56 protein-coding genes and 2 pseudogenes (1 of these 58 only partly in view) are annotated in these 54876 nt (G+C 71.3%); 35 read left to right on the top strand and 23 right to left on the bottom strand.

Features of this window, described 5'->3' with window-relative positions; translation table 11 throughout:
* On the top strand, positions 1-535 hold the 3' portion of the coding sequence (locus ACFYW3_RS33510; RefSeq protein WP_389388296.1) for a DUF4386 domain-containing protein. It extends 194 nt beyond the left edge of the window; only the last 535 of its 729 coding nucleotides appear in the window; its start codon lies beyond the left edge, outside the window; it ends in the stop codon at positions 533-535.
* Between the two features lie 51 nt (positions 536-586).
* On the opposite strand, the gene ACFYW3_RS33505 is transcribed toward ACFYW3_RS33510, so the two are convergent.
* A complete protein-coding gene (locus tag ACFYW3_RS33505; RefSeq protein ID WP_389388295.1) occupies positions 587-970 on the bottom strand; it encodes a VOC family protein in 384 nt (127 codons plus the stop codon).
* Between the two features lie 172 nt (positions 971-1142).
* Here ACFYW3_RS33505 and ACFYW3_RS33500 point away from each other — a divergent pair, with 172 nt between their 5' ends.
* The 4 genes from ACFYW3_RS33500 to ACFYW3_RS33485 all read left to right on the top strand — a co-directional run bounded on the left by ACFYW3_RS33500 (position 1143) and on the right by ACFYW3_RS33485 (position 4417).
* Positions 1143-2324 carry an acyltransferase family protein gene (locus ACFYW3_RS33500; protein WP_389388294.1) on the top strand — a complete coding sequence of 394 codons (1182 nt, stop codon included), beginning with the start codon at positions 1143-1145 and terminating at the stop codon, positions 2322-2324.
* A 247-nt stretch (positions 2325-2571) separates the two neighbouring features.
* On the top strand, positions 2572-2874 hold the full coding sequence (locus ACFYW3_RS33495; protein WP_351757613.1) for a metalloregulator ArsR/SmtB family transcription factor: 303 nt from the start codon (positions 2572-2574) through the stop codon (positions 2872-2874).
* Positions 2871-3272 (top strand): VOC family protein, encoded by a 402-nt coding sequence (locus tag ACFYW3_RS33490; protein ID WP_351757611.1) that lies wholly within the window; start codon positions 2871-2873, stop codon positions 3270-3272. Before ACFYW3_RS33495 ends, ACFYW3_RS33490 begins: the two co-directional genes overlap by 4 nt.
* A gap of 110 nt (positions 3273-3382) precedes the next feature.
* A complete protein-coding gene (locus ACFYW3_RS33485) occupies positions 3383-4417 on the top strand; it encodes a magnesium and cobalt transport protein CorA (protein WP_351757609.1) in 1035 nt (344 codons plus the stop codon).
* A 271-nt stretch (positions 4418-4688) separates the two neighbouring features.
* Here the strand turns inward: ACFYW3_RS33485 and ACFYW3_RS33480 are convergent, their stop codons facing one another.
* Positions 4689-4913 carry a hypothetical protein gene (locus tag ACFYW3_RS33480; protein ID WP_063839684.1) on the bottom strand — a complete coding sequence of 75 codons (225 nt, stop codon included), beginning with the start codon at positions 4911-4913 and terminating at the stop codon, positions 4689-4691.
* Between the two features lie 212 nt (positions 4914-5125).
* Between ACFYW3_RS33480 and ACFYW3_RS33475 the strand changes: the two genes are divergently transcribed.
* The gene (locus tag ACFYW3_RS33475; protein WP_351757607.1) at positions 5126-5434 is read left to right on the top strand and encodes a hypothetical protein; all 309 of its coding nucleotides are present in this window, start codon (positions 5126-5128) and stop codon (positions 5432-5434) included.
* A 320-nt stretch (positions 5435-5754) separates the two neighbouring features.
* Here the strand turns inward: ACFYW3_RS33475 and ACFYW3_RS33470 are convergent, their stop codons facing one another.
* Entirely contained in the window at positions 5755-7362 is a 1608-nt protein-coding gene (locus ACFYW3_RS33470) for an alpha/beta hydrolase (RefSeq protein WP_389388293.1), read from the bottom strand.
* Between the two features lie 353 nt (positions 7363-7715).
* On the opposite strand from ACFYW3_RS33470, the gene ACFYW3_RS33465 reads away from it, so the two are divergent.
* Together ACFYW3_RS33465 and ACFYW3_RS33460 are read left to right on the top strand one after the other, a co-directional pair.
* Positions 7716-8903: a glycoside hydrolase family 64 protein gene (locus ACFYW3_RS33465; RefSeq protein WP_389388292.1), complete on the top strand. Its 1188-nt coding sequence runs from the start codon at positions 7716-7718 to the stop codon at positions 8901-8903.
* A gap of 194 nt (positions 8904-9097) precedes the next feature.
* Positions 9098-9424: pseudogene (locus ACFYW3_RS33460) on the top strand (S1 RNA-binding domain-containing protein); the annotation flags it as partial.
* A 51-nt stretch (positions 9425-9475) separates the two neighbouring features.
* On the opposite strand, the gene ACFYW3_RS33455 reads toward ACFYW3_RS33460, so the two are convergent.
* Complete coding sequence (locus tag ACFYW3_RS33455; RefSeq protein ID WP_389388291.1) at positions 9476-10990, bottom strand: APC family permease; 1515 nt, start codon at positions 10988-10990, stop codon at positions 9476-9478.
* Positions 10991-11290: 300 nt separating this feature from the next.
* Between ACFYW3_RS33455 and ACFYW3_RS33450 the strand changes: the two genes are divergently transcribed.
* From ACFYW3_RS33450 to ACFYW3_RS33430, 5 genes are all read left to right on the top strand, one after another.
* Positions 11291-12079, top strand: coding sequence for an NAD(P)H-dependent oxidoreductase (locus tag ACFYW3_RS33450; RefSeq protein ID WP_389388342.1), 789 nt, complete (start codon positions 11291-11293; stop codon positions 12077-12079).
* A 178-nt stretch (positions 12080-12257) separates the two neighbouring features.
* The gene (locus tag ACFYW3_RS33445) at positions 12258-12674 is read left to right on the top strand and encodes a molybdopterin-binding protein (protein ID WP_053684458.1); all 417 of its coding nucleotides are present in this window, start codon (positions 12258-12260) and stop codon (positions 12672-12674) included.
* A gap of 124 nt (positions 12675-12798) precedes the next feature.
* Complete coding sequence (locus ACFYW3_RS33440) at positions 12799-12957, top strand: hypothetical protein (RefSeq protein ID WP_389388290.1); 159 nt, start codon at positions 12799-12801, stop codon at positions 12955-12957.
* 241 nt (positions 12958-13198) lie between these two features.
* Entirely contained in the window at positions 13199-14407 is a 1209-nt protein-coding gene (locus ACFYW3_RS33435) for a cytochrome P450 (RefSeq protein ID WP_389388289.1), read from the top strand.
* 323 nt (positions 14408-14730) lie between these two features.
* Positions 14731-15264, top strand: a complete 534-nt coding sequence (locus ACFYW3_RS33430; protein ID WP_389388288.1) for an enoyl-CoA hydratase-related protein — start codon at positions 14731-14733, stop codon at positions 15262-15264.
* A gap of 77 nt (positions 15265-15341) precedes the next feature.
* Here ACFYW3_RS33430 and ACFYW3_RS33425 read toward each other — a convergent pair whose 3' ends face one another.
* Together ACFYW3_RS33425 and ACFYW3_RS33420 are read right to left on the bottom strand one after the other, a co-directional pair.
* A complete protein-coding gene (locus ACFYW3_RS33425) occupies positions 15342-16505 on the bottom strand; it encodes an agmatine/peptidylarginine deiminase (protein WP_389388287.1) in 1164 nt (387 codons plus the stop codon).
* A gap of 245 nt (positions 16506-16750) precedes the next feature.
* On the bottom strand, positions 16751-18814 hold the full coding sequence (locus tag ACFYW3_RS33420; RefSeq protein WP_351757584.1) for a SpoIIE family protein phosphatase: 2064 nt from the start codon (positions 18812-18814) through the stop codon (positions 16751-16753).
* A gap of 355 nt (positions 18815-19169) precedes the next feature.
* Between ACFYW3_RS33420 and ACFYW3_RS33415 the strand changes: the two genes are divergently transcribed.
* The 3 genes from ACFYW3_RS33415 to ACFYW3_RS33405 all read left to right on the top strand — a co-directional run bounded on the left by ACFYW3_RS33415 (position 19170) and on the right by ACFYW3_RS33405 (position 21602).
* Entirely contained in the window at positions 19170-19517 is a 348-nt protein-coding gene (locus ACFYW3_RS33415; RefSeq protein WP_389388286.1) for a DUF6355 family natural product biosynthesis protein, read from the top strand.
* 188 nt (positions 19518-19705) lie between these two features.
* Positions 19706-20719, top strand: coding sequence for an ArsR/SmtB family transcription factor (locus ACFYW3_RS33410; protein WP_389388285.1), 1014 nt, complete (start codon positions 19706-19708; stop codon positions 20717-20719).
* 229 nt (positions 20720-20948) lie between these two features.
* The gene (locus ACFYW3_RS33405; RefSeq protein ID WP_389388284.1) at positions 20949-21602 is read left to right on the top strand and encodes a GAP family protein; all 654 of its coding nucleotides are present in this window, start codon (positions 20949-20951) and stop codon (positions 21600-21602) included.
* Between the two features lie 112 nt (positions 21603-21714).
* On the opposite strand, the gene ACFYW3_RS33400 is transcribed toward ACFYW3_RS33405, so the two are convergent.
* The 3 genes from ACFYW3_RS33400 to ACFYW3_RS33390 all read right to left on the bottom strand — a co-directional run bounded on the left by ACFYW3_RS33400 (position 21715) and on the right by ACFYW3_RS33390 (position 23722).
* Positions 21715-22602 carry an NAD-dependent protein deacetylase gene (locus ACFYW3_RS33400; protein WP_389388283.1) on the bottom strand — a complete coding sequence of 296 codons (888 nt, stop codon included), beginning with the start codon at positions 22600-22602 and terminating at the stop codon, positions 21715-21717.
* A gap of 40 nt (positions 22603-22642) precedes the next feature.
* Positions 22643-23077: a hypothetical protein gene (locus ACFYW3_RS33395; protein WP_389388282.1), complete on the bottom strand. Its 435-nt coding sequence runs from the start codon at positions 23075-23077 to the stop codon at positions 22643-22645.
* Between the two features lie 108 nt (positions 23078-23185).
* A complete protein-coding gene (locus ACFYW3_RS33390) occupies positions 23186-23722 on the bottom strand; it encodes a DoxX family protein (RefSeq protein ID WP_389388281.1) in 537 nt (178 codons plus the stop codon).
* A gap of 178 nt (positions 23723-23900) precedes the next feature.
* Between ACFYW3_RS33390 and ACFYW3_RS33385 the strand changes: the two genes are divergently transcribed.
* Positions 23901-24392 carry a cupin domain-containing protein gene (locus ACFYW3_RS33385; RefSeq protein WP_351757564.1) on the top strand — a complete coding sequence of 164 codons (492 nt, stop codon included), beginning with the start codon at positions 23901-23903 and terminating at the stop codon, positions 24390-24392.
* A gap of 286 nt (positions 24393-24678) precedes the next feature.
* Here ACFYW3_RS33385 and ACFYW3_RS33380 read toward each other — a convergent pair whose 3' ends face one another.
* The 3 genes from ACFYW3_RS33380 to ACFYW3_RS33370 all read right to left on the bottom strand — a co-directional run bounded on the left by ACFYW3_RS33380 (position 24679) and on the right by ACFYW3_RS33370 (position 27191).
* Positions 24679-25464, bottom strand: coding sequence for a DUF4328 domain-containing protein (locus tag ACFYW3_RS33380; RefSeq protein ID WP_351757561.1), 786 nt, complete (start codon positions 25462-25464; stop codon positions 24679-24681).
* Between the two features lie 432 nt (positions 25465-25896).
* Positions 25897-26502, bottom strand: a complete 606-nt coding sequence (locus tag ACFYW3_RS33375; RefSeq protein ID WP_351757558.1) for a hypothetical protein — start codon at positions 26500-26502, stop codon at positions 25897-25899.
* Between the two features lie 434 nt (positions 26503-26936).
* Positions 26937-27191: a hypothetical protein gene (locus tag ACFYW3_RS33370; protein WP_351757555.1), complete on the bottom strand. Its 255-nt coding sequence runs from the start codon at positions 27189-27191 to the stop codon at positions 26937-26939.
* Between the two features lie 340 nt (positions 27192-27531).
* On the opposite strand from ACFYW3_RS33370, the gene ACFYW3_RS33365 reads away from it, so the two are divergent.
* From ACFYW3_RS33365 to ACFYW3_RS33350, 4 genes are all read left to right on the top strand, one after another.
* A complete protein-coding gene (locus tag ACFYW3_RS33365) occupies positions 27532-28365 on the top strand; it encodes a class II glutamine amidotransferase (protein ID WP_389388280.1) in 834 nt (277 codons plus the stop codon).
* 102 nt (positions 28366-28467) lie between these two features.
* The gene (locus tag ACFYW3_RS33360; protein WP_351757549.1) at positions 28468-28887 is read left to right on the top strand and encodes an SHOCT domain-containing protein; all 420 of its coding nucleotides are present in this window, start codon (positions 28468-28470) and stop codon (positions 28885-28887) included.
* A gap of 194 nt (positions 28888-29081) precedes the next feature.
* Positions 29082-29429 carry a PadR family transcriptional regulator gene (locus ACFYW3_RS33355; protein ID WP_389388279.1) on the top strand — a complete coding sequence of 116 codons (348 nt, stop codon included), beginning with the start codon at positions 29082-29084 and terminating at the stop codon, positions 29427-29429.
* Positions 29426-30496, top strand: a complete 1071-nt coding sequence (locus ACFYW3_RS33350; RefSeq protein ID WP_389388278.1) for a hypothetical protein — start codon at positions 29426-29428, stop codon at positions 30494-30496. Before ACFYW3_RS33355 ends, ACFYW3_RS33350 begins: the two co-directional genes overlap by 4 nt.
* Before the next feature lie 172 nt (positions 30497-30668).
* Here ACFYW3_RS33350 and ACFYW3_RS33345 read toward each other — a convergent pair whose 3' ends face one another.
* Entirely contained in the window at positions 30669-31067 is a 399-nt protein-coding gene (locus ACFYW3_RS33345) for a VOC family protein (RefSeq protein WP_351757540.1), read from the bottom strand.
* A 94-nt stretch (positions 31068-31161) separates the two neighbouring features.
* Between ACFYW3_RS33345 and ACFYW3_RS33340 the strand changes: the two genes are divergently transcribed.
* The 3 genes from ACFYW3_RS33340 (at position 31162) to ACFYW3_RS33330 (ending at position 34108) form a co-directional block, all read left to right on the top strand.
* Positions 31162-32184 carry a helix-turn-helix transcriptional regulator gene (locus ACFYW3_RS33340; protein ID WP_389388277.1) on the top strand — a complete coding sequence of 341 codons (1023 nt, stop codon included), beginning with the start codon at positions 31162-31164 and terminating at the stop codon, positions 32182-32184.
* 205 nt (positions 32185-32389) lie between these two features.
* The gene (locus ACFYW3_RS33335; RefSeq protein WP_351757534.1) at positions 32390-32998 is read left to right on the top strand and encodes a DUF308 domain-containing protein; all 609 of its coding nucleotides are present in this window, start codon (positions 32390-32392) and stop codon (positions 32996-32998) included.
* A 489-nt stretch (positions 32999-33487) separates the two neighbouring features.
* Entirely contained in the window at positions 33488-34108 is a 621-nt protein-coding gene (locus ACFYW3_RS33330) for a DUF1062 domain-containing protein (RefSeq protein ID WP_351757531.1), read from the top strand.
* 50 nt (positions 34109-34158) lie between these two features.
* Here the strand turns inward: ACFYW3_RS33330 and ACFYW3_RS33325 are convergent, their stop codons facing one another.
* Positions 34159-34776, bottom strand: coding sequence for a helix-turn-helix domain-containing protein (locus ACFYW3_RS33325; protein WP_351757528.1), 618 nt, complete (start codon positions 34774-34776; stop codon positions 34159-34161).
* 275 nt (positions 34777-35051) lie between these two features.
* Here ACFYW3_RS33325 and ACFYW3_RS33320 point away from each other — a divergent pair, with 275 nt between their 5' ends.
* Both ACFYW3_RS33320 and ACFYW3_RS33315 read left to right on the top strand, forming a co-directional pair.
* On the top strand, positions 35052-36512 hold the full coding sequence (locus tag ACFYW3_RS33320) for an MFS transporter (protein ID WP_351757525.1): 1461 nt from the start codon (positions 35052-35054) through the stop codon (positions 36510-36512).
* A gap of 141 nt (positions 36513-36653) precedes the next feature.
* Positions 36654-37007 carry a VOC family protein gene (locus tag ACFYW3_RS33315; protein WP_351757522.1) on the top strand — a complete coding sequence of 118 codons (354 nt, stop codon included), beginning with the start codon at positions 36654-36656 and terminating at the stop codon, positions 37005-37007.
* 8 nt (positions 37008-37015) lie between these two features.
* Here ACFYW3_RS33315 and ACFYW3_RS33310 read toward each other — a convergent pair whose 3' ends face one another.
* Both ACFYW3_RS33310 and ACFYW3_RS33305 read right to left on the bottom strand, forming a co-directional pair.
* Positions 37016-37696, bottom strand: coding sequence for a nucleotidyltransferase domain-containing protein (locus ACFYW3_RS33310; protein WP_389388276.1), 681 nt, complete (start codon positions 37694-37696; stop codon positions 37016-37018).
* The gene (locus ACFYW3_RS33305) at positions 37693-37947 is read right to left on the bottom strand and encodes a hypothetical protein (RefSeq protein ID WP_389388345.1); all 255 of its coding nucleotides are present in this window, start codon (positions 37945-37947) and stop codon (positions 37693-37695) included. The genes ACFYW3_RS33310 and ACFYW3_RS33305 overlap by 4 nt, the downstream gene beginning before the upstream one ends.
* Before the next feature lie 87 nt (positions 37948-38034).
* On the opposite strand from ACFYW3_RS33305, the pseudogene ACFYW3_RS33300 reads away from it, so the two are divergent.
* The 3 genes and pseudogenes from ACFYW3_RS33300 to ACFYW3_RS33290 all read left to right on the top strand — a co-directional run.
* Positions 38035-38190 (top strand): annotated as a pseudogene (locus ACFYW3_RS33300) (LysR family transcriptional regulator); the annotation flags it as partial.
* Between the two features lie 379 nt (positions 38191-38569).
* Complete coding sequence (locus tag ACFYW3_RS33295; RefSeq protein WP_389388275.1) at positions 38570-39313, top strand: carbonic anhydrase; 744 nt, start codon at positions 38570-38572, stop codon at positions 39311-39313.
* Between the two features lie 155 nt (positions 39314-39468).
* A complete protein-coding gene (locus ACFYW3_RS33290) occupies positions 39469-40272 on the top strand; it encodes a DUF5984 family protein (protein WP_389388274.1) in 804 nt (267 codons plus the stop codon).
* Positions 40273-40281: 9 nt separating this feature from the next.
* Here the strand turns inward: ACFYW3_RS33290 and ACFYW3_RS33285 are convergent, their stop codons facing one another.
* Entirely contained in the window at positions 40282-42558 is a 2277-nt protein-coding gene (locus ACFYW3_RS33285) for a catalase (RefSeq protein ID WP_389388273.1), read from the bottom strand.
* Positions 42559-42996: 438 nt separating this feature from the next.
* On the opposite strand from ACFYW3_RS33285, the gene ACFYW3_RS33280 reads away from it, so the two are divergent.
* The 4 genes from ACFYW3_RS33280 to ACFYW3_RS33265 are packed head-to-tail and all read left to right on the top strand — an operon-like array spanning position 42997 to position 46248.
* Complete coding sequence (locus ACFYW3_RS33280; protein ID WP_389388272.1) at positions 42997-44064, top strand: acyl-CoA dehydrogenase; 1068 nt, start codon at positions 42997-42999, stop codon at positions 44062-44064.
* Entirely contained in the window at positions 44061-44831 is a 771-nt protein-coding gene (locus tag ACFYW3_RS33275; RefSeq protein ID WP_389388271.1) for a PIG-L deacetylase family protein, read from the top strand. Before ACFYW3_RS33280 ends, ACFYW3_RS33275 begins: the two co-directional genes overlap by 4 nt.
* Before the next feature lie 35 nt (positions 44832-44866).
* Positions 44867-45454 (top strand): class I SAM-dependent methyltransferase, encoded by a 588-nt coding sequence (locus tag ACFYW3_RS33270; protein ID WP_389388341.1) that lies wholly within the window; start codon positions 44867-44869, stop codon positions 45452-45454.
* A complete protein-coding gene (locus ACFYW3_RS33265) occupies positions 45451-46248 on the top strand; it encodes a glycosyltransferase (protein WP_389388270.1) in 798 nt (265 codons plus the stop codon). Before ACFYW3_RS33270 ends, ACFYW3_RS33265 begins: the two co-directional genes overlap by 4 nt.
* A gap of 401 nt (positions 46249-46649) precedes the next feature.
* On the opposite strand, the gene ACFYW3_RS33260 is transcribed toward ACFYW3_RS33265, so the two are convergent.
* Together ACFYW3_RS33260 and ACFYW3_RS33255 are read right to left on the bottom strand one after the other, a co-directional pair.
* A complete protein-coding gene (locus tag ACFYW3_RS33260; protein WP_351757500.1) occupies positions 46650-47039 on the bottom strand; it encodes a hypothetical protein in 390 nt (129 codons plus the stop codon).
* A gap of 113 nt (positions 47040-47152) precedes the next feature.
* Positions 47153-47554 (bottom strand): PPOX class F420-dependent oxidoreductase, encoded by a 402-nt coding sequence (locus ACFYW3_RS33255; RefSeq protein WP_389388269.1) that lies wholly within the window; start codon positions 47552-47554, stop codon positions 47153-47155.
* A gap of 310 nt (positions 47555-47864) precedes the next feature.
* Here ACFYW3_RS33255 and ACFYW3_RS33250 point away from each other — a divergent pair, with 310 nt between their 5' ends.
* A complete protein-coding gene (locus ACFYW3_RS33250; RefSeq protein WP_351757494.1) occupies positions 47865-48095 on the top strand; it encodes a hypothetical protein in 231 nt (76 codons plus the stop codon).
* 223 nt (positions 48096-48318) lie between these two features.
* On the opposite strand, the gene ACFYW3_RS33245 is transcribed toward ACFYW3_RS33250, so the two are convergent.
* Both ACFYW3_RS33245 and ACFYW3_RS33240 read right to left on the bottom strand, forming a co-directional pair.
* A complete protein-coding gene (locus ACFYW3_RS33245) occupies positions 48319-48648 on the bottom strand; it encodes a hypothetical protein (protein ID WP_389388268.1) in 330 nt (109 codons plus the stop codon).
* 528 nt (positions 48649-49176) lie between these two features.
* Entirely contained in the window at positions 49177-50127 is a 951-nt protein-coding gene (locus tag ACFYW3_RS33240) for a MerR family transcriptional regulator (protein ID WP_389388267.1), read from the bottom strand.
* A gap of 281 nt (positions 50128-50408) precedes the next feature.
* Between ACFYW3_RS33240 and ACFYW3_RS33235 the strand changes: the two genes are divergently transcribed.
* A complete protein-coding gene (locus ACFYW3_RS33235) occupies positions 50409-50813 on the top strand; it encodes a hypothetical protein (protein WP_389388266.1) in 405 nt (134 codons plus the stop codon).
* 823 nt (positions 50814-51636) lie between these two features.
* Here the strand turns inward: ACFYW3_RS33235 and ACFYW3_RS33230 are convergent.
* Together ACFYW3_RS33230 and ACFYW3_RS33225 are read right to left on the bottom strand one after the other, a co-directional pair.
* Entirely contained in the window at positions 51637-52749 is a 1113-nt protein-coding gene (locus ACFYW3_RS33230) for an ABC transporter substrate-binding protein (RefSeq protein WP_389388265.1), read from the bottom strand.
* A gap of 190 nt (positions 52750-52939) precedes the next feature.
* The gene (locus ACFYW3_RS33225) at positions 52940-54715 is read right to left on the bottom strand and encodes an Imm49 family immunity protein (RefSeq protein WP_389388264.1); all 1776 of its coding nucleotides are present in this window, start codon (positions 54713-54715) and stop codon (positions 52940-52942) included.
* Positions 54716-54876 lie beyond the last annotated feature (161 nt).

Raw genomic sequence — 54876 nt, 5'->3', positions numbered from 1 at the left:
CGCAGTGGTGCTGTATCCCGTCGTCAGGAGGCAGCACGAGGCGATGGCGATCGGATACGCGTGCCTGCGCCTCCTGGAAGCCGCCGTGATCACGGTCGGTGTCCTCAGCGTCCTGACGGTCGTGACGCTGCGGCGCGAAGCGGTGGGGGTCGCGGGCGTCGGCGGCGCCGACCGGGCCCTCGTGGCCCTGCACGACTGGACGTTCCTGCTCGGGCCGAACGTCGCCCTGGGCCTGAACACGACGGTGCTGGCGTACGCGATGTACCGCTCGCGGCTCGTGCCGCGGTTCATCGCCCTGCTGGGGCTGGTCGGCGGCCCGCTGATATGCGCCTCCGCGGTGGCCGTGATGTTCGGCGCCTACGAGCAGGTCTCGGTCACGGGCTCGGCCCTGGCCGTCCCGGTGTTCGCCTGGGAGGTGGTCCTGGCCGTCCGTCTCATCGCCAAGGGGTTCGATCCGGTCCGAGCCGGCGCGGCCGACGCTCCCCGCACGGCTCTCGTTCCCGCCGGGGCGACTGCGGGAGACCTTCGAGCCTGATCGCCACGAGAAGCGTGCCCGCCGCCCCGTGCTCGCTCGCCGGGCGGAGGGTCAGAGGGGCTTCAGTCGAGTGCGCAGGAGACAGAACTCGTTGCCCTCGGGGTCGGCCAGGACGTGCCAACTCTCCTCTCCGGTCTGGCCGACGTCGACGGTCACCGCTCCCAGCGCGAGCAATCTGTCCAGCTCGGCTTCCTGTTCGCGATCGGTGGCGTTGACGTCGATGTGCAGTGGGAGCTTCCCCTGCCGGGGGTCGCGGCCGGCGTTGAAGACGAGGGTCGGCTGCGCGCCGCCGAATCCGACGCCCGGCGGGCCGATCTCGATGCTGCCGTCGCCTTCCCGTCCCAGCTCGACGTAGCCGAGGACATCGCGCCAGAACGCGGCCAGGCGGTCGGGGTCTTCCGCATCGATGACGAGTTCGCTGATTCGGCATGCCATGCGGAGAGGATAGCCACGTCCGCCCTGCCCGGCGGCGCTGTCGACGGCCGGCGGCGTCCGTGCCGTCGTATCGGAGTCGCCGAGACCCGGGGTCCGCGCTGCCGTTTCCGCGGGAAACCTGTACGGTCCCCGGTGACTCGATCCGCAGTACTGCAGAGGGGGCGGCCTCCCTATGGCCGGGACTCGAACGATCGGCCAGGGGCCGGCACGGCGACTCTACGCACTCGACGCCGTACGAATATCCGCGGCGCTCTTCGTGGTCCTGTACCACTATGTCGGGCTCAGCAGGGCCTGGGAGCTCGACAGCACCGAACATCTCTTTCCCGCGCTCGAGCCCCTCGCCCTCTACGGCTGGCTCGGCGTAGAGATCTTCTTCATCGTCAGCGGCTTCGTCATCTGTATGAGCGCGTGGGGTCGAACGGTCGGTGAGTTCGCGACGTCGCGCGTCTCGCGGCTCTTCCCCGCGTACTGGGCCGGCATCGCCTTCACGGCGCTCGTGCTGTTGGTGCTGCCCGAGGTGTGGCGCATGGGCGGGTGGACCGACATGCTGGTCAACATCACGATGTTCCAGGGAGGGCTGAGGGTTCCGAACCTCGACCACACGTACTGGACCCTGTTCGAAGAGCTCAAGTTCTACGCGCTCTTTGCCCTCGTCATCCGCGCCGGGGTCACGTACCGCAACTGCATTGTGTTCATCGGGCTGTGGACGGCAGCCGGCGTCGTCGCCCCCGCCACCGACTTCCCGCTGCTGCACTTCTTCGCCATCCCGCAGTACTCCCCGTACTTCATCGCGGGCGTGGCCTTCTATCTGATGCGGCGATTCCGCCCCTCCGGCCTGCTCTGGGGAATCGTCGGCTGCCAGTTCCTCCTGGCTCAGAACTACATTCGCGGACGCATGGCCACCAACCTCGGCTCGGAGCTCGGGGACCGGTTGCCGATCTGGCCGGCCCAGCTCATCATCGCCATCGGCTTCCTGGTGATGGCCGCCATCGCGCTCGGGTGGCTGGATCGCATCCAGTGGAGCTGGCTGTCCACCATCGGCGCCATCACCTACCCGCTCTACATCATCCACATGGCGGCGGGCATCACCCTGATCCACCACTTCCGGGACAAGGTGCCGGCCCATGCACTGGTCGGTACGGTCACCGCCGCGATGCTGGTCGTCTCCTGGCTCATCCACCGGTTCGTGGAACGGCCCCTTTCGCGCAGGCTTCGTTCCGCGATGCGGTCCGGTATGGAAGACATCCGACGGAACACCCCGGTGCAGACTTCTCCGCCACGATCGACGCCGCCGTCGACGGTGCCGGCGCAGCGCCGGGACCGTGTCGTCGAACCCGACCTGACGCGCCGCTGAGTGGGTGTCCCCCGTCAGGGGGCGGCTCCGGCCGGGAGGGCGGTCGCGGAAGGCGTCTCGCGGCAAGCCCTTGTGCGCGCCGTGGGGATGTGCGCAGGGCGCGAGGGAATCTCGGCGTGAAGCGGGGCAGGGGGCGAGCCGTGTGCTCGCCCCCTCCTGCGTTCCGGACCCGCAGCCATCGTTCGATGCGGGACACGGCGGCGGACTCCACTTGATACGCAAGTGAATGGTTGCCTATGGTGGGGTCGTGGCCGACGACCTCTTCAAAGCCTTGGCCGACCCCACCCGTCGCACCATCCTCGACGAGCTGACGGACAGATCCGGACAGACGCTGTTCGAGATCTGCTCGCGGCTGAGCATGAAGCATCGGCTCGAGATGTCGCGGCAGGCGGTCTCCCAGCACCTCGCGGTGCTGGAGGCCGCCGGGCTCGTCGGGACGAGGCGGGAGGGCCGCTACAAGTTCCACGATCTGAACACGGCCCCCCTGCGACAGATCGCCGAGCGATGGCTCGTGCCCGAGGCATCCGGACCGGAGGAGAACACCCCATGAAGATCCGTCTGACCAGCGTCTTCGTCGATGACCAGGCCAAGGCCCTGGCCTTCTACACCGAGATCCTCGGCTTCCTGAAGAAGCACGACGTCCCGGTGGGGGAGACGGCCCGGTGGCTGACCGTCGTCTCGCCCGACGATCCCGACGGGCTCGGCGGCATCGAACTCCTCCTGGAGCCCGCCGGCCACCCCGCCGTCAAGCCGTACCGCGATGCCCTCGTGGCCGATGGCATCCCGCTCGCCCAGTTCGCCGTCGAGGACGTGACGGCGGAGTACGAGCGCCTGCGCGGCCTCGGCGTCCGCTTCACCCAGGAGCCCGTGGAGATGGGCCCCGTCACCACCGCCGTCTTCGACGACACCTGCGGAAACCTGATCCAGATCGCCACACAGCCCCGGTAGGAGCCGCTGGTCCGCCGGCCGACCGATGTCACAGGTGCCGGCGGGTGAGAAATCACCGGTCGGGGGTAGGCGGCCCGCCTACCCGACGGACGACGGACAAGAGGCGGAACATGGCGGCGCGGCAGGACGGCAAGGGCGGTGCGGGTCTGCCGTCGGCGGTGGTGGACTGCGCCTTGTACGAGGACGGGCGCCGCATTCCCGGCCAGGTGAACCTGGGCAAGGTCCTGGATCGGATAGACCCGGAGGCGGGGCGGTTCGCGTGGATCGGCCTGTACGAGCCCACGGCGGAGCAGCTACAGGAGGTCGCCGAGGCCTTCGGCCTGCACCCCCTCGCGGTCGAGGACGCCGTCCACGCCCACCAGCGGCCCAAACTGGAACGCTACGAGGACATGCTCTTCCTGGTGCTCAAGACGATCGTCTACGTGGACCACGACAAGGTCACCGCGACCAGCGAGATCGTCGACACCGGCGAGATCATGGTGTTCGCCGGCCCCGGCTACGCGATCACCGTCCGCCACGGCAGCGCCCCGCCGCTGGAAGGCGTACGGCAACAGCTACAGGACGACCCGCGGCAGTTGGGCTGTGGCCCCGCCGCCGTCCTGCACGCGGTCGCGGACATGGTCGTCGACCGCTACCTGGAGGTGGCCGACTCCTTCGCAGGTGACGTCGACACACTGGAGAGCGAGGTCTTCTCCCCGGACCGGCCGGTCGACGCCGGACGCATCTACCAGCTCAAGCGGGAACTCCTCGAATTCAAGCGCGCCGTCATGCCCCTGGCCCCCGCGCTGCGGCGCCTCAGCGAGGACACTCCCCAGGTCCCGAGTGAGGTGGCGACCTACTTCCGGGACGTCGCCGACCACCACCAGCGGGTGAGCGAACAGATCCTGTCCTTCGACGAACTCATCACGGGCATGCTCAGTGCCGGCATCGCCCAGCTCGGCGTTCAGCAGAACGCGGACATGCGACGCATCAGTGCCTGGGCCGCCCTCATCGCCGTCCCCACCATGATCGTCGGCGTGTACGGCATGAACTTCGAGCACATGCCCGAACTGAAGTCGCCCTACGGCTACCCCGCGGTCTGGGCGCTCATCATCGTCGTCTGCTCCGTCGTGTACCGGGCCCTGCGGCGCAACAAGTGGTTGTAGGGCCCGCGCCCTACCCTCGCTCTCCCCAGCCACCCATGCGGGTGGCCGCAAGCGCTCCGCCGGCGTGGTGGCGGGCTCAGAGGCAGGCGCCTGGTGTGTCCTGGCGGAGGTTCCGGCCGTCCGGAGACGGGCGGTCGAGACCCACCGCCCCCTGCCCCGGGCTGCACCACGCAGCGGCCCCGGGGCAGGGAGAGCGACCACCGCCGTGCGTGGGCCGTCCCGCCCTCGCGCCCCTGTCCGAGCCCGGCCGGACTCTGCCGCACGCCCGCTGTCAGGTGCCGGAGGTCCAGACCTCGGGGCCGCCGCCTTCCCAACGGATCGGGCCCTCCTCCGACAGGTCCACGCCCTCCAGCCCGGCACGCCGGAGGAACTCGGAGACGTCGCTCGTGGAGTGCGCGCGGCCAAGGTCCGCGTCCACGCCCAGCGCGTGCACCGTGACTTTCCGCCCGCCCTTCGGCGACACGGGATGGATGACGATCTCCGTCTGGTCGGCCATCCACCCAGCCTGCGTCAGGTCGAACGCGAGAGCACCCCGAGCGGTCCGGTCGGGCTGCGCGCCGCCCCTGCCGGCGCCCGCCACCGACCGGCGCCCGCGTACCCGTCGCACGGAACCGAAGCGTCCTGTCCGGTTGCGCTGAACGCCCGCATGAGGTGGGGCCGGCGGGGTATCCGCGCGGGAAGCAACGTGGTGATGGGTGCTGTCCGGGGGTGGGTGTGGAGAGGGAACGGTTGACGGTGCGGGAGTCGGCGGCCTGGGACCAGCTGGTGGCGGGACTGCGGGACGAGTCGCACGAGGGGAGTCCCGCTCGGCCGGATCGGCGGGCGGAGCGTCGGCTGCCGGTCGGTTTGATGGCGGTGATGGCCACTCTGCTGTGTGCCGCGCTGGCCCTGGTGGTGGCGGCCGGCATGAGCGGAGAAGGGCGCCTGGTCTGGGCCGGAGTGGTGGTGTGGATCGCCGCGGTCGTGTCGGTCTCCTACGTGCTCGGCCACGGTCCGCACGTGCCCCACCGCCGGTGAGACCCGAACCCCCTTCGCCCGCAGTCGAGTCGGCCGGGCCCGCGCCCGCCGGCCCGGACACACCACCCCACCGCACACGCCGGGCCGAAGCCCCGGCCCGGTAAAGCCGCGTTCGACGCCGGGGCCGGGGCCGGGACCGCGGCCGATGTTCGGCCACGGCCCCTATCGGCGCGCGGGGCCAACACGACGACCTGACACGAGGGCCCGACGACGGCCCGGGGCAAGCGCCCGACGCGAGGGCCCGGGGCAAGCGCCCCCCCCCCGCGAGGGCCCGGGGCAAGCGTCCGACGCGGACCGGGGCAAGCGTCCGGCGTACCGGTTCAGCGCAGTACGGGGATCACGTCGCGCGTCTCGTCGACCTCGACCCTCCCGGTGCGCAGGGCCGGCGATTCCGGGGGTGTCTCGTCCGCGCAGACGGTGCCCCGCGCGGGCAGCGCCAGGGTGGCGAGGTAGTCGTTGACCAGCGCGCTCACGCATGCGCTCCGGTTGTACGCGGTGTGTCCCTCGGCGTTGAAGGTCAGCAGCCGCCCGTTGTCCAGCGTCCGGGCGAGGGACCGGGCGTCCTGGTACGGGGTGTCCGGGTCCCCGGTCGTCCCGAGGACCAGGATCGGGGCGGAACCGGCCGCCCGGTACGAGCCCTCGAAACGACTCGGGCGGTCCGCCGGCCACTGGGCGCAGGTGGGCGCGTGGTTGTGGTCGTAGGTGGGCGGCCCCAGGCCGATGGCGGGTCCCAGCAGCGGCGCGGAGGCGACGTGTGCGCTGACCAGCGCGCCCAGCAGCAGGGGGCTCGTCGGATAGGCGCGGTCCGCGCACTCGACGGCCATGTTGACGTTGAGGAAGTCGAAGGACGCGGGGGAGGGCGGGGACAGCAGGAACGAACTCTGGCGTGCCTGGGCAGCCCGCAGGGCCTCTCCGAGGTAGGGCCAGATCTCCTTGCCCGAGTTGATGTTGAACATCAGCCGGTAGGCGAGGGTGTATCCGGTCGCCGGGCGTCCGCTCGCGGTGATGACGGGGTCGGCGTCCAGGTCCCGCTTGAGCTGTTCGAAGGCCTGCCGCGGGCGCCCCTCGCCGAACCCGCAGGCGGTGGCGTTCTGCGCGCACCAGTCCAGGAACCGGCCGACCGCCGTGTCCAGGGCGACGAACTGCTTGGCGTCGTAGGCGTACGGCACGTTGGCGTAGCGCTGCGGATCGTAGGCCCCGTCCAGGACCATGGCGCGGACCCGCCGGGGGAACTGCGCGGCGTAGACGGTGCCGACGTAACTCCCGAAGGAACGACCGTAGAAGGAGAGCGTTTCCTCGCCGAGGGCCTGGCGGAGCAGGTCCATGTCCTTGGCGTTCGAGGCGGTGCCGATGAACGGCACCAGGTCCCCCGACCGTTGTCGGCACGCGGTGGCGAAGTCGAGCCCCTGCCGAACGGCGCCGCGCAGGGCCCCGGGGCCGGGCACGCCGCGCGCGGCGTCGACGGCGGCGGAGTACTCCGTGTCGTTCCAGCACTCGACCTGTCCGCTGCGCGCCACACCGCGCATGTCGTATCCGACGACGTCGAACGTGTCACGGAGGGGGGCCGGGAGCGCGTCGTAACTGTCACGGGCGAAGTTCACCCCGGAGTTGCCGGGGCCGCCCGGGTGCAGGACCAGGACACCGGTGCGATGGGCCCGGTCGGCCGCGAGGTGCCGGGTGACCGCGAGAGGGATCGTGGGCCCGGTCGGCCGGCGGTGGTCCAGCGGCACCCGGGCGGTCGCACACTCGAAACCGTCGCCCGGGTCGGTGCAGGGGCCCCAGGCCAGGTCGGGAACGGGAGGCGCGGTGGGAGTCGTCGCCGTGGCGGCCACGGGCGTGGCTCCGAGGAGCGCGGTGACCGCGATCAGGACGAGGGACATCCCCCATCCCACTCGCCTGTGCGCGGTGGGGGCTGAACGGGTCTGCATGTGGTGATCCTCCGTCACGAGTGGCTGGGGAACAGGCGACAACGTAGCCGCAGGCCCCGTCGGCCACCAGGAGTCGACGGCCCGTTCCCGATTCCCGTCGGCATCGCGCGTCGCGCGGACGCCGCGACACGGCACGCGGGACCGGTACGCCCGCCCCCTCGGCCGCCACGAAGCCGACCGGGTTCTCAAAGCCGTGCCGGATTCATTGACAGAAGGTGAACACAACCTGATTCTGAGAGCGCTCTCAGTGTTCAAGCATCTCTCCCCGCCCTGCCGCGGCCCCGTCGCGCCCACAGAGCGCGAGGGGCCACCGCACCTCCCGCCGGCAGGCTCCCCCCACCAGGAGGAAGAGCATGTTCCGCTTATCGAAAGCGCTTGGTTCCGGCGTCTCGGCGCTGGTCGTCGCCGCCGGCCTGATGGTTCTCGGCCCGTCGACATCCGCGGAGGCCGTACCGGCGACCATCCCGCTCACGATCAAGAACGACTCGGGACGCGGCGAGCCGGTCTACATCTACAACCTCGGCACCCTGCTCACCACCGGGCAGCAGGGCTGGGCCGACGCCAACGGCACGTTCCACCCCTGGCCCGCGGGCGGCAATCCCCCCACCCCCGCGCCCGACGCGTCGATCGCGGGTCCGGCCAACGGACAGACACGGACGATCCGGATGCCCAAGTTCTCCGGACGCGTCTACTTCTCCATCGGACAGAAGATCGTCTTCAAGCTCACCACCGGCGGCCTGGTGCAGCCCGCCGTGCAGAACCCTTCCGACCCCAACCGAGACATCCTGTTCAACTGGTCCGAGTACACGCTCAACGACGCCGGCCTCTGGATCAACAGCACCCAGGTCGACATGTTCTCGGCTCCGTACGCGGTGGGCGTCAAGGCGGCCAACGGCACGGTCGGCACTGCCGGCCGGCTCAAGCCGGGCGGATACAACGCCGTCTTCGACCAACTGCGTTCGGCCGGCTGGGGCGCACTGATCCAGAGCCGCGCCGACGGCACACCACTGCGAGCACTCTCGCCCGGGCACGGTATCGAGGCAGGCGGAATTCCGGCCGGAGCCATGAACGACTACGTCAACCGGGTCTGGAACAAGTACAGCTCTTCCACGCTCACCGTGACACCGTTCTCGAACCAACCGAACACCAAGTACTTCGGCCGGGTCTCGGGCAACGTCATGAACTTCACCAACGGCTCGGGGGCGGTGGTCACCAGCTTCCAGAAGCCGGACTCCGACAGCATCTTCGGCTGTTACAAGCTCCTGGACGCACCCAACGACCTCGTCCGCGGCCCGATCTCCCGCACCCTCTGCGCGGGCTTCAACCGCTCGACGCTCCTGACCAACCCCGACCAACCCGACGCGAACGGCAGCGACTTCTACCGGCACGCCGTCACCAATCACTATGCCCGCGTCATCCACGGACAGATGGCCGACGGCAAGGCGTACGGCTTCGCCTTCGACGACGTGGGCGCTCACGAGTCGTTGGTGCACGACGGCAATCCGCAGGAGGCCTTCATGACCCTGGAGCCGTACAACTAGGCCGTCTCTTTCGGATCTTGCCTGACCCGCGCCGCCCGGCACCGCACCTCGCCGCGTTGTCGAGGCACCCGAGGACGTCCGGTACTCGGGAGCCTCTCCGCCTTGCGATGCACGGCACCGGACGACGCGGGCCTGACCGGCAAGATCCGAAAGAGACGGCCTAGTGCTCTGACCGGGAAGGTTTGCCGGGCGCCGTGACACGGGGAACCTTTCCGGCCACAGCACTGGGACGTGTCGTCCCGGCGATCAAGGCGCGGGCGGCTGACGCGTCATCGACGGCACTGGAGTCCGACCCCTTCCCGGCTTTCACCGACCGCACCGTGGTGGGCCAGGAACTCCTCGGGACGGTTGCGAGGGTGCGTCCCATCGGCGTCCGCGTCGACCTCGGGGGCGAGGTTTTCGGGCTGGTCCCCTTCACGGAGGGCCACGGTCGGCCCGCGGCACGTGCGGTGGAAGACTTCGAGGTCGGGGAGGGTATCGCCGTCGTCGTCGCGGAGATCGACAAGTCCACCCGACGGGTTTTCCTCTCCAGGCCGGAGAGCGCGGCGCTCGGCCTGCTCACGGCCTCGCCGTCAGGGCCCGGGGGTGCTCTCACCCCCGGGCCCCGACCCGGGCTTCGACGCGGTCCCTGCCCCGGGCTTCGACGCGGGCTCCGAGACCAGTGCCTGGCGGTCGAAGACCAGCATGCCGAGGAAGAAGAGGGCTCCGAGAAGGAGAAGGCCCGCGACGATGACGACGGAGGTGAGCGCCTCGTCCGGTGCCACGAGTACGAAGAGGGCGAAGAGGGTCCAGGCCAGTGCGCAGACCGCGACGGGCAGTTCGCCGCGCCCCAGGTCGAACGCGCCCTTCTGGCGGCCGAGTCGTCTGCGGACGGCGAGGTAGAGGACGATCGTGGACCCGTAGATGAGGGCGGGCAGGATGGTCGACGCGGTGATCAGCTCCAGCAGCGCCGAGCCGGGAAGCGCGACCATCAGGACGGCCCCGAGCGCGAGGATCAGTACGGTCGCCGGGATGGGGGTGTGCGTGCGGGGGCTGACCCGCCGCATCACCTGGTGGGCGGGGAAGCGGGAGTCGCGGGACATGGCGTAGACGAGGCGGGAGCAGGAGACCATCACGACGATGCCGGCGCCGAAGAACGCGAAGGTGATGGCGACCAGCAGCACCCGTTCGGCGACGGCGCCGAGACGGTCGTGCATGATCGCGGCCACGGGCGATGCCTCGTTGCTGATCCGGGGGATGTCCTCGATCGCGACGGTGAGGGTGATCAGGAACAGCATGCCGAGCACGCCGGCCGCCACGACCGATCCGACGATCGCGCGCGGGACGCTGCGGTGCGGGTCCTTGGCCTCCTCGGCGAGATTGGCCGCGGAGTCGAAACCGACGAGGGTGGCCAACCCCATGATCATCGCGAGCATCAGGCCGCCGCCGACGGCGAAGTAGCCGGGGGTGCCCTCCGTGACACCACGGGAGGTCAGATTGGCCGCCGATCCGTTGCCCGTGACCAGGACGGCGATGACGAGGGAGATGGCCACCACCACGACCAGGGCGAGTTCGAGTCCGACCGCGGCCGAGTTGATCCAACTGACCAGCCGGGTCGAGGCGATGGCGAGCAGGGCCTGGACGACCAGCACCACCAGAGTGATCACGCGGGCGGTGTCCTCGTCCCGGCCCATGCCGGCCAGCGGCATGAAGGCCTGGCTCGCCAGGGCGTTGTCGATGGCGACCACGGCGATCGCCAGGTAACAGAACGTCAGCCAGCCGAACCACCAGCCGACCCTGGGGTTGCCGAGCCGGGATGCCCATTGGTAGGAAGAGCCGCTCAACGGGATGCGGGCGGCGAACTGCGCGACCACCAGAGCCACGAGGGTCTGGCCGACAGCGGCGATGAGCCAGAGCCAGATCCCGACCGGGCCCGCCGTCAGCAGCACCTGGTCGTAGGTGGCGAAGATCCCGACCGCCACCGAGATGAACGCGAACGAGATCGCGAACACCTGGAAGGAACCGAGCGACCGTTTCAGCTCCTGCCGATAGCCGGCGCCCCCGGGGGAACCCCCGTCGTCGGGCCCGTCCTTCGCAGCCTCAGCCACCTCAGCCACCTCAACCACCTCGCCTCTCCTGATCCGGCACAGTCTCCCCGCCCGGTCCGCCTCCACGGCGCGGGTCACGACCGACGCACGGGACCGGCCCCCCGGACGGACGACTCCGCTCGCGGGCCATGGCCTCCCCGGCGGGCCCGGGAGGCCCGTTCAACAAGCCGAATCGACGGGGGAGTACACGTGCGTCGACGCGGCGTGACACCGGCGGCGGGTGGATTCGTGGGCGCGCCGGGAGCCGGACAGTACGCGCCGATGCCTTCGCCCTGTGCGTCGGTGACGGTGTTGCCGCCGATGACGAGGTGGTGGGTGAACCCCGCCGGGCACGGCATCGTGGCCGGCGCCGACGACACCTCCCTGCGCGACAACCAGGTCACCGGCGCCAACCGGGCCGGGGCGACGGCCACGTACGGCGTCGCCGTCGTACCGTGTGTGTCGCAGCCGCCGTCGGCTGCGCCGATGGGGGGAAACATGCGTACAGGGGTGTACTTGGCTCACCCGCGACCGGGGAGCTTCAACCACGCGGTGTTCGGCGCCGTGGTAGAGGAACTGCGGGGGCGAGGCGTGGACGTGGTGGCGCACGACCTCTGCGCCGAGGGATTCGATCCGTCGCTCACGGCCCGGGAGACGGGAACGGTCGAGGCGGCGTCGCCGGCCCGCGATCCACAGGTGGCGTCGCACAGGGCGGAAGTCGCCGACCTGGACGCCTTGGTGTTCATCCACCCCAACTGGTGGGGCATGCCGCCGGCCGTCCTCACGGGCTGGGTCCAGCGCGTCCTGGCGCCTGGCGTCGCCTACAAGCTGGGCGCCGCCGAAGGCGAACCCGCCGGCCTGTTGAAGGCGACCAGGGCTCTGGTGCTCAACACCTCCGACACGCCCGCCGATCGGGAGGAGCGCGAGTTCGGTGATCCTCTGCACAACGTCTGGGCGGCGTGTGTCCTCCCGTACGTAGGAATCCGCGAGGTGCGACGGATCGTCTTTCGAACCGTCACCGACTCGTCCGGCGAAGAACGCGCCGCGTGGCTGGAGCAGGCTCGCCGGCACGCGGCGTCACTGCTCGAACGGGAGGACCCCGATCGTTGAGGCCCGAGTCCCGAATCGTCGGCATGTCGGGCCCGAGCCGAAGGTGCGATGCCACGACGGCCATTCACCTGGCGGATGAGACGGGCTTCGCGCGAGCGCGGATCCATGCGGCTAGCGTGACGAACGGGGCGGCCGGCAGGCCGCGTCTCCCACCGATCCAGAGTGAGGCGTTACCTTCATGAGCCTGAGCATCCGCAACCAGATCCCCGGCACCATCACCTCCGTCACGGCCGGCGAGGCCATGTCCACGGTGAAGGTCCGCCTGGCGGGCGGTCAGGACATCACCGCCGCGATCACCACCGACGCCGTCAAGGAACTCGGCTTCGCCGAGGGCACCTCCGTCACGGCGCTCGTGAAGTCCACCGAGGTCTCCCTCGCGACCGGGCCGGTCGAGGGCATCTCGATCCGCAACCAGCTCGCCGGCACCGTCACCGACGTCGTCACCGGTGGCGCCATGGGCTCGGTCAAGGTCTCCGTCGAGGGCGGCGAGCTGACCGCCGCCATCACCAAGGACGCCGTCGAAGCCCTCGACCTGACCGCGGGGTCCTCCGTGGTCGCGCTCATCAAGTCGACCGAGATCTCCCTCTCCGTCTGAGCGTCCCCGGCGTCCGCGCCGCGATGAGGGCCCCGTACCGGCAGGTGCGGGGCCATCTGTCGTTCGGGCAGCTTCGGACGAGACCGTCGGATTCCGCACCTCGGCACGCGACTGCCCGGCGGTGATGTCTCCCACGCGGCGGCCGCCGCCCACCACCGACATCACGGTCACCCTCGACGTACTGCCCCGCACCGTGTGCCTGCCGCTCGCCCCCGAGCTCACCGACGCGGAGGCCGACCGCGTCATCGAGGCCGTTCACGGCTTCCACCCCATGCGGGCGTGACACCACGGCGGGCCGGCGCGCCCGAAGCCCTCGCGGTTTCACCTTGATGCGAGATCCGGGGCCCGCGGCCCGAGGCAGGCATGTGTCGTGCGGTCCGGCGGGGCGGACGGAGTGCGCCGGGCTCGCCCGCATCCTCCCGGCGGCAGGGACTGCGCCACAGGAGGGCCAGGTTCCGCCGCATCCCCCCGCGCGGAACTTCGTTGGTGTGTTGACTGTTGATCAACGCCGAGCCGGAGATGCCGTGCCCGCTGAAGCCGAACCCCGCCCACCCGCCCACCTTCTGGCGGCCCGGGTCCGCGATCCCTACCCGTACTTCGCGTGGTTGCGGCACCACGCGCCGGCCCACGTGGAACGCCGACCCGGCCGGCCCGCCGTGTGGCAGATCTCCCGGTACGAGGACGTACGCGCCCTGCTCACCGACGCCCGTCTGAGCAAGGACCCGGGCCGGGTTCCCGGATACGTGCCGGGTCCGGCCGGTCTCAACCGGCACCTGGTGCACGCAGACCCACCCGACCACACCCGGCTGCGGACCCTGGTCAACTCTGCTTTCGTGCCCCGCCGCATCGCCCTGCTGGAACCTTTCATCACCGAGGTGGCCGGTCGGCTGCTGGACCGGGTCGAGCACCACGTGCACGTCGACCTGATCGCGGACTTCGCGGCGCCCCTGACGTTCCGGATGATCTGCGCGATCCTCGGCGTACCCGAACACCTGGACACCCCGGCGACACGGGACACCCTCATGGCCACCATCGCCCCCGACGAGTCCGCTGACCCGGCCCGCGCCGAACGGGACCTGCACGCGCTGCTGGACACCCTGATCGCCGGCAAGCGGGCAGGGGAGGAGAGCGGCGGCGTGGACCTGCTGGGCGCCCTGGTGCGGGCGGGCGACGAGAGCGGCGCCATGAGCGAGGAGGAACTGCGCTCCACCGCCTACCTCCTGCTGCTCGTCGGCCACGACACCACCATGAACCTCATCGGCAACGGAGTGCTCGCCCTGCTGCGTCACCCCGCCCAGACCGCGCGCCTCGCGGCCGAGGGCGCGGGCTCCGGACTTCTCTCCACCGCGGTCGAGGAACTCCTGCGCTACGACTCCCCGGTGCGCGACGCCACGTTCCGGTGCGCGGGCGAATCGATCCGCCTGCACGGGCGGACCATCCGCGAGGGAGAGATCGTGAGCCTGCTGATCGGGTCCGCCAACCGCGATGGGCGGCGTTTCCCGCACGCCGACCGCCTCGACCTCGGCCGCACGCCCAACGACCACCTCGCCTTCGGGTACGGCCCCCACTTCTGCATCGGCGCGGCCCTCGCCCGTCTCGAAGGCTCGGTGGCCTTCCCCCTGCTGCTCGAACGCCTGGGCACGGTGCGGCTTGCCAAACCGGCCGATGAAATGCCCTGGCGCCCGGCCCGCGTCATGCGTGGCCTGGCGGCGTTGCCTCTTGTCCGGCGATGAGCCGTCCCGCCGCCTCCCCATCCCCCCAGGTGGAAGGAACACGATGAACACGCAGGACACGCAGGACACGCAAGGCACACAAGGCACGCTCGACACCGAACCCGTGGTGTTGACCGAGCGGCGCGACGGCGTCCTGGTCGTCACCCTCAACCGGCCCCACGTCCGCAACGCCGTCAACCGGGCCTTGGCCGACGCCGTCGATGGAGCGCTCACCCTCCTGGAGACCGACCCGGGACTTCTGGTCGGTGTCCTGACCGGTGCGGGCGGGCCACTTCTGCTCCGGCATGGACCTCAGGGCCTTTCCCGACGAAGGAGTGCCACGGGTGGCGGACCGGGGGCTGGCCGGACTGACCCGCGCCCGCCGGACGAAGCCGGTCATCGCCGCGGTCGAAGGGGCGGCCGTGGCGGGCGGCTTCGAACTCGCCCTCGCCTGCGACCTGATCACCGCCGCCGACACGGCGTTCTTCGCGCTCCCCGAAGTCGCCCGTGGCCTCGTCGCCTCGGAAGGCGGAGCCATTCGCCTGCCCGGCCGCGTTCCGTACCACCTGGCCATGGAGATGCTCCTGGCCGCCTCCCCGCTCCCGGCCCCGGATGCCGCACGGCACGGGCTCGTCAACCAACTCACGCCCCAGGGCGGCGCCTTGGACGCCGCCATCGCGCTCGCCGCACGGATCCGCGTCAACTCCCCCGATGCGGTACGGATCACCCGTCAGCTCGTCGAGGTCACCCACGGCCTCGACGACCACGCGGCGTTCGCCGCCCAGGACCCGCTCACCGCGCCTGTGTTCCGTACGAGCTCGGCAGTCGAAGGCGCCCGCGCGTTCTGCGAGAAACGGCCCCCGGCCTGGACCCGTTGACGGCATTGAACCCGGTGACCCCGGGGCGTGCGGGACGCCCCGGGGTCACCGGGATGGGGCGGGTGCAGGAGAGTCGATCAGGCGGCGGGCTTGCCGGGCTGGTCGTGGGTGGAGCAGTGGATGCCGCCGCCGCCGGAGGCGATCGTGTCGATCGCGACGGGGACGATGTCCCGCTTGGGGAAGTGTTCCTGGAGGATGCCGCGCGCCTTGTCGTCGGCCTTGCGGTCCCCGAACCTGGGCATGAGGACGGCGTCGTTGGCGATGTAGAAGTTGGCGTAGGTCGACACGAAGTCGTCACCTTCGCCCGTGATCCTCTTCAGGTCGGGCTGCGGCAGGTCGATGATCTCGAAGCGCCTGCCACGGGCGTCCGTAGCCTTGGAGAGTACGGACTTTGCCTGGTCGGCGGAGCGCGACCAGGAGTCCGCCGGAGTGCCGGGGTGCGCGCGGTCCAGCAGGACCACACCGGGCGCGGTGAAGCGCACGAGGCTGTCCACGTGGGCGTCCGTGATGTCCTCCCCGCGGACGCCGGCCAGCCAGATCACCTTCTCGACGCCGAGGGTCTCCTTGAGCTCCTTCTCGATGGTGTCCCGGTTCTTCCCGCGGTTGCGGTTGTCGTTGACGATCGAGCTCTCGGTGATCATCAGGGTGCCCTCGCCGTCGGGCTCGAAGGAGCCGCCCTCCGCGACGAGGGGGGCCTGGACCCGGGTGATCCCGTACTTCTTGAGCACGTTGCGCCCGACCAGGGCGTCGTTCTGGTGCTGCTTCTGCTTGTTGCCCCAGCCGTTGAAGTTGAAGTCGACGCCGACGACCTTGCCGCCCTCCTCGACGAAGACGGGGACGGTGTCGCGCGCCCAGAGGTCGTCGACGGCCAGCGGGATGACCTCGACCTGGGAGCCGACGGCCCGCTGGGCCGCGTCGACCTGATCGGGTCGGGCCATCATGACGACCGCCTCGTACTCGCCGACGGCGCGCGCGATCCTCGCGATGTCCTCGCGTACGTAGCGCAGATCCTCGTGCCAGACCGAGGTCAGCGCGGGCCAGGACATGAAGGTGCGCGTGTGGCTCTCCCACTCGGCGCCCAAGCGCCGCTTGGCGCCCGCGGCGGCGGGTTGGGAGGGGCCGGCGGTGGAGTCGACCGTGACTCCGGACGCGGGGGAGCACGCAGTGGCGCCCGCGACGGCGGCGCCGATTCCGGCGAGGGTGCGAAGGACGGTCCGTCGGGTGGGGGGCAGGAAGGACACGGGAGAACTCCGATCGTGGGCCGGCGGAAGGGGTACATCCGGCCAGGGCGAGCGAGAGGGCGCGGCTCGGACGCGCGGCAGGTGCGACAAACCGGCCCCTACGGACAAGAGTGCGCGCTCCGCGCCGCGACGGCCGCTCCGCACGGTGAGTGCTGCGGCCTCGATGACCACTGTGGCACTGACTGAAATTTCAGTCAACTCGTGAGGCGGTCCGATCCGACCGCCGCCCGGGGCTTCCGATCGCCTCAGGGTCCGTTCAGACGGGCGGCGAGCAGAGCGATGTCATCGTCGGCCGAAGCGGGCACCAGGTGAGTGACGAGACTGTCGCAGAGCGCGTCGAGGGACGGCGCGGGCTCGGCCAGAAGGTGGGTGAGTTCGCTCAGACGGTCGTCGATGTCGGTGCCGCGTGCCTCGATGAGACCGTCGGTGTAGAGAACGATCACGCTGCCCGGAGCCAGCGTGGTGTGCGTGGTGGTGAAGCGGGTGGGGCCCACGCCCAGCGGGAGTCCCGGCGGTACGTCGAGCAGGCGGGCGGAGCCGTCGGGGGTGACGAGCGCGGGCGGAGGATGCCCGGCGCAGGTGATGCGGCAAGCCCCGGTGGCCGTGTCGAGATCGACGTACAGGAAGGTGGCGAGCATCGGGTCGGCCAGGTCGTCCAAGGCGGCCTGGAGCTGGTGGAACATGTCGTCGTGGTCGAGGTCCAGCCTGGCCAGGGCGCGGACGCTGGCGGAGAGCCGGCCCATGACGGCCCCGGCCTGGATGCCGTGCCCCATGACGTCGCCGATCACGAACGCCACGGAGTCGCCGGTCAGGGGGATCACGTCGTACCAGTCGCCGCCCACCTCGTTGACGTCACTGGCGGGCAGGTAGCGATGGGCGACCTCGATGCCGGGCGGCGGGGTGATGTGCTGGGGCAGCATGCTGCGCTGCAGGATGAGGGCGGTGTCGTGCTCGCGGTGGTAGAGGCGGGCGTTGTCCAGACACACGGCGGCCCGCGCGGCCAGTTCGGTCGCGAGGGCGGTGTCCTCGTCGCCGAAGGGCTCCGCGGTGGTGCACCGGTAGAACGTGGCCAGGCCCAGCACCGTCCCCCGGGCGAGCAGCGGCACCATCATGAAGGAGTGCACGCCGTGCTTCAGCAGCTCGGCCGGTGCCGGCGAGTGACGGGCCGCCGGCGCGATGGACTTCTCGTCGAGGCGGGGGATGACGAAGGCGTGGCGGTCGGCGAGCGCCTGGGTGTAGGGGGCGGCCGACGGGAAGACGAGGGTGCGTCCGAGGGGGGCGAGAATCTCGGCCAGGGGCGAGTCGGAGGGGGCTTTGCCCAGGCGGCGCAGGCGGGTCCCGGCCACCAGGCCGGAGCCGATCTCCGCGCCCGCGGCCAAGGACTCCAGGACGTCGACCGTGACCAGGTCGGCGAGCTCCGGGACGGTGACGTCGGCCAGTTCCTGCGCGGTGCGCTCAAGGTCCAGGCTGGTGCCGATGCGGTACGTGGCCGCGTTGATCAGCGCGAGGCGGCGCCGGCCGGCCTCGGCCTCCAACTGGGTCCGCTCCTGGATGGTGATGTCGATCAGGGAGGCGGCCAGTCCGAGCGGGTGCCCGTCCGTGTCCTCCAGCCTGGTGTAGGAGCACGACCACACCCGGTCCTGGTCCGGGGCGGCCGGGGTGCGGCCGACGCGACGGGAGTCGAGGACGGGACGACCTTCCTCGAGAACCTGCCGCATGAGGACTTCCATGGCGGCCGCGTTCACCCCGGGCAGCACCTCGGCCAGACGCCGGCCGATGTGAGCGGCCTCCGGCAGGCCGTTCATGGCCTCCAGGGCGGGGTTGACCCGCAGGAAGCGCAATCGGGTGTCGAAGAGGGCGATGCCGACCGGGGAGCGGGCGAACAGCCCGTCCCACACCGCGGAGGAGCCGCGGATCCGCTGGGCGGCGGCGGCATCGGCGGCGAAGACCAGCACGGTCGTCCCGCCGCGCGGACGGGCGGGGACGGGCGCCGCCCAGATCTCCACCTCCACCGGGTGCCCGTCCCGGTGCCAGGCGGTCACGGTGCCCATCACGCCGCGGGCGGTGACGGCCTTCTCCCACAGCGACCTGCCGAGACTCCGGTCCGTACCCGGATGCAACAGATCGGCGATGTGACGGCCGATGACCTCGCGCGGGGCGTATCCCAACAACTCCTGGGCGGCCACGTCCCAGCGCACGATCCGGCCGTCGCTGCCGGTGGCGAGCACGGCCACGGGCAGACCCCCGAGCCAGCCGCCCGCGGCCCGGGCGGCAGGGCTGGTGACCTCGTCGAAGGGCTCGGGATCCATGCGCACCGCCTCTCGCCCGTCGAGAGATCCGTCTCCCGCAGCCTGAGGAGTTGCCCCACATGCCTACGTTACCGCCGCCGCGACCGGGCGGTGCTCCGTCGTGCTCCCGGCCCGGCCGGGCCGGGAGCGGTCGGTCGACGCGCGGCCCGGCTCGCCCCCTCACGACGCCGAGGCAAGCCTGCGAACCCGTGTGCGAAAGCGAGGGGGAGCGAGCCGGGGAGCGGGTGGAAAGGGGGTCTCACCTGCGGCTTTAAGTGGTCGCTTAGAGGGTTGCCGGTGCACGGACGTCACTGCGAGTCTCTGCTGTGGCAAAGGGGTGAAGGCCCCGCCCGAAACGCAGAGGAGTGTGGCACGAATGGAGCGCTTACAGCGCAACGGCACGCGGCGATGGATGGCGGTCGCCGTTCTCGGCTCCGCTGCGGTGATGAGCACGATCACCCCTGCGAGCGCGGGCAGCGCAGGCGGCACGGGCAGCGCCGGGGGAGCGGGATCCCGGGCCGCAGTCTCACCGTGCGGGTACTACGCGGGCAGGGAAATCGCGTTCTACAACCACTGTGGCCCCACCACGATCAAGATCAAGCTCGACATCGTCCGGGGGTTCGACCGGACCATCTGCGTCGGACCCGGTGACACGCGGCTCGGCCTCAAGAGCCAGATCAGGGACGCCAACTACGTGGGTGGAGCCGGCTGCCGCATCACGTAACCCTCTCCGGCGTGGCGTGGAGCCAGACGCGCGGCGTGGCCGTGCGAGCGGTGAATCCGTCCCCGGCCGTAGGCCACCCGAGCCTGTTTCGCCTCGATCCGGGAGGCGACCGGAAGGCGTGTGGTGCCCCTGGCCGGGGCATGCTGCGGGTGCCCGGGCACGCTCCAGCACCGGCAGGGGGCCGAACGGTGTTACGCATTCACTTCACGACGGAGGATCTCGCGCGGACACGGGTCGCCGCGACGATCGGGATCGCGGCGGAGACCTACTACAGCCTGGAACTGTTGCGGGGCAGAGGGGACGGCCCCCACTCCAGCCCCCACTTCCGCTCGTGGCGGTCAGCCGTCGCGGGCCGCATGGGGGCCGACACCCGCCCGTTGACCTCCCTGCTGCCGGTGCGTGGGCCCGGGCTCGACCTGCTCGCCCTGATGGGGGACGGGCCCTGTGTGGAACACGCCGTGGACAATCTGCTCCACGCACCCGCGGCCCGACTGCGACGAGAGTTCAAAGGCATCGACTTCCCCCTGGAACACCTGTCCTGGGCGAGGCGGGTGTCCGAGGGGGACCGCGAAGCGCGGCGGGAACTTGCCGAGGCGCTGCGAGCCTGCCATCGGCTGGCCGTGGAGCCCTTCTGGCACAAGGGACGGTCCGAACTGGCCGCGCTCTCGTCCCGCTACATGAACGTCCTGCTCGAGGGAGGTGTCGACCTGCTGCTGCGCTCGCTCTGCGCCCCCCTGGTCCGCTGGCGGCCGCCGGTCCTGGAGGCTCCCTACCCGCGCGGCGTCGAGGTGCACCTCCGGGGAAGGGGACTGATCATCACCCCCACCGTCTTCTCACCGCACGCGGTGAGCCTGCTGTGGGACCCGCTCGACACCACGCAGCCACCCCGGTTGACGGTGCCGGCACTCCGCGAGCCGCTGGCAGGCGCCGGGCCGACCGACGCGGTCGGCCCCTCGGGCCGAAACCTGGAATCACTGCTCGGCCGCACGCGCGCCGCCGCGCTGCGGGTGACGGCCGAAGGCAGCACGACCACCGAGTTGGCCCGCCGCCTCAACGTCTCGGCGGCAGCCGCCAGCCAGCACGCGACGGTGCTCCGGAACGCGGATCTCATCACCACCAGCCGCCGAGGCCAATCCGTACTGCACCGCATCACCCCCCTGGGGCTCGCGCTGCTGAGTCCTGTGACCCCGACGGAACCGTGAGCCGTGAGCCGTGAGCCGTGGCGACCACGGCCCGGGAGTGGGGTTTCGGCGAGGCAGTGCCTCATCGCCCGTTCAGGTCGATAGATTGCGCACGCCTGTCGGGGTCCCGCCGCCCTCCGGAGTTCCGGGACGCGGGCCCTGCCCGTTCGGGCCGGACGCGCACGGCAAGCGGCGACACCCGGCCGAGGTCGCACCCCGGGCCGGGGACGCGCCGCGAGGAGGTTGGCCTGTGGGAGAACTGCTCGGCGAGGTGGTGCCGCTCGCACTGGGTATCGCGCTGTCGCCGGTCCCCGTCGTTCCCGCGGTCTTCCTGCTCTTCACGCCCCGCCCCCGGGTGACCGCCGGGTCCTTCCTGGCCGGCTGGACGGCCGGCGTTCTCGCGATGACGGTCGCCCTCGCCCTGCTCGCCGCCGTCATCGAGGTATACGAGGAGACACCCACCTGGGCGTCCTGGACCAAAGCGGTCCTCGGCGTGGTCCTCCTTCTGCTGGCCGTGCGGCAGTGGCGCTCACGAGCGAAGAAGGACACCCCGGCCTGGATGCGGACCCTCACCGACGCCACCCCGGTGAAAGCCATGCGGCTGGGGTTGCTGCTGTCCGCGGCCAACCCGAAGGTCGCCCTGCTCTCGGCGGCGGCCGGCCTGACCGTCGGCTCCGCCGAAGCGGGCCCGTCCCGCGCGGTGACGGCCGTGGTGGTGTTCACCGCCGTCGCGGCGTCCACCGTGGCCATCCCGCTGCTGCTTCACGTCGTCGTGGGGGAGCGGGTCCTGGGCCCTCTGGGCCGGGCGAGGACCTGGCTGGAGATCCACAACAGCGCCGTCACCGCCGTGGTCCTGGCGGTGATCGGTGTGCTTCTGCTCGTCGAGGGCGCCGCCGGCCTGTGACCGGGACGACGACCTGACCGGGCCCGCACACCGCGGCGCACCGGACGTCCGGCCCTCGGCCCCAAGCCCATACACGGTCGATCGGATCGGCGCCGGATCGGCAGAACGCCCCTCAGTCGCCCAAGGGGATGTCCAAGCGGTCGGCCAGGGCGGTGAGGGTCGTTCCCAGGGGGAGTTCGACCCGGGTGACGGCGTGCCTGTCGCCGCGGGTCGGATCCCGGTTGACGATCAGTACGGGCTTCCCGGCCTGGGCCGCCTGACGGACGAAACGCAGTCCGGACATGACCGTCAGCGAGGAGCCCAGGACCAGGAGAGAGGCCGCCGCACCGACCAGTTCGCGGCAGTGCGCGACCCGCCGCGGCGGAACGGTCTCGCCGAAGAACACCACGTCCGGCTTGAGGATGCCGCCGCAGTGCGTGCAGGGAACCACGGAGAAGTCCCCGACCTGTTCGTCGGTGAGGTCGGCGTCACCGTCGGGGTTGAGTCCCGCGGCCACCGGCTCGAAGCCCGCGTTCGCCTCTTCCAACCGCAGGGCGAGTTCCCGGCGCGAGCCGGAGGCGCCGCAGGAGAGGCAGACGACCCGGCCCAGGTTTCCGTGGAGCTCCACCACGTCCTCGCTGCCGGCGGCCTGGTGCAGCCCGTCGACGTTCTGGGTGATCACGCCCGACAGCAGGCCGCGGCGCCCGAAGGCCGCCACGGCCCGGTGCCCGGCGTTGGGCCTGGCGCGGCCGAACGTGCGCCAGCCGAGGTGGCTGCGTGCCCAGTACCGGCGCCGGGCCGCTGCGCTGGTGGTGAAGTCCTGGTAGGTCATCGGGGTGTGCCGGCTCAGGCTTCCGCCCTCGCCCCGATAGTCGGGGATGCCGGACTCCGTGGACATGCCTGCCCCGCTGAGCACCAGCACCCCGCCGGCCTCCAGGGCGTCGGCCACGGGGCCCGGGTCAGTGGTGCCGGGCCGCAGGTCCTCGGTGGGGGTCCAGGTCAGAGTCGGGCGCATGCGCATGACGCCAGCGTACGCAGCACACGGCGTCCGGCGTGGGCGGTCAGCCTCCGTCGCCGCCGCGGGACCGTCCGTCGCCTCCGGATCCCGTGCCCCTCTCGTCGGGGCCGGGCCGCAGGTCCAGCATGCTCAGCAGTGAGGCCAGGTCGTCGGGGCCGGTGGTACGGGACGCGACCGCCTCGTGAGCCCGTTCGCGACGGGCGGCGCCGCCCGCGGAGGCATCGGGGCCGCCGGGCGGCGTGTTCGCCTCGCACCGTGGGCCGTACACGGCAGCCGGGTCGGTACCGATCCGCCGAATCGGGCACACGCGGTGCTCGCCGGCGGTGGCACAGACGGCGGCGGATACGGCGGCCCTGCGGCGCCGGGCGCCACGGACCACCACGGTCACCGTCCGCGCCAGGGGGCGCGGGTCGAGCGCGGCAGGCCGGAACAGGGAGCCGACCGATAGCCGCCGAGCGGTCCGACGAACGTCTGCCATGGGGCTCCTCCTCATCACGAGCGGTCATGACCGGTGGCGATCACGACCCCGTACGCCTTGTGCTCCGTGATGCCGCCGGCCACGCGAACCGGCGACAGACGGGCCCTGTCAGCGAGGATCGGCGAGCGCGGCGGCCGCCTTGATCCGGGCGGCCGTGGTCGCCGCGGCCGCCTCCACGGGACGGCGGACGGCCCTCACCGGATGCCTGTGGTCGAGCGCGTGCCGGGAACGGTAAGCCAGAGAGGGCTTTCCGTGGGTGTCCGCGGCGGCGATGAGCAGACCTCCCACCGCGGCGAGGTCGGTCAGGAACCGGGCACGCTGCCGGGCACGCTCCTCCGGATCCTTCTCCGTCCAGAACGCGTGGCCCGTGAGCGCGGTCGGCACCACCGTGGCGGCGAGCGTGAGCGCGGCCAGCCGCGGGGCGCGCCCCGTCGCGATCATCAGGCCCGCTCCGACCTGGATCGCACCGTGGACGCGCACCAGCTTCAGCGGGTCGCCGTCCGCCGCCGGGACGCGCTTGCCCACGGCCTCGGCGAAGGGCTGGAAGACTTCCGCCGCGGTCTCGGGCCGGCGCAGGGTGCGCAGGCCCTCCACGATGTGCGGGGCGGCGAGCAGGGGACGGGCGAGCTTTCGAAGGACAGCCATGCCCCGCTGCTGCCCCGCCTCGGCCCGTCCATCCGTGGTTCCCGTTCGGGCTCCACGCGGGGAGCCCCGCAGGCCCCCGCGATCCAGGGGAGGGCCGGGGGAAGAACGGCACCGGACGGCTGGTTGTCACGGCTGCGCAGGTCCATGTACACGCGGGAGTGACACGGGAGGGGCAGACATGTCGTATCCGTCGTATCCGGATGCACGTTACAGGGGAGACAAGGGTGAGATCAGCGCGGTGTTCAGGCCCGCGGACACGCCGGCGGAGCTGTCGTCCCCGAACGGCGACGCGACCCACTACCTGGCCACGAAGGCCTCCACGAACGGGGAGTTCGGCCTCTACCGGGTGGAGATGAGCGCCGGTGCGGGAGGTCCGAAGACCCACTTCCACAAGACGATCTCGGAGTCGTTCTTCATCCTCGACGGGACCGTCAGGCTCTTCGACGGCGCGGACTGGATCGACGCGAAGAAGGGCGACTTCCTCTTCGTGCCACAGGGCGGCCTGCACGCCTTCCGCAATGATTCGGATGCCCCGGCGGAGATGCTGATGGTGTTCGCGCCGGGGGCGCCGCGTGAAGAGTACTTCGAGGGGCTGTCGCGGCTGGCGAACGCGACCGACGAGGAACGCACCGAGTTCTTCGTCCGGCACGACTCGTACTTCGTCGAGTAGGGCGTGCGGCCAAGCCCCACCACCAGTGCTGTGACCGGGGAGGTTCACCGTGTCACGCCGCCCGGCACGGCACCTGGGTCGTCTCTTTCGGATCTTGCCTGACCCGCGTCGTCCGGTGCCGCACCTCGCCGCGTTGTCGAGGCTCCCGAGGACGTCCGGTACTCGGGAGCCTCTCCGCCTTGCGATGCTCGGCACCGGACACCACGACCCGGCAAACCTCTCCGGCCACAGCACTAGTGCTGTGGCCGGAGAGGTCCAGTGTCAGGCCGTCAGGCCATGACCCCCGTCAGGCCGCGGCGATCGGGCCCTGCGCGGCCTTGGCCCGCTGGAGCGCGGTCAGTTTGCGCACGAAGACGACGGCCAGCACGGCGGCGACGATGGTGACGACGTCGGTGACGGCGCCGAGCGCGGAGACATCGCGCACCGCCTCGGGCGTCTCGGCCGCCAGGTACCGCTTGGAGAAGACGCGGTCGAGGAACAGGGTGGCGACGAACACCGTCCACCAGGCGGTCACCGGGGCGGTGGAGACATGGCGGTACGAGCCGTCGGGTGCGAGCTGGATGCTGGCCTTCCAGGTCTCCCGCGCCGTCCGGTAGGGGAAGAAGAGGTTGGCGATCGGGACGAACCACCCGCCGATGGCCCAGCCGGCGGACTGGCTGAATCCATCGGGACGGAAGACCTGGCCGTTGCAGCGGACCCGGTGGAACCAGATGAGGAAGACCACGATCGTGGCCAGCCGGAGGGTGGCCTGCGCGACGCCGGTCGCGACGTTGAGGAGGTCGGCCAGGTCGATGCTGTGGTCGGAGAGGGACGAGGGGTCGCTGATGGCGTCCTTCATCAGCCTCCACACGTACAGGTTGACCCCGGACGAGAAGAGATCGACCGCGGCACCCACGGACAACAACACGGTCAGGGCGGTCGCCAGACCCTCCGGCGAGCGCAGCACACCGGCGGCCTGCGGCATCGGGGCGGGAACGGCATGAGGAGTCGGCAGCGGTGGTGGCGGCGTCATCGGTCCGGCCTCGGGCTGCGGAGACGGAGCCGGCGACGGGCCGGGCTTGTTGAAGGACATGACGGAGTACCCCCCACGGGAACGTGCACGTGCGACATGAGAAACGGGCCGCCTGACGGGCGACCCGAGCCGACCGACGATATGCCATGTCCATGCCCGCCGTCCAAAGGTTTCGGCGGTGCCGACGAGCGGAGGAACCCGCAGGTCAGCGGGCAGTGGGTGTGAACTCCACGAGCAGGGACTTCGGACCACGGGTGAACACACCCTGCTCGGCCGGGTCGTACCCTTCGGCCGGCCGGACGTCCGGCATCGCGTCGAGGAGTTGGTTGGTGGCGTCTTTCCGCCCTCTGTGACACGAGTCGATTCACGAGGCGCCACGCGGTGGGGGGAAGGGAGAGGGGCGACGGCGGACCGACCACGCGGTCACCGGTGGGGATGATCAGGTCGGGCTTCGCGGGAGTCGTGCCGTCGAGTCGTTCCGCGCTCCGCCTGTCAGGGCCGCAATCCCGCCCGCCTGAGAGCGACTTTGGACAGTTCGGAGATGACCTGTCGGTCCCCGCGACGCCACGCGTCGGCGAGGCCGGCCGGGGGGACGGGGAGGCCCCTGAGGTCGCTGGGCGGCCCGGTGAGGGCGCGCAAGGCCAGTAGATCGGCGCCGCCGGGGGCTTCCAGGAGGTGCCGGGTGGTGGCGACGCGCCGGATCCACAACAGGCGTGGGGGGAGCCACAGCACCAGTACGAAGGTGACCGGGAAGACGATCAGGGCGAGCGTGGTCAGTGTGGCCACGTTCTCCACGGTGTGCTGGAGGGACTGTCCGGCGTCGGACAGCCCGGTGCCGGCCTCGGCCGCGGACTGGAGCGGCTTCTTCAGGAGACCGCCGACGAGCGGCACTCTGGACGCGGCGTCGCCGGCGTTGTCGAGGCCGGTGGCCAGGTTGTCGCCCGCACTCTCCACCTTCCGTCCCGGCTCGGCCAGCAGCATGATCGCGTCGCGGACGGCCAGGGCGAACCACACCGCGGCCGCGATCACGGCCGCGGCGATCAGATCCGCGAGCACCTGCCGGCTTCGCCTCGCCGGGGTTTGGGCGTAAAGGCGCATGGCGCGCTCCTGTTCCGGTGGTGGCATCGAAGACGGCCGGATCCAGCCAGTTGAGGTGCGGCGTTCGTGTCGGCGGGGCATGGCCGGTCGCTTGGCCGTACGGGAGGCACGAGTATTCCACCCGTCTCCGCGAGGGGAAGGGCCCGACGCGTGACCGCGTGGACGCAACCGTCGGGGGAGGCGCGGGCCGTGGCGCGAGACGGCCCAGCCACCCCCGGTCCGTGCCGGAGCCGGAGTGATCCGGGCTCAACTCCTCGTGGGAGCGAGGGGCATCCACGGGAGCCCCTCGCCGCCGGGCAGGGTTCCGCGCACCTGCTGCCGCGCACCGGACTGCCGCGCACCGGACTTCCGCGGAACCGGCGGCGGGGCGGGCAGCCGTTCCCGGGCGGGGCCCGCGGTCGACGGGTGCGGCCGACCGGCATCGGCCACCGGGGTCAGGGCAGATCGGCAGGTGGCGGCCCGCTCTCGGCCTCGTACACGTGCGGGCCGTCAACCTGCCACTCGATCAGTGGCGAGTCCCCCAGCACCAGCTCGTCGGGGTCGGGGACCTCGATCCGCCTGAGCATCTCGATCACATCGGCGTCCTCGTGCGCGACGCCTAGGATCGTCTCCACTCCGCCCACGCGGATACCGACCCGGCGGCCGCCCGACGGGCTGACACGGTGCACGACGACCGGTGCTCGCTCCATTCCTCCACCCTGCGGGACGCCGGTCGACCCGGCGCGCCGAGCGCGGTGTCCGGCCGCCGGCGCCCGGACGGTACGCCTCCCCATGATCGGTCGGTGTCGGATGGTTCGCAGGGCCGGGCGGTTCGTCGGGAGCGGGTCGCGTGCCCTCCCGTATCGCGCTCCTCCGCGCGGGAGCCGAGAATGAGACTGCCCGCGCAGTGGGCGACCGCGCAGGTGCGGGCCGGTCCGCTGCCAAGGTTCAATGCCGGGCGTGAGCGGCACAGGGATGCCGCGAGCGGTGAAGCGATGCGATGCGGTGCTCGCGCGGCTCGCGGTGCCGTAGGGACCCAGGTGATGACGCATGTGCCGGTGGCTCGCCTACTCGGGAACGCCCATGCTGCTCGACACGATCCTGTACAAGCCGGCCCACTCCCTGATCGACCAGAGCCTGCACTCCAAGCTCGGCGTGGAGACCACGAACGGCGACGGGTTCGGCGTCGGCTGGTACTCGCAGGACGACAGCACTCCCGCGCTCCTCAGGGACGTCGGTCCCGCCTGGAACAACCGCAACCTGCGGGAGGTGGCCGACCACGTCCGCTCGCCGCTGTTCTTCGCCCACATCCGGGCATCGACCGGGACGGCGGTGCAGCAGTCGAACTGCCACCCCTTCCGACACGGCCGCTGGATGTTCATGCACAACGGAGCCATCGCCGGTTTCCACCTGATGCGCCGGGACCTCACCCTGCTCGTCGACCCCGCGCTCTACGCCGACATCGGGGGGACCACGGACTCCGAGGTGATGTTCTTCCTGGCCCTCACCTTCGGCCTCGACCAGGACCCGCCGACCGCCGTCGCCCGAATGGCTGGAGTGGTGGAGCGCATCGGCCGTGACCACGGGGTGGAGGACCCCCTCCAGATGACGCTCGCCATCAGCGACGGCGTGCGTGTGTGGGCCTTCCGCTACTCCAGCGCCCACGACTCCCGGTCGCTGTTCTACAGCAGCCGGGTGGACGCGCTGCGCCGGCTGCACCCGGACGTCGCGTTCCTGCGGGACATCTCCGAGGAGACCCGCCTCATCGTGTCCGAGCCCCTCGGTGACCTGCCCGGCGCCTGGAACGAGGTACCGGAGAGCAGCTACGGCGTCGTACAACCGGGCGCCGACGAGTTGCACCCCTTCACCCCGATGCCCGCGTGACGCGCACGCGCCCACCCGCGAACGCGTGACGCGCACGCGCCCACCCGCGAAGCGGACGTACCCAGGGCCGCCGGCCGGCCCCGACCAACAGGAGACCGGGCCATGCAGAACTCGCTGATCAACCTGGCGGAGGACTACGACTTCCCGCTGCTGAACCTCTTCTGGACCATGATGCTGTGCTTCCTCTGGGTGTTCTGGTTCGTGCTGCTCATGCGCATCATCGGCGACGTCTTCCGTGACGACGACCTGAGCGGCTGGGCCAAGGCCGGGTGGACCGTCTTCGTCATCCTGCTGCCCTACCTGGGTGTCTTCATCTACCTGATCATCCGTGGGCGTGGGATGGGCGAACGTGAACTCAGGCGCACCCAGAGGCGGGAGGACGCGTTTCGCACCTACGCGGCCGAGAGCGCCGCGATCACCAGCCAGGCGGAGGAACTGTCGAGGCTCGCCGAACTCAAGGACCGCGGTGCCATCACGGCACCCGAGTACGAGCGGGCCAAGGGCAAGGTCCTCGGTTCCTGAGGCGGGGCCGCGCGAGACGGGAACAGAAGTCGACCTCACCCGGCAACCGTTGACGCGGGACGCCCGCGCGTCCACACTAGTCCGAGAACGAACTAGTCCGAGAACGAACTAGTCCGGGAGCGGACTGGTCCGGGATCGGACTGGTTCGAGCCCGGAAATGGAGTCCGAGAGTGGAGAGCGGGGGTGACTTTCGCATGGCCGGCGCAGAGCCCATGACCGGCTGGTTGCGTGGGGTATTGCCGCTCGCGCTCGCGGGTGTACTCGCCGAGGGCGAGCGGCACGGCTACGCGCTGGTGCAGGAACTGGCCGCCCGGGGGTTCGGTACCGTCCGCGGCGGCGCGCTGTACCCCGTGCTCGGCCGAATGGAGGCCGACGGGGCGGTGGAGGCCCGGTGGGAACCGGGGGAGGGTGGGCCGGGCCGCAAGGTCTACCGGCTCACCGACGCCGGATGGACCCGACTGCGGCAGGAGAGTGCCGGTTGGGCGAAGTTCTCCGACGCCATGGCTCAACTCCTGTCCCACGGAGTGGAGGAGAACCCATGACCGACGCCGCCACCCGGTGGCACGCGCGGACCCGACTGGCCCTGGCCGCGCGTTCCGTGGACAGCACCACCGCGGACGCGGTGCTCGCCGAGGTCGAGCAGCACTGCGTCGACAGTGGTGAGAGCCCCGAGGAGGCCTTCGGCCCACCGGAGGAGTACGCCGCCGCCGTCCTCGGCGAGCGGATCGCGCCCGAGGAGCGCCTGCGTCACGCCAGGAACGATCTGACACCCGCCCAGGCGCTCTGCCGGGCCTGCGCCCCGGTCGGCTTGGCCACCCTGACGGTCGGCGCGGGGCTCTGGATCACGAACGGCCTCATGTCGGCCGTGACCCCGGGCGCCCTGGCCGGCTCCTCACTCGTCGCCATGGCCCTGGCCGGTGGCGGCATCGTCTCCACGATCCGCAACCGACCTCGCCGCGCCCTCGGTTGGGGAGCGGTGGCCACGACGACAGTGATCGGCGCGGTGCTCTTCACCTCCCTTTCCGACAGGCCACTCGGCCACCTCCCGGCTCCACTCCTGTGCGTACTGGGCCTCGTGCTGCTCTGGACAGCCATATGGGCCGAACCGACCGAGAACTCCGAAGGAGCACCCATGAAACCGCGTACGGACGGCCTGAACACCGGCGGCCTGAACACCGGCGACCTGAACGCCGGAGACCTGAACACGGACGACCTGAACGCGGACGAGCGCCGGGCCTGGCTGGGCCGGCTGCCGCAACTGCTCACAGAGCGCCACGCGATATCCCGCGCACGTGCCGCCGAGCTGACGAAGGAGGCCGCCGACCACCTCGACGCCGGCGGACGGGCTCCCGAGGAGGAGTTCGGCCCCGTGGAGCTGTACGCACTGCGCCTGTCCGAAGCGGAGGCCCCCCGCGCGCGGTGGTGGAAGCGGGACGCCGTCCTGGAAGCGGCCCTCGCGGTGATTCTCGCCGGCTATCTGGTGGTCGCCATGGTCTCCGGTGGGCCGGTCTGGCAGATCGCACTGGCCGCCGGAGCCCTCGCCGTGGACCTGGCGATCCTCGGCACCCGTCTGGCGCGCAAGCGCCCCGACGCCTCCGCCGGACGGTAGCCCGCGCAAGCCCGTCCCGGGAGGCGGCCCGCGCAAGCCCGCGCCGGGAGGTGGCCCGCGCCGTGCGGAGTGCCTGCGCGGGGCGGTGTCGGCGGACCCGGATCCGGACCCTTCGCCGACCAGGGAAGCCGGGCGGTGGGGGCCGTTTGCCTGCCGGGCGGGCGTGTTGTCCTCAGCCGGCGAACTTCTCGATGGCGGCCGGTGTGACGGGGGTGAAGAAGTTGACGAGGTTGCCGTCCGGGTCACGGAACAGGAGCGCGCGGTTCCCCCAGGGCATCGTGGTGGGCTCGTTCACGAAGTCCTCCACGAAGTCGCGCAGATTCCGGTGGACGCTGTCCACGTCGTCGACGAGGAATTCGAGGATGACGCTGCGGTTGTCGGCGGGGTGGGCGGACCCGGGTGCGAACAGGGGGACGGTACGGGTGCTGCCGATCGCCAGGACGGCCGAGGCGGTCCTGAGCTCGGCGAAGTTCTCGTTGGCCCAGGTTGCCGACAGGCCGGTGGCGCGCTCGTAGAACTCCACGAGGCGGGCGACGTCGCCCGTGATGATGCGGACGGAGACGAAGTCCATGGGGGTTTCTCCTCTGGTGGGTCGGTGCTCGTGACCGCACGCTACGACCGATACCGGGCGGAACCCGCCCGGTATGTACGGGAGGCTTTTCCCCATGCCCCGCCCCATCGCCCGCGTCCTCACCCTGCTGGAGTTGCTGCAGTCGGGTGGCATCCGGCCCGTGTCCGAACTCGCCGATCGGTTGAACGTCGACGAACGCACCGTGCGGCGCTACGTACAACGACTCGTCGACATCGACGTGCCCGTCGAATCGGTGCGCGGCCGCTACGGCGGATACCGGCTCGCCCCCGGTTATCGCCTGCCGCCACTCATGCTGAGCGACGACGAGGCGCTCGCCGTACTGCTGGGCCTGGTCGCGGGCCGGCGGTCCGGTCTGACGGCGGCCACGGACACGGCGAGCGAGACGGCGTCGGCCAAGATCAGGCGGGTGCTGCCCGAACGGTTGCGCCGCAGACTCGACGCGGTGCTCGGCTCACTCGCCATCACGGATCCGCCCGGCAAGGCGACCGCGCCGGACCCGGGAGTCCTGCTCCCGATCGCCGAGGCGGTGCACCACCACCGACCGATCTCCATCCGGTACACCGCCGGCGACGGCCGACGCAGCGAGCGCACCCTGCACCCGTACGGAGTCGTCGCCCATGCGGGCAGGTGGTACATGACGGCGGCGGATCCCTCCGCGGACGGAGACCGGACCTTCAGGCTGGACCGCATCACCGATGTGCGGATCCTGCCCGGTTCCTTCGAGCCACCCGCGGCGATCGATCCGGTGAAGCGCGTCCTGACGGGGCTCGCGACGGCCCCGTACCGACATGAGGTGTCCTTGCGTGTCCAGGGGACGGTCGGGGAGATTCAGCCCCGACTGCCCGCCGGCCTCGCGGTCCTGTCGGAACTGCCCTCCCCGGACGGAGCACATCCCGGTGCCGCCCCCTGGTGCCGAGTCGAACTGCGCGTGGACCGGCTCGACTGGCTGCCGGCCGTACTCGCCTCGTTGGATCGCCCCTTCGCCGTCGACCGCCCGGTCGAACTCCGGGGGCTCGTCGAGGCCTTCGCCAAACGGCTCGCCGATTCCGCCCGGCGAAGCCCGCAGGACTGTGGGGCCGCCGAACCGGTGTCGTGACAGCTCCGTCACGCTCTGTCATCAGGAGGGGCTTCCCGCGATCGCCGAGGTGGGCATCGCGCCCTCTCCGCGATCTCGCCCCGTGGGCCTGCTGCCCGGATCAGCAGACCGGGACGCATGGGACTAAAGTTGACATAAGGGTATGCGAGGCATGTCGGCGGCTTCGAGGTGTCCCGCGGGCCGTTCGGCTGTCCCAGGAGGCGAGATGACCCCCAACGCGACACCGTATGACACGCACAACGATCCCGAAGACGTCCTCAAGCAGCTCGGAAGCTCTTGGCATTGGGCGCTCGGTTTCGCCCTGGCGACACTGATCCCGGGCATCCTGGTGCTCGTCTGGCCCGACGAGACCTTGCACATCCTGGCCGTGATCATCGGCTTGCAGCTCCTGGTGGCGGGTGGCTTCCGTTTCGTCACGGCCTTCTCGCACAGCGGTGACCGGGGTGGCAGCCGACTGGCCGCCGTCCTCATCGCGATGCTGGCGTTTCTGGCCGGCGTTCTGGTGTTGCGGCATCCCATGCAGACGATCGGCGCACTGTCCCTGATCGTCGGAGTCTTCTGGTTGCTCACCGGAGTGCTCACGGCCTACGTCTCGATCGCCGACCGTGCCCTCGTGCACCGAGGTCTGCTCTTCGGTCTGGGCGTCCTCGGTACGGTCGCGGGCATCGTCGTGCTCTGCTTCCCGGTGGACTCCGCGGTCGCCCTGACGCGGCTGCTGGGGCTGTGGCTCGTCCTGCTCGGCGTGTTCGAAGTGGTGATGGCCTTCGCGCTCCGCTCCGCCACCCGTCGGATCACACCCCCACTCTCGGAGTGAACGGCTCGTCCCTGCTCTCGGAGTGAACAGGTCGCCGACACGTCGACAGTGGCCCCGCGCGGCCCGGCCGTGTGGGCGGACGCGGGCGCGCGGCGGCCCGGGGCGGGCTCATCCGAGGAGCGCGTACAGCCCCGAGGCGAGGTTGAACGAGAATCCCAGCGCGAGGACACCGCTCGCTGACCACGCGCCCACGACCCGTGCGAACACCAGGGGGTGGGGCGAGGTGACGGCGTGGCGTGGGGTGTGACCCTCTGGACCCGGATGCGCCTTGACGCCCACCCGGTCACGCCCCATCGCCGGGAACCGGCCCGAAATCCAGTGGAGCCGTGCTGCCGTGTGCCGTTACCGTTCTCGCGCCCACTGTTCCCCTGTCAAGGACGCGCCGTTGTACACCAAGTGAGACCCCCCGAGCGCTGAACCGTCGCGCGTCGCACCTGTGCGACGTGCTCCTTTTCGCTGCGGTCTTCTCACTGGAACCGGTGTACTTCTGTGTCCGAAACCTGGGTGGTCGTTCCCACCTGCCTGCCGACAATCCTCCGCCGTTGCCACAGGTGCGCCTCCGGGCGCTTCCGGGCGAACGGCAAATTCCGTGTCAACGCGAACCACAAGCTCCTCGACGCCTGGCTTCTCGCCCTGTGCAACGCCTGCGGGGACACCACCAGGCTCACTGTCCTGGAGCGGGTGAACGTGCGTTCCGTACAAGCCGAGTTCTTGAACCTGCTGCATGCCAACGACCTCGGCCTGGCAGCCGAACTGCTCCAGGACCCGGTCGTACGGCGACGCAATCGCATCGCCCTCGACTGGGACAACGCCTGGCGCCTCGACGGCGGCGCGCGGTACCAGCCGGTCCGGTCCGACCAGTCGGGCCGGCCGGATCAGCCGGATCGACCGGACCAGCCGGACTGGCCGCTTCCGCCGGAGGGTGAGTCGATCGAGGTCTCGGTCCGCTTCCGTGCGCGGATACCGGTGCGGCCGGTTCGACTGATCGCCGAAGGCCTCGGCCTTTCGCGAGCCGAGGTCGAGAGGCTGCTCGCCGAGGGGAACCTCGTGTCGACGGTCCGTCTGAGCGGCAAGCTCTCGGGCGACTTCACCTTCACGCTCAAGCGCTGAGCCTTCCGGCCCAGGGCCCGTCCGGCGGTATCGGATCCGCCGGACGGGCCCTAATTCTGCTGTCTCCGGAGCAGCGGAGGGGCCGGGTTGGGCAGGGGGCTGGCCGCGGCGGGGGTCAGGCCGTCCAGGACCAGGGTCACGTAGCGCCGCCAGCCTCCCTCGGTCGGGTCCATGGTCCACAGCACGCTGACGAGCATGCCCATGATCCGCTTCAGGTCGTCGGGTACGAGGTCCTCCCGGACCACCCCGGCCTGCTGCCCCCGTGCCACCAGCGGTTCGAGCGCGTCGAAGAAGCGGGCACTCGTCTCCGCGGTGAAGATCCCGGCGTTGCGCGCCGCGGTCAGCACGTGGTGCTCGTCGGCCGCCGAGGTCAGGGCTGCTTCGATGACGACGCTCAGGCCCCGGCGCGGATCCTCGTCGCCGAGCCCGCGCTCGATGGCGGGGAGGACGTCCTGGGTGAACTGCTGTTCCAGCACCGCCCGCAGGAGGGCCGCCTTGTCCGGGAACCGGCGGAAGAGCGTCGCGATCCCCACCCCGGCCCGCCGGGCGATCTCATCGAGTCCGGCGTCGGGCCCCTGCTCCGCGTAGACGTCGCGCGCCGCCCTCACGATCTTCTCGATGTTCCGCACCGCGTCTGCGCGCAGGGGCTTGGGGGTTTCGGTCGGCACGCCACCAGGATAGCAACCGATAGTCGACGATCAGTTCGAGTTGACACCCTGCGCGCCCTGAAGTGATAGTTGACTACTGATTAGGGTGCGTGCCCGCCGGGTGCGCCCGTCCATCACCCGCCACCCCGTTCCCGCGCCCCGACTCCCGCAGCCACCCGCGCCCCCGGTCGCCGGGTGGCCGCATCAGGCACGCGCCCACACCGCACCCCCCGCGACACGCACGTCCCGACGCCTGCCCGGTCGGGCATCCGCCCTACGCTCCCGAGGAACCCTCCATGCCACAGCCGCCCACGGCTCCCCGCACCGGCAAAGTGATCGCGACACTCGCACTCGCGGGGGTCACCGCTGCCGTCATGCAGACCCTGGTCACCCCCCTGCTCGCCGACATGTCGACGATCCTTCACACCTCCCCCTCCAACGCCGCCTGGGTCGTCACCGCCACCCTCCTCGTCGCGGGCGTGTGCGTCCCCATCAGCGGACGCCTGGGCGACATGATCGGCAAGCGCCGCATGCTCCTGGCGTGCTCGATACCGCTGATCGCCGGATCCGTGGTGTGCGCGCTGTCGAGCAGCGTCGTCCCGATGATCGTGGGCCGCGGACTGCAAGGCGTCGGCATGGGCATGATCCCCCTGGGCATCGCCCTGCTGCGCGACGTCGTTCCCGCCGAGAAGCTCAGCTCCTCCATTGCCCTGGTGAGCGCCTCCATGGGAATCGGCGGCGGCATCGGGCTCCCCGTCTCCGCCGCCGTCGCGCAGTACGCAGACTGGCGCTTCCTGTTCTGGGGCGCCGCCGCGCTCGCCGCCGCCGTCTCCGTGATGATCGTGGCCTTCGTACCGGACGTCCCCGCCGGCGCCAAGGGCCAGCGCTTCGACTTCGTCGGCGCGGCGGGCCTGGCCGTGGGCCTGGTGTGCCTGCTGCTCGCCGTGTCCAAGGGCGCCGACTGGGGCTGGGGCTCGCCCACCACCCTCGGCCTGATCGTCACCGCCGTCGTCGTCCTGACAGCCTGGGGCTGGTTCGAGTGGCGGACCACCGACCCCCTGGTCGACCTGCGCACCACCATCCGTCCGCGTGTCCTGCTGACCAACCTCGCGTCGGTCTTCATCGGCTTCGGCATGTACGCGAGCATGCTCGTCGTCCCGCAACTGCTCCAGTTCCCCGAGGCCACCGGCTACGGCCTGGGCCAGTCCATGCTGGCGGCCGGCCTGTGGATGCTTCCCGGCGGCCTGATGATGATGGTCGTCTCGCCCCTCGGGGGCCGGCTGACCAACGCCCGAGGTCCGAAGGTCACCCTCGTCTGCGGGGCGCTCGTCCTGGCCGCGGGCTACGGCGCCGCGCTGCTGCTGTCCGGCACGGCCCCCGGCCTGATGTGCGCCGCGATGATCATGAACAGCGGTGTCGCCCTCGCCTACGGCGCCATGCCCGCCCTGATCATGGGCGCGGTACCCCTCGCGGAGACCGGCGCCGCCAACGGCTTCAACACCCTCATGCGCTCCCTGGGCACCTCGGTCGGCGCCGCCGTCGTCGGTGTCGTCCTGGCGCGGATGACCACCACCGTCGGCGGTCACACGCTCACCTCCGAGAACGGGTTCCGTACCGGTCTGCTGCTGGGCGGCGGTCTCGCCCTGGTCTCCGCGGCCGTCGCCGCCCTGATTCCCGCCGCCCGTCCGGAACGGCTGACGCCACGGGACGCCGCGGGACCCGCGACGGAGGCCGCCCACGCACCCGCGGCCAAGTGACTGTCGCGGCCTTCAGGACCCGCCCGGGCGCGAGCCGCAGCCAACACCGGCCCTTGCCTCAAGGCGGGGCGGGCGGGTGGGCGGGCGGGTGACGGTGCGGTGGTGCCTGCCCGCCCGGTCGTGTCCTGGCAGGATGGCGGCATGGAACGTGTGCTTGGAATCGGTGGATATTTCCTGCGGGCCGCGGACCCGGCGGCCCTGAGCTCGTGGTACCGCGATTGTCTGGGCCTGGACGCCGATGCGAACGGCGTCTGGCAGCAGGGCGCCGGGCCGACGGTGTTCGCGACGTTCGAGTCCGGGACCGAGTACTTCGGCTCCCGCGCCCAGCAGAGCATGCTCAACTTCCGGGTCCGCGACCTGGACGCGATGCTCGCGCAGTTGCGTGCCAAGGGAGCGGACGTGGCCGAAGAGGCGCAGGAGATGGAAGGGGTCGGTCGATTCGGCTGGGTCACCGACCCCGAGGGCAATCGGATCGAGTTGTGGCAGCCCGTCTGACCGTGCCTTCACACGGGCGGTGACGTGCCGGCGGACCGCCCGCCCTCTCGGGCGCTCGGCCGGAGGTCCGCCAGCCAGTCGTGTCCCGGATGCGCGTGGCCGAGGAGGGTGGCCAGGGTCCGCCGCGCGGGGTCGTCGAGCAGCGGAAGGGCGGTGTCGAAGTCCTGCCGGTCCTTGGGGCGGGCGGCCTTGGCCTTGAACAGGAGCACCAGCTCCGGCGCGAGGTAGGGGATGCCGTCCGGGCTGTGGCGGATCACGCGGGTGTACGGCAACTGGATCGACGGGTCGCGCCGACAGATCCAGGTCGATCCCTCGTGCGGCTCGCGGAACACGTCCACCAGGTAGTCGCCGGTCGACGGATCGCGCAGCCAGGTCTGATGGGTGAGCTCCGAAACCTCCGGCGTGAGCTCCCAAACGCGGCCCGACGCCACCACATCGAAGGCGAACTCGGGGAACCGTGACCGGATTTCGGGGAACCGGGCGGCCGGTACGGCGATCTCGAGGTCACCGTGCTCGCGGGTCTGCTCGCCCGTGAACAGGTCGACGGCCCAGCCGCCGGCCACGTACCAGGGGACCGACACGCCTGCCAGACGGGCCGTCACCTCCGCGGGGCTCCACGCCCTCGCCCACCGGGCACCGGCCTCGGCTTCGGTGATCTCCACGCCGCCGGGGGGCAGTTCTCGGGTCATGCGGGCAGGCTACCGGGAACCCCCTCGCCGAGCCGGCCCCGCGAGCGGCACCTGCGCCGGACGAGGGCTCTTCTCGATCGCAGCCAACTCATGGCAGGCCGGACGGTCGCGGCCGCCGTGATGACGCGCACGACGTTGAGCGCGACCTGACCGTCTCCGCCGGTCAGGTGCATGGTGATCGCGCCGATCTGCAGGAGCACGAACCCGACGGCCGCGAGCGGTTCGGCGAGGATCCAGTAGGCGATGGTCATGATGGCCCTTCGTGGTCACGGCACGGGGGAGGTGCCCCGTCGTCTCGGGGCGGGCGACCGGAATCGGCACGTGGGCGTGCGTGGGCGATCCGGCCGCTGTTCGTCCGTTCTCCTGTCGGCGTCACCCTCACGCCGGTGGGGGCGGTGCTCCTCGACGAAGCGCGGGCCCTGCTCGACCAGGCCGACCGCCTTCGCGTCCGCGCGGTCGGGGCGGCCGGCGCCGCGACCCTCACCATCGGCATCAACCGGTCGACATGGCGCCGAGCCGAGTGGTCGCGGCGGGGAACGACGGCGACCCCAACCCGTTGATCCGCTCGTTCATCGACATCGCGAGGGCCGCGTACCGCGAATGAGTACCGGCGTACCGCGAGTGAGTGCCGGCGAGCAGGAGCTTCGTCCCATGCTCGTCGAATTCACCGTCCGCCCCGACCAGGGGAGTCCCGGCGCGTTTGGACCGCTGCGCTTCGGGCCCCCGGCGCGTCGGCCGCCGAGACTGCGGTACCGATCACCAGCTCGGCCGCAACCGGCCGGTGCCCGCCGATTGATCAAGTCTTCTTCAAGAGCGATCCGGCCCTCGTGCCGCACCCGCGCACAGGCGGCGACAGTCCTACCGTTCTCCGATATGGCCGGAATCGAGGAGTCGAACGCAAGCCCGGGCCGGCGCGGGGTCGTCCGTGCGGCGTTGACAGGAGCGGCGGCCGTGGCGGCCGGGACCGTGGGGGCTGTCGCCGATTCCTCCACGGACTCGACCCCCGCCCGGGCCGGCGCGGCGCGCCTGCGGCCCGCGACCCCCCAGTCGGCGTTGCGGGAGCTCATGGCGGGCAATGTCCGCTGGCGCACGCTCCACGAGAGCCACCCCGACCGGACGCGGGCCGTGCGACAGACCCTGGTGGCCGGACAGCATCCCTTCGCCGTGGTCCTGGGCTGCGTCGACTCCCGCGTTCCGCCGGAGCTGGTCTTCGACCAGGGCCTCGGCGACCTGCTGACCGTCCGTTCGGCCGGCTCCGTCCTCGACGAGGCGGTCCTGGCCAGCATCACCTACGGCGTTCTGGAGCTGGCCATTCCGCTCGTCGTCGTGCTGGGGCACCAGTCGTGCGGGGCGGTCACCGCCGCCATTCACGCGGCCGAGGCCGGCGAGAGCCTCGCCGGCCACATGCAGTACCTGGTCGACCAGATCCGTCCGGCGATCGACCGCGGCCTGCGGGGAGCGGCCCGCGTGGACGCGACCATCACGGCGAACGTGCGACGGGTCCGCTCCCGCGTCGCCGCCGAGCCCACCCTCGCGGCGAAAGTCGCCTCGGGTGAACTGGCCGTGATCGGAGCCCGCTACGAACTCAACAGTCAGACGGTCCACCAGACCCACTGACCCCCGCCCACCACGCGCTCCCCTCGGCGACGAGCACCCCGGCGCGCGTTCGCCCGCTCCACTCTCCCGCCGGACGGCAAGCCTCCCGCCGGACGGCGAGCCCACCGGGGGAGGCCGCAGCGCCGGCAAGGGGATCGCACGGGGACACTGGACAGGTGATCCACACTGATTCCGCGATTCGCTTCCGCTTCGGACTGACTCCGTTGGACCAGGTCAAGCCGTGGGGTGCCCAGCCCGAACTGCACTGGTTCGGGCTGACCGCCGGCTGGTACTGCGTCGACATCGACGGCCATGAGGTGCTGCGTTACTCCGAGCGCACTGTCCGCGAACTCCGACACGACAGAGCCGACGACCGAGCACACCCGTACGTGGACTACTTCGTCGTCCGCCTGTGGGAGGACGTGATCGCGCTCGTGTCGGGGGCGATGGAACCGGTGCCCCACGACCTGGTGGACGTCGCGGCCGACATCTCGCCGAACTGGACGTGGATCGATGCGCCGGAGGCCGACGCCGCACTGACCTGGCACGGCGAGGGCTACCTGTACACCGACTACCTGCGCGTCGCCCCGACCATCCGCCTCTGGCGCACCGTCGTCGGTGCGGAGGACACCGTGACCGTCGCCTGGGAGCACCGGGCGGACCCGGAGGGCGTGATCGAGTTCGCCGGACCGCGAACGGGTCGGGTGACCGTGCCGACCGACGAGTTCCTCGGGGCGGTGGCCGAACTGGACCGGGCGCTGTTGGCCGCCATGGACGAACGCATCGGCGAACTGGAGAAGTCCGGACCGCCGCCCGGTGTACGAGGTGACGCGGAGCAGTTGCGCCGTGAGCACCGTGACCGGGCGACCTGGCTGCGGCGCGCGCGGGATCGCGATCCGGGCACCGACTGGGACACCGTACGGACCGGAGCGCGCATGCTCCTGGCCGCCGGGACCCAGACGCGGGATGACGCGGGGTAGGGGCCGGGCTCAGTCGGCGACGGGGAACCGGTCCCAGGCCCGGTGCTGCGCCATGGCCCGCTTGAGCTGCTTCAGCGTGGCCGAGGGGGTGCCGTGGAAGGCGATGCCCGGCTCGTCCGTGCCGATCCCGACGGCGTCGAGGATCCGGGAGGCACCCTTCCATCCGCCGATGGCCTTGCCGTGGCGGTACGCCTCGGTCAGCAGCATCAGGACCCGGGGGTCGGGGCTGCCCGGGCGAGGTGAACCGGCCTTGGCGTCCCGGGCGCCGTGAGCGTCGGCGGCCGCCCGGGGCACTCCCGCGAACAGCAGGGCGTCGAACTCGACGGAGCGGGCGGTGGCGAAGGTGCGCTGCACCGTGACCGGGTTCTTCTTCGTGCCCAGGGTGCCGCCGGTGGGGGCGATCACGAGGGGCACCATCCCGGCGGACAGCACGGCGTCCCGTACGGTCCTCACTCCCGCGAGGTCGCTGCCGGAGTCCGCGACGATACCGATGACCCTGCCGTCGAGCGGCCACTCCCGGCCGAGCTGCGACAGGGCCGGGCTCGGGCGGGGATCGGTCAGGGGCTCCGTGGCCTTCGGTGCGGGGAGCCCGAGCCCGGCGGCGACCTCTTCGCAGAGCTGCGGGTCGATGTTGGCCAGGACACCCAAGGCGCGTTCCTTGATCACCTGCTCGTGGCACTTGTTCAGCTCGAAGGTGTAGGCGGCGATGATGTGTTCGCGTTCGGTCGGCGTCATGCTCAGCCAGAAGAGCCGCGGCTGGCTGAAGTGGTCGGCGAACGAGGCGGGTGCCTCACGGACCTTGCTCGCCTCGGGGACGGTGACGGGCGTTTCGACGAAGGCGCCCGTGTCGGCTCCGGCGAGGAAGGGGCATCCTCCGTCGAGGCTGTTGGGCCGGTACGGTGCGACGCCCGCGTGGACGGCGGTCTGGTGCATGCCGTCGCGGAGCATGTCGTTGACGGGGGCGTGCGGCCGGTTGATCGGGATCTGCCCGAAGTTCGGTCCGCCGAGCCGACTGATCTGTGTGTCGAGGTAGGAGAAGAGCCGTCCGGCGAGCAGCGGGTCGTCGGTGACGTCGATCCCGGGAACCAGGTGGCCGGGGTGGAACGCGACCTGCTCGGTCTCGGCGAAGTAGTTGGTCGGGTTCGCGTTCAACGTCATCAGTCCGATGGGCTGGATCGGCGCGATCTCCTCCGGCACGATCTTGGTGGGGTCGAGCAGGTCGATCCCCTCGAAGGTCTGGTCCGGGGTGTCGGGGAAGGCCTGGATGCCGAGCTCCCACTGGGGGAACGCGCCCGCCTCGATCGCGTCGGCCAGGTCCCGTCGATGGAAGTCCGGGTCCATCCCGTTGGTGATCTGTGCTTCCTCCCAGACCAGGGAGTGGACGCCCAGCTTCGGCTTCCAGTGGAACTTCACCAAGGTCGTGGCGCCCTTGGAGCCGACCAGGCGGAACGTGTGGACGCCGAAGCCCTCCATCATCCGGAACGAACGCGGGATGGCGCGGTCGGACATGTTCCAGATGGTGTGGTGCGTCGCCTCGGTGTGCAGGGACACGAAGTCCCAGAACGTGTCGTGCGCGCTCTGCGCCTGCGGGATCTCCCGATCCGGATGCGGCTTCCCGGCGTGGATGACGTCCGGGAACTTGATCGAGTCCTGGATGAAGAACACCGGGATGTTGTTCCCCACCAGGTCGAAGGTGCCCTCGCCGGTGTAGAACTTCGTCGCGAAGCCACGCGTGTCCCGCACCGTGTCCGCCGAGCCCCGCGAACCGAGGACGGTGGAGAACCGCACGAACACGGGCGTCTTGACCCCCTTCGCCAGGAACGCCGCCTTGGTGACCTTCGCCGCTGTGCCGTACCCCTGGAAGACGCCGTGCGCCGCCGCGCCCCGGGCGTGCACCACCCGCTCGGGGATCCGCTCGTGGTCGAAGTGGGTGATCTTCTCCCGCAGGTGGTGGTCCTGCAGCAGGACCGGACCCCGCGCACCCGCCTTGAGGGAGTGGTCGCTGTCGTACGGCCGGGCCCCCTGCGCCGTCGTCAGGTAGGCGCCGCCCTGCGCCACCACGGCCTGGGGCACGCCGGTCGGCTGCCCCGTGGGGCTGAGCGTGTCCGGGCCGTCCTGGTCCGGTTTCGGAGGCAGGGGCTCACGGGGCCTGGTCGGCTCGGTGGCCGACGGCGGCTGTGGCGCCGGCCTTCCCGGAATGCCGCTGCGCTTCGACTGCCTGCCGGACGCGCCCTTGGCCGCCGCGGGCTTCTTCGCGGCGGCCTTCGTGGTCTTCTTCTGAGCCATGGCGTGGTTTCTCCTCTTGCCTCACGCGCCGGACGCCGGTGCCGACGGGTCCCGGACCCTGGTCCCCGTGCCACCCTTTCCCCTCCACCGGACTCCGGCATCTCGGATACGCCCGTACGCCCGCCCACGTGTACGCCCGCCCACCCGTACGCCCGTATGCCCGTACGCCCGTATGCCTCAAGGGGTTCCCTGTCGGCTTCCTCCCCCCGCTCGTGGGGCGGGGATCGTACGGACGGTGAGGGCCGCGCCGTGATGCGTGCCGCTCGCCCGCTGTTCAAGATGGGAGACGTCTCGATCGTCCCGGGGCCGGCTTCGTCCCACGCCGCGGTTCCGACGCGCATCGTGTGGCGGACCACGGGCATCCGCAGCAAGGCGTGTGAAGGGCCGACCTGGGTGATCTGCCCGGCGCCCGACGCCCCTGGGTAAGGAGCACCGCAGATGCAAGGCACCGCACACGGAGCCCGTTCGAGCGCGCGAGCCTCCCACGGCCCGGGCCGGGAGGCCTGGATGGAGGAGGTCCGCAGGGAGAGCGCGGCGGACTTCACGGCCTGCGTCGCCGACATCGCGGCGGGCGAGCTGGACCTTCCGCTGCCGGGAGCGGGCCGGACGGCCGACCGGTTCCGGTCGTTGGCCTCGGTGGCGGAACGTGATCTTTCACTGGCCCGGCTGGTGGAGGGACACGCGGACGCGGTGGCGATCCTCGCGGAGCTCGGGGGACCGGCCGTGGGGCCCCAGGAGCGCTGGGGCGTGTGGGCCGCCGAACCCCGAGGACAGGGACTCACCGCATCCCGGAGCGACCGCGGCTGGGTGCTGAACGGACTCAAGCGGTACTGCTCGGGAGCGCACGGCTGCACACACGCCCTGGTGACGGCCACGGCGGATGACGGCCGCCGCCTCTTCGCCGTCACCACCGGAGCGACGGGGGAGGGGCAGGACGCGCGAGATGGCGGGTGCCGGGCGGTGGAGGGTACGTGGCAGGCGCTGGGCATGGCGGCCAGCGACAGCGCCGACGTCGCGTTCGAGGACGTGCCCGCGGTACCGGTCGGCGGCGTGGAGGCCTACGTGGACCGGCCCGGCTTCCAGCACGGCGGCATCGGGGTCGCGGCCTGCTGGTACGGCGGCGCCCGGGCCGTCGCGGACGTCCTCACCCGTACGGCGGCCCGGCGCGGCCCGGACCCGCTCACGGACGCCCACCTGGGGGCCGTCGACATGCGCCTGCACGCCGCCGCGGCCGTCCTGGCCCGGGCAGCGACCGAGATCGACGGCGACCCCGCCGACGCCGAGGGCACGGGCCGGCAGCGAAGCCTGCGCGTGCGAGCCTTCGTCGAATCGGTCTGCGCCGACGTCCTGACCCACGTCGGCCGGGCCACCGGCGCCGAACCGCTGTGCCACGATCCGTCCCACACACGACACGCCACGGACCTCGCCGTCTACATCCGCCAACACCACGGCGAACGCGACCTGGCGGAGCTGGGCGGCCTCGTCGCCCGAGCGGGGCAGCGGTGACGGACACACCACCCGAGCAGGCGCCGCCCGCCGACCCGATTCAGGCCCCCGGTACGCCGGAGCGGGAATGGCGCGACTGGAACGGCCTCGCCGCCCTGCCCGAGGCACCCTTGCCGGAGCGGGGCCGGGTCGTCATCGTGGCAGCCCACCCCGACGACGAAGTGTTGGGAGCCGGCGGCACCATCGCCCTCCTCGCACGGGCCGGTCTCGCCCTCACCGTGGTGACGATCACCGACGGCGAGGGCTCCCACCCCGGCAGCACCCGCGTCACACCGGACCAACTGGCGGCCATCCGGGCCGAAGAACTGCGCCGGGCTCTCGAATCCCTGGGCGCACCGGACGCCCGGGTGGTCCGCCTCAAGGTGGCGGACACCCGGCTGGCGTTCCACGAGGACGAGGTCGCCGCCGCGCTGGAGGCGCTCCTCGAAGACGCCCGACTGTGCCTGGCACCGTGGACGGACGACGTGCACGGCGACCACGAGGCAGCCGGGCGAGCCGCGCTGAAGGCGTCCCGTGCCGCGTCCGTGCCCTGTTGGACGTACCCGGTATGGATGTGGCACTGGGCCCGACCGGGCGACCCCCGCGTGCCCTGGACGGCAGCCGCGGCCGTCCGTCTCCCTCCCGCGACAGCGGCACTCAAGCGACGAGCCGTTCAGCACTTCGTCAGCCAGATCGCACCCCTGGGACCGGACCCGGCCGACGCGGCCGTCCTGCCGCCCGAGGAACTCGCCCACCACCTGCGCGACATCGAGGTGTTCTTCACGTGACCGCTCAGCCCACCCCGGCGTCGTACTTCGACGACATGTACCGACACGCCGAGGACCCCTGGCACCTCGCCGAACGCTGGTACGAGCGCCGCAAGTACGACCTCACCGTCGCCGCCCTGCCACAGGAGCGCTACCGCAGGGCCTTCGAACCCGCCTGCTCCGTCGGGGAACTGACCCACCGCCTGGCAGCCCGCTGCGACAGGATCCTCGCCTGCGACCGGGTGGCAGCGGCCGTCGAGACCGCCCGTCGGCGCAACAGCGGACACGCGCACGTGGACATCCGGCAGATGACCGTCCCCGCCCAGTGGCCCGAAGGAACCTTCGACCTGGTCGTCCTGTCCGAGCTGCTCTACTACCTCGACCCGCCGACGGTACGAACCCTGCTGGACCACGTCCTCGCGGCGCTGGAACCCGGCGGAACCCTGGTGAGCGCCCACTGGAACCACGCCGTATCCGAGCACCTCTCCACCGGGAGCGACATCGCCCGAGGCCTGGCCGAGACCCCGGGCCTGCGACTGTTGGCCGACCACCGCGAAGAGGACTTCGTCCTCCAGATCCACCACCGCCTCCTCCCGGACGGCAGCCGACCGGCGACACCCGCCGAGCAGGAAGGCCTGGTGTGAGCTCTGGCGTGAACCTCGAAACCGTGGCCCACGAAACCGTGGCCCACGAAACCGTGGCCCTCGAAACCGTGCTGCCTGAAGCCCTGGCGGTCGTGATCCCCGCCCATGACGAGGAGGCTCTCCTGCCGGCCGCGCTCGCAGCCGTCCGCACGGCCACCCTGCACCCGGCCCTCCGCCGCCTGAGGGTCCTCACCGTGGTCGTCGCGGACCACTGCCGCGACGACACCGCGTACCTCGCACGCGAAGCCGGTGCCACCGTCGTCACCGGCAGCTTCCGCAACCCGGGCCAGGCGCGTGCCGTCGGTGTCCGCCGAGCCCTGCGGGAGCTCGGCCGGTCGGCGTCACACGCGTGGATCGCCACCACCGACGCCGACAGTGAAGTGCCCGCGGACTGGCTGGTCCACCAGCTCGACCGCGCCCGCGAGGGCTGGGAGGCGGTCGTGGGCACGGTGACGCTCCCGCACGCGTCACCCCTGGCTGAGCGCCTCCGAACCCGGTACGAGGTGACCCGACCGTCCGACGGGGAGTGGCGCCACCCCCATGTGCACGGAGCCAACCTCGGTGTCACCGCGCAGGCGTACCTCTCCGTCGGCGGCTTCCCGCCGCTCGGCGTCGGCGAGGACCACGCGCTGGTCGACGCCCTGAAGCACGCCGGGCACCGCGTCCTGACCACGGCGGCCTGCCCGGTCCTCACCTCGGCACGAGTCCGAGGCCGCGCCCGCGGCGGTTTCGCCGACGATCTGGCCGCCTTGGCCTCTCACCACCTGGAGGGACAACAGCCGACCGTGGGCTGACCGCGCCGCCTCGCCGCCTCGCCGCCGCTCCGCGTCGGGCGGAGCGGTGTCGTCCTTGCGTGCGGCACCAGCCGGCACCAACATCAGGCGCCGTTCGCCGTTCGCCGTTCGCCGTTCGCCGTTCACCGATCGCCGTCTTCGTCCCGGGCCTTCCTCGTATTGGCGCGGCGCGCTCGCTCGGGGTCGGCCGGCGGGGAGGACGATCCCGTTCCCGTTCTCGAAGGTGAACCCGGCTCGCGTCCGTGATCATCCACGGTGCCGCCGTGGTTCTGCAGCCGCGGTGCCCGCCGCCTGCTGTCGACGGATCCGTGCTCGATGTCCGTCATGAGGCTTCTCCGACCTTGCCGATCCGGGGGGAAGCCGCCCGGAAGACCCTGGGGGCGTCCAGGACGAGCTCGTCGCTACCCGGCGCTGCGAGGGCCGGGCGGGTCCTGGGGGTCGACGCCGGTGGTGGCGGAGGCGTCCTTGGTTCCGCTGGGGCGCTGGGAACGGCCCCGCGGGCCACGGTCGTGCATTCCCTTCTCGCCCGCGCCCGTCTTCTGCTCCTCGCCTCGGCGGCCCTGACTCCTGGAGGGCTCGCCGTGGGGGTTGCCGGCCTCTTCCTTCGAGACGGTTCGGCCGGGGCCCTTGGCGGGAGCGTACTTGTCCGGGTGGAAGGAGCGATGAGCGCTCGGGTTGTCCTGCTGCCCGGTCTCGTCCACATCCGGTGACCAGCCGTGCTGCTTGGTTCCCTCGAACCGGCTGGGCCCCTCGCCGTGCGTGGGCTGGGACGGCTTCGGCTGCTTGGCCATGACCTGACCTGCTGTCCTGATAGGGAAGGACGCCAGAGACACGCGTCCTGGTCATGCCATTCTCCCACCACCCGCGGACCCCGCCGGATCCCGCGGAACGCGCCTGCCCGGTGTCAGGCCGTCGGGGAGCTGATGCGGTCCGGTCGGATCACGTAGATCACACGGACCTGGTCGGTGCCGCCGTACCAGGGATAGGGGCCTCCGAGGTACTTCTGGGCGAGGGCCTCGATGTGCGCGACCGCCCCCTCGGTGGTCACGCGCACCACACGGCCGCGAATCTGGACGTAGGAGGCGGGCTGCGCGGGGTCGGCGACCGCGACGGCCACCCGCGGGTCACGTGCGATGTTCCGGGTCTTCTGGTGTGACTCGACGCTGTTGATCAGGACGTGCTCGCCATCGGTGTCGACCCACGTCTGCGTGAGCTGGGGCGAGCCGTCGGGCATCGTCGTCGCGATGTAGCACGTGCTGGGGCGACGCAGCAGCGCCACCACGTTCTCGCCGAGGGGTACGGGCACGGAGGATCTCCAGGGGCGTGGTCGCAAGCAGTCGGCTGGAACCACCGTAGCCAGGCAGGCTCCCCGGCCGTGGTTCCCGTTCCCCGGGAAGGGACACGTCATCCGGTTGGCTGCGTCGGCAGGTCCCGTGTACCCCGGGGGCCGCGCACCCGAGGAAGCGGGCTGTCGCTCCGCGTGTGAGCCGGGCGCTGTGTGTGACCGTGCGTGTCGGATCGGAGATCTCGGCCTCTCCGCCACCGGGAAGTCCCTGACGGGCGGGACTCGTACCGCGTACCCGCGTCAGAGGTGGCTCTGTGGGTAGGCGGACGGCATGAAGCAACGTAACGGCCAGGACCCCGAACTGCCCGCTCCCGTCCCGGAACACGGGAAGGAGAGCCTGACCCCCAACCTGCCTCCGACCGGCCCTGAGGCTCCTGATCTGGAGGGTGCCGTCGGCGCGCAGCACGAGAAGAAGGGCGCAGGACCGGGAGACGAACGTCCTGCCGACGTTCCCAAGAGCGGCGGCCCCACGGAGGGCGCCTCCGTCGAGCCCCCGGACTAGGCCGTCTCTTCCGGATCCTGCCTGACCCGCGGCGACGCCGGGCGCCGGCTCCCGCTTTGGCCGGCATCGAGTCCGGCCGCGATGCCCTCAAGGATTCCGATGAACTCCTCGGTCGGAACCTCGACTGTCATCGCGGTGACCGGCAAGCCAGGCACGCGTCCTCCCCGGCCGCCGCGAGCTGTCACGCCCCGGCCGGGGCCGGGGCGAGGCGGGGACGGGCGGGTCAGCAGGCGCGTACGGATATCTGGTCGCGGACCTGGGAGGCGCGGACGTACTTCCAACTGCCCGTGTCGTAGATCTGGCCCCAGAACCAGCGCTGACCCTGATTGTCCAGCCAGCAGTTCATGGCGAACTTGGTGCCGCTCTTCGACCAGTGGTGCGGGGTGGTGCCGGTGTTGGGCGCGCTGTAGATGGCCACCCAGCCGTTGGCGTCGTTCTGCCAGACGTACGAGAGTCCGGCCGCCGAGGCCGGCGCCTGCATCGCGCCCGCGCCGGCCAACAGGAGACCTGCCACGGCAAGCCCGCCCATTCGGCGCCTGAGTCGGTTCTCCACGTTGTACCTCCTCGGTGTGGGCTGCGAGCATGCCCCGGGGACGGCCCGGGCCGCAGCCGTTCCGGGGAGGCGGGACGTCCGCGTCCGAAGTATCGATTCCGCGGAGCCGTCGGTCTCGAATTCGGTTCGGTCGGAAGTCGGTTGGGTGGCAGGCGGCCGGATGCCCCCTCAGGCAGCCATCCACGGCACACGACAGGTGTGGGGGCCGTTCCCTCCGGACACAAACCGTCGATCACTGTCTTGCGGATCGCCCGCCACGTCCGGAGGGAACACGCCAAGTCGACGCGCAGCTCGATCAGTTGTCGGGAACCGCTGTCCTGGCCGGGATGTTCCACGGCCCATTGCTCCGCCAGATGGTCGTACATGTCGGCGGTCGACAGCTCGTTCCCGGGAAGTGATTCGGCGACGGTCTCACCGATGACCCGGGCGCTGCGGGAACCCACCGCGTCCTCGACGAGCTTCCTGACCCATGCCAGCCCCTGCTCGTTCGCGTACAAGCCGAACGCGAGGTCGCGCGCCTTCAACGCGTCAGCCCCTCGTGATGACGACATCGCCGTTGGCGAAGGCGCTGGTGAACCAGGAGTGGACCGGAGCGAGCGTGGGTGACGCCGGCCACCCGTTGATCGTTGCCAGGAGCTGCCAGTAGCGCTCTGCCTGGGGATCTTCGGTTGTCCGCAGGCGGGCGAGGAGCCAGCGGCACAGATCGCTTTCGTCGGCACGCTCGAATGCGTGCGCGTAGAGGTTGCCCAGTGAGTCGGCAAGGGACTCGCCTCTGGCGGAGGTCGGAAGGAGGCCGGCGGCCACGGCCTCGTCGATTCGTTCACCCATCGCCCGGTTGAGAGCGGAGTGCAGAGCGATGACGTCCCGTCGGGAGGGCTCGTCCGCCTGGTCCTCAGCCATCCTGCGCAGCGTGTCATGGAAGTCCGCGTTCTGGCAGAGTCCGGCGAGCTCCACCCAGGCCTCGACCTGTTCGGGCGTGGGATCGTCGGGCAGCTCGGGCACGGCGGATCGCATCAGGGTCACGAACTCGGGATTGGTGTAGAGGCCTTCGAAGGCGCTGTCGATGAAGTCGGCCACGAGTCGCTGTTGTTCGGCGTGGGAGAGTGTGGCGAGTTGACGCATGAGGTCCATCTCCATGGTGGTGGGGGCGCGTTGGGCGACCGCGCGGAGTACTGCCCGACGGAGACGCAGCGTGCGGATCCGCACGTCCAGGGCGGTGGCGTGTGCTTCCATGACCTCCGGTACGGAGGCTTCCCGGTCCAGTACCTTGCGCACGGTCGCCAGGTCGAGCCCGAGATCGCGCAGCGTGCGGACCAGGTCCAGGCGTGCGAGTGCGTCGAGGCCGAAGAGGCGGTATCCCGCCGGGCTCCGGTCGGTCGGCGGGACGATGCCCTTGTCGGAATAGAACCGGATGGTCTTCACCGTCAGACCGGTTCGGCGGGATAGCTCTCCGATGGAGAAGAGCGTGTCGCTGTCCATGCCCCCAGCTTGCTGTCTCCCCCGACGGGAGACTCAACCGGGGCCGCGGCAACCAACGGAACCACAGGACTGCGGGGCCGGATGGCGGGGCTTCGCGCAGGCGGATGCGCGACCGGTCCGGCGGCTTGCGGCGGCCGTTCCACGAACCGCCCGGCGCGGATCGTGGAACGGCCGCCGCACGTGCTGCGTCCCTTCTCTACATCGGCGACGTGCCAAACCGGGGCCCAAACCCTCGCGGTGGGCGGAAGGGCGGGATCGTGCGGGAAGGCAGGAGGAGGGGAGTGCTGCTGCCGGCACTCGCGGCGGGGCTGCCAGTGCTCGTGGCCGGGATCGTCATGGCGGTGGTGTTCACGGGGACCGGTGTCGTGGGGTCGAGTCCGTTGCACCGGGCGGTGGACGAGTACCTCGACGCGGTGGGCAACGGAGATCGCGTACCGGCCACCGCTCCGGAAGGCCGCTGTCCGGACGGTGCGGGGGATCCTGCGGCCGTCCTGCACTCCCTCGCGACGACGTTCGAGCACCACATCGTGTCCTCCACCGCGAGCGCCGACGATGCCTCGGTCAACGTGGACCTCACCCCGGGCGCCGGCGGCCGTGTCGCGGTGGTGCTGGACCTGCGCCGCACCGGGGACCGTTGGGACGTCTGCGCGGCCTCCACCGGCCAAGTGTCGATCGATCCCTTCTGATCGCCGCGCGGCCCGATCGGAACCACCGGCACTCCGTCGGGGGTGAGGGCGCCATGGACATCGACCCGAACTCGCGCGGCAGGCACGGACCCCGAGGACGTCCTCGACCCCAACGCCCGCCGAACCGCTACCCCCCCCCGTGCCCCCAACCCCCCCCACCCCCCACACCCAACGCTCCCGCCCGTACCGGCCGGCCGCATCAGATGCCCCGCCTGAGGGCAGGGTTCAGCCATGTCGAACTCCCACGCATCACTCGATGAGGCCCCGATCAACCGGACCGCCGCGGCCCGAACAGCAAGCGCCCCGCCGCATGAGGCAAGTGAGGCGAGCCGTGCGATCCGCCGGCCAGCCGGCACAAGCACCTCGATGCCCGGTGGCCGAGATGGCGGTCGGGGCGTTCGCGCCCCGGCTTCCGAGCTGCTCACACTCCTCGACAGGCAGCACCAGCCCGAGCCGGACACCGTCCCGGGGCAGGAGGCCCTGTTCTGATCACATCCCGGAGGGGGGCGAACAGGACTTCATCCCCGTCCACGAGGACGAGCTGGTGGAGGGGCGCGGGCGGCGCGGCTGCACGCCGGCTCCGCGTGGCAGCGAGTCCTGGCCGCGGAAGCGACTCGCATCGCGCGCACCGCCCAAGAACGGGCGGCGTCGCGGCACTCGTGGGTGTGGTTGTGGCCTTGACCGGGTCGTTGGGCGGGCCACCTTGCGAGGCCGGCAGCCCGTATGGAGAGATGCGGGCCGGTGGACAGGGGGGCAGGAGGTCGGGTGTGCGGCCGCGAGTACGGGCAGATCCGCGCTGTCGGACCGAACGGAGCGGGCGCTCTCAGCCTGAGTGAAGGATCCGAAAGCGGTCCGGTGCCGCCGGATCCCGATCAACGACCTGCACCGGCGCCCAAGCCCATTGCCACACACCGATGCCCGGCACCCGGGAGAACCGGATCTGCCCGCGGGTGCCTTCCACCTCGACGCTCGGCCAGGATTCGGCAATGCGCGGCCGTCCCGTGCCGCGAGAACGCAGCACGGCGGCGAGGGCGATGATCGTGTCGTAGCCCTCGAAGGCGACGAAGGAGGGTGCTTCGGCCAGTCGCTCGCGCAGGGCCGTCTCGACTCGCGCTCCGAGTGGGCCGAGGCGTTCGGGCAGGTAGCGCAAGAACGGGATCGCGGCGCTGTCGCCGCCCAGCGACGTCGCCCATTCGGCGAACTCCGGTTGCCCGGCCGGAGCGCCGATCAGAACCTCGGCGAGGCGCCGGTCGTGGCGGACGGCCTTGACGATCGACACCGCGGGCTCCGGGTGGCCCACCAGAAGGAGGAGGGCTGTCGCACGATGGTCGACGAGCGCGTCGCACAGCGCCGCGGGGGTGAGCGCGTTCATGTCGAATTCGACGACGGTGCCGCCCCGTGGTGCGAGGTGGTCCCGCAGAATGCGGGCCCCGGATGCCCAGTAGACACTCGGCTGGGCTGCCAAGGCGATGTGGCGGTGGCCCGCGTCGAGGAGGAAGTCGGCGTAGACCTGCCAGCCGTGCGACTGCGCCGGGGCGAGGCGCGCGACCCATTCCGTCGGCCGTTCGGTGAGCGAGTCGAGTACCGCCGACGAGCAGAGGAACGGTACGCCGAGTGCGTCGGCCCTGGCGGCAGCGGCGCGAGCGACGACGCTGTGGTACTCGCCCGCCACGGCAGCCACGCCCAAGCGCTCCAACTCGTCCACTGCCGTCGCGGCCCTCTGCGGATCGGCAGCGGTGTCTCGGACCACCAACTCGACGGGCTTCCCGACGATCCCGCCCGCGTCATTGACTTCGCGAACGGCCAACTCCATTCCGGCGAGCAGGTGTCTGCCCGCCTCGATCCAGCCAGGCCGACCGAGCGGAACGAGAGCACCGATGCGGACGGGCGATCCGTCAGTTCGGGCCGCTCCGCTTGGTGATGACGGTGCATTCATGCGCTGGTGCCTCCCGTGTGACGCCCCGGTTGCGAGGTGCCCGAGTCGGATGACGGCAGGGCCCGACCACTTCCGGCCGCCCGCGGGCCGACAGCCGGCCCGGCGATTCCTCCGCCAGAAAGTGGCCGGCGCGCTCCGAGGCGCGCTTCGGGCCCCTGCCGGGGGAACCCCTCTGGGCGTTGAACCGGATTCACGGCCGGGGGACCTGGAGAGGGCGAGCGGCTCTGAGGAGCCGCTGCGGCAGATAGGGGGACTCGACGCGTATCTCCCAGCCCCTGCGTCGGGCGTGGCAGGCCAAGGCCAGCACGTCGAGGTCGATCGCGACGTCGATGGTGTCGGCGCGGTCCGCGACCTGGTAGTGGTCGCGGTGGGCTTCGAGGGCATCGGCCAAGGCCAGGTTGAAACTCTCCTCGTCGCCCTCCACGAGCTGCGACAGCAGTACGGCGGGCGGCGGGAAGAAACCCCACTCCGTGGCCTGCTCGGCCCCGCGCAGCGCCCGCTCCGCCGCCGACTCGGGATCGACACCCGTCAAGTAGGCGTGGAGGGCCTCGCGATACGAGGCGAACGCCGAGCCGTCCTTCCCGGCGATCGTGGGGCCGGCAAGGACCATGGGGGCGAGATCCTCGCGTACGCCCGTGATCAGGGCGAAGGCAACGGCGTTCGCCCAGTTGCCGGCGCCCGCGGCCTCGCCCCGCGCGGCAAGGCAGCGCTGTTTCCGGTCGTCGAGGCTCACCTCGACCTCGGTACCCGGCTCCGCCAGGGCAAGGCGGAACACGGCCGCCCCCAGCCGGGAGGCCAGCCGGAGGTTCGCGAGCTGGGCGTCCGTCACGTCGGCCGAATGCCCCGCGCGCCACTTGAAGAGGAGTTGCTGGTAGCGCAGGGCACTGTCGAGCCGCGATGCGGAGAGGGGCTTTCCCGCCTCAGGGATCAGGGCTTCCCGGGTGTTGCGGTCCCAACTGGCCTCGATCTCCGGGCTCCGGGGCTGTCCGCCGGGCGGTCGCGCCACCACCAGTGGGCCTGCCGCGAGCGAGGCGACCGCGTCCGGCCGCCGGTCGACGCCCAAGCCCTTCACCCTCGGGCCGCGCGCCTCGAAGTTGGTGACCAGGGCGTGCGGCAGGTAATCGGTGTGGAGAGCCGGCATCCAACCCCGGGTCCGGTACGCGAGCGCGGCCAGACCGAGCGGCAGGAGCGGGAGGAGACTGCTCGGTGAGGCGGCGGGGCTGTTGACGGTGCTGTGTGCGAGCAGAAGGGCGGCCAGTCCGGAGTCGAAGCCCTCCCGATCCTCGGCGGCCACGGCGCGCAGGGTCCTCAGCGCCACACTGTCCGGCCGATCCAGGAGGCGTTCGCCGCTCTCCCGGGCTCGGCTGCCGATGCGGGCCAGCGCGGCGTCGATGGCTGCCAGCTTCGCCTGCGGGCTCGGCGGGTAGTCCCCATCGTCTCCGGTGTCGTCGAGGACCTCGGCCATGAACCCCGTGACGAGCTCGCCGGCAGGGCTTCCCTGCGCCTGTTCCGCGAATTTCTGCCGGGCGAAGTGGAAGGCCTCACCGTGCCACTGGGCCTTGTCCCTCAGGAGCGCGAGGCAGAACGCGTCGATCCACTCGCCAGAGGTGACGCTCTCCTCGGCATCGTCCCGGTCACCCGGGCCGTAGCTCATGCCGAAGTTCACGTAGTCGAGGAAGACCTGGAACTCGCAGTGCGGGTGGTACGCCGCGTAGGAGACGGCGCCGGCCGCGGCCTCGGCGGCGTCCTTGAGAGCGGCCCGGGCCTCCGGAGTGTCGAGCCCGGGCGTCTCGACGGAGAGGGCGCCCAGGTAGTCGTGAAACTCCTCGGCGATCGACTGCCATGCGTAGGTGCCCATCCGACCGGCCTTCGACATGGATCGGACCTGTCCGCCGATCCGGTCCGCGAAGTCCTCGCGCGCCGCCGAAACAACCGTCTCGCCCACCTGGTGACGCTCTATCCGCACTGTGCCGCTCCTTGACGCCGGTCCGTGCGGACAGCCTAGGCCGTCTCTTTCGGATCTTGCCGGTCGAGCCCGCGTCGTCCGGTGCCGTGCATCGCAAGGCGGAGAGGCTCCCGAGTACTGGACGTCCTCGGGTGCCTCGACAACGCGGCGAGGTGCGGTGC

This window comes from Streptomyces sp. NPDC002602 (assembly GCF_042889445.1).
GTDB lineage: Bacteria > Actinomycetota > Actinomycetes > Streptomycetales > Streptomycetaceae > Streptomyces.
The sequence above is the reverse complement of the archived record's forward strand: the minus strand, read 5'-3'. Positions and strand labels throughout refer to the sequence as shown.

Coding starts and splice junctions, on each gene's coding strand:
- ACFYW3_RS33415 (WP_389388286.1), top strand. CDS start 19,170: ATGGAGCGCTTACAGCGCAACGGCACGCGGCGATGGATGGCGGTCGCC.
- ACFYW3_RS33480 (WP_063839684.1), bottom strand. CDS start 4,913: ATGGCCGACCAGACGGAGATCGTCATCCATCCCGTGTCGCCGAAGGGC.
- ACFYW3_RS33365 (WP_389388280.1), top strand. CDS start 27,532: ATGTGCCGGTGGCTCGCCTACTCGGGAACGCCCATGCTGCTCGACACG.
- ACFYW3_RS33450 (WP_389388342.1), top strand. CDS start 11,291: ATGACGAGGTGGTGGGTGAACCCCGCCGGGCACGGCATCGTGGCCGGC.
- ACFYW3_RS33355 (WP_389388279.1), top strand. CDS start 29,082: ATGGCCGGCGCAGAGCCCATGACCGGCTGGTTGCGTGGGGTATTGCCG.
- ACFYW3_RS33375 (WP_351757558.1), bottom strand. CDS start 26,502: ATGCGCCTTTACGCCCAAACCCCGGCGAGGCGAAGCCGGCAGGTGCTC.
- ACFYW3_RS33295 (WP_389388275.1), top strand. CDS start 38,570: ATGGCCGGAATCGAGGAGTCGAACGCAAGCCCGGGCCGGCGCGGGGTC.
- ACFYW3_RS33380 (WP_351757561.1), bottom strand. CDS start 25,464: ATGTCCTTCAACAAGCCCGGCCCGTCGCCGGCTCCGTCTCCGCAGCCC.
- ACFYW3_RS33385 (WP_351757564.1), top strand. CDS start 23,901: ATGTCGTATCCGTCGTATCCGGATGCACGTTACAGGGGAGACAAGGGT.
- ACFYW3_RS33340 (WP_389388277.1), top strand. CDS start 31,162: ATGCCCCGCCCCATCGCCCGCGTCCTCACCCTGCTGGAGTTGCTGCAG.
- ACFYW3_RS33270 (WP_389388341.1), top strand. CDS start 44,867: ATGTACCGACACGCCGAGGACCCCTGGCACCTCGCCGAACGCTGGTAC.
- ACFYW3_RS33485 (WP_351757609.1), top strand. CDS start 3,383: ATGGCGGCGCGGCAGGACGGCAAGGGCGGTGCGGGTCTGCCGTCGGCG.
- ACFYW3_RS33505 (WP_389388295.1), bottom strand. CDS start 970: ATGGCATGCCGAATCAGCGAACTCGTCATCGATGCGGAAGACCCCGAC.
- ACFYW3_RS33400 (WP_389388283.1), bottom strand. CDS start 22,602: ATGCGCATGCGCCCGACTCTGACCTGGACCCCCACCGAGGACCTGCGG.
- ACFYW3_RS33320 (WP_351757525.1), top strand. CDS start 35,052: ATGCCACAGCCGCCCACGGCTCCCCGCACCGGCAAAGTGATCGCGACA.
- ACFYW3_RS33445 (WP_053684458.1), top strand. CDS start 12,258: ATGAGCCTGAGCATCCGCAACCAGATCCCCGGCACCATCACCTCCGTC.
- ACFYW3_RS33260 (WP_351757500.1), bottom strand. CDS start 47,039: ATGGCCAAGCAGCCGAAGCCGTCCCAGCCCACGCACGGCGAGGGGCCC.
- ACFYW3_RS33280 (WP_389388272.1), top strand. CDS start 42,997: ATGCAAGGCACCGCACACGGAGCCCGTTCGAGCGCGCGAGCCTCCCAC.
- ACFYW3_RS33470 (WP_389388293.1), bottom strand. CDS start 7,362: ATGCAGACCCGTTCAGCCCCCACCGCGCACAGGCGAGTGGGATGGGGG.
- ACFYW3_RS33390 (WP_389388281.1), bottom strand. CDS start 23,722: ATGGCTGTCCTTCGAAAGCTCGCCCGTCCCCTGCTCGCCGCCCCGCAC.
- ACFYW3_RS33350 (WP_389388278.1), top strand. CDS start 29,426: ATGACCGACGCCGCCACCCGGTGGCACGCGCGGACCCGACTGGCCCTG.
- ACFYW3_RS33360 (WP_351757549.1), top strand. CDS start 28,468: ATGCAGAACTCGCTGATCAACCTGGCGGAGGACTACGACTTCCCGCTG.
- ACFYW3_RS33490 (WP_351757611.1), top strand. CDS start 2,871: ATGAAGATCCGTCTGACCAGCGTCTTCGTCGATGACCAGGCCAAGGCC.
- ACFYW3_RS33310 (WP_389388276.1), bottom strand. CDS start 37,696: ATGACCCGAGAACTGCCCCCCGGCGGCGTGGAGATCACCGAAGCCGAG.
- ACFYW3_RS33230 (WP_389388265.1), bottom strand. CDS start 52,749: ATGAATGCACCGTCATCACCAAGCGGAGCGGCCCGAACTGACGGATCG.
- ACFYW3_RS33370 (WP_351757555.1), bottom strand. CDS start 27,191: ATGGAGCGAGCACCGGTCGTCGTGCACCGTGTCAGCCCGTCGGGCGGC.
- ACFYW3_RS33240 (WP_389388267.1), bottom strand. CDS start 50,127: ATGGACAGCGACACGCTCTTCTCCATCGGAGAGCTATCCCGCCGAACC.
- ACFYW3_RS33345 (WP_351757540.1), bottom strand. CDS start 31,067: ATGGACTTCGTCTCCGTCCGCATCATCACGGGCGACGTCGCCCGCCTC.
- ACFYW3_RS33250 (WP_351757494.1), top strand. CDS start 47,865: ATGAAGCAACGTAACGGCCAGGACCCCGAACTGCCCGCTCCCGTCCCG.
- ACFYW3_RS33305 (WP_389388345.1), bottom strand. CDS start 37,947: ATGACCATCGCCTACTGGATCCTCGCCGAACCGCTCGCGGCCGTCGGG.
- ACFYW3_RS33440 (WP_389388290.1), top strand. CDS start 12,799: ATGTCTCCCACGCGGCGGCCGCCGCCCACCACCGACATCACGGTCACC.
- ACFYW3_RS33315 (WP_351757522.1), top strand. CDS start 36,654: ATGGAACGTGTGCTTGGAATCGGTGGATATTTCCTGCGGGCCGCGGAC.
- ACFYW3_RS33465 (WP_389388292.1), top strand. CDS start 7,716: ATGTTCCGCTTATCGAAAGCGCTTGGTTCCGGCGTCTCGGCGCTGGTC.
- ACFYW3_RS33395 (WP_389388282.1), bottom strand. CDS start 23,077: ATGGCAGACGTTCGTCGGACCGCTCGGCGGCTATCGGTCGGCTCCCTG.
- ACFYW3_RS33335 (WP_351757534.1), top strand. CDS start 32,390: ATGACCCCCAACGCGACACCGTATGACACGCACAACGATCCCGAAGAC.
- ACFYW3_RS33500 (WP_389388294.1), top strand. CDS start 1,143: ATGGCCGGGACTCGAACGATCGGCCAGGGGCCGGCACGGCGACTCTAC.
- ACFYW3_RS33420 (WP_351757584.1), bottom strand. CDS start 18,814: ATGGATCCCGAGCCCTTCGACGAGGTCACCAGCCCTGCCGCCCGGGCC.
- ACFYW3_RS33285 (WP_389388273.1), bottom strand. CDS start 42,558: ATGGCTCAGAAGAAGACCACGAAGGCCGCCGCGAAGAAGCCCGCGGCG.